This is a genomic window from Intrasporangium sp. (assembly GCF_040414665.1).
GTDB lineage: Bacteria > Actinomycetota > Actinomycetes > Actinomycetales > Dermatophilaceae > Intrasporangium.
This window is the reverse complement of sequence record NZ_JBEDUL010000170.1, coordinates 1-57305: the sequence shown is the minus strand read 5'-3', so window position 1 is coordinate 57305 and position 57305 is coordinate 1. Positions and strand designations below refer to the sequence as shown.

Annotated in this window: 55 protein-coding genes (1 of these 55 running past the window's edge); 18 read left to right on the top strand and 37 right to left on the bottom strand. The window is 70.0% G+C overall.

Annotated elements, in window-relative coordinates:
• The 3 genes from ABF401_RS18815 to moeB all read right to left on the bottom strand — a co-directional run.
• A protein-coding gene (locus ABF401_RS18815) for an ATP-dependent helicase (RefSeq protein ID WP_353511116.1) crosses the window boundary here: on the bottom strand, positions 1-1789 show its 5' portion. It extends 1370 nt beyond the left edge of the window; only the first 1789 of its 3159 coding nucleotides appear in the window; it begins with the start codon at positions 1787-1789; its stop codon lies off the left edge, out of view.
• A 159-nt stretch (positions 1790-1948) separates the two neighbouring features.
• Positions 1949-2662, bottom strand: coding sequence for an MGMT family protein (locus ABF401_RS18810; protein WP_353511115.1), 714 nt, complete (start codon positions 2660-2662; stop codon positions 1949-1951).
• Positions 2662-3840, bottom strand: a complete 1179-nt coding sequence (gene moeB / locus ABF401_RS18805) for a molybdopterin-synthase adenylyltransferase MoeB (protein WP_353511114.1) — start codon at positions 3838-3840, stop codon at positions 2662-2664. The genes ABF401_RS18810 and moeB overlap by 1 nt, the downstream gene beginning before the upstream one ends.
• Positions 3841-3953: 113 nt before the next feature.
• Here moeB and ABF401_RS18800 point away from each other — a divergent pair, with 113 nt between their 5' ends.
• From ABF401_RS18800 to ABF401_RS18790, 3 genes are all read left to right on the top strand, one after another.
• Entirely contained in the window at positions 3954-4652 is a 699-nt protein-coding gene (locus ABF401_RS18800; protein WP_353511113.1) for a TetR/AcrR family transcriptional regulator, read from the top strand.
• A gap of 57 nt (positions 4653-4709) precedes the next feature.
• Entirely contained in the window at positions 4710-4931 is a 222-nt protein-coding gene (locus ABF401_RS18795) for a DUF3107 domain-containing protein (RefSeq protein WP_353511112.1), read from the top strand.
• A gap of 212 nt (positions 4932-5143) precedes the next feature.
• On the top strand, positions 5144-5413 hold the full coding sequence (locus ABF401_RS18790; RefSeq protein WP_353511111.1) for a GlsB/YeaQ/YmgE family stress response membrane protein: 270 nt from the start codon (positions 5144-5146) through the stop codon (positions 5411-5413).
• 133 nt (positions 5414-5546) lie between these two features.
• Here ABF401_RS18790 and ABF401_RS18785 read toward each other — a convergent pair whose 3' ends face one another.
• Positions 5547-6260 (bottom strand): ferritin-like fold-containing protein, encoded by a 714-nt coding sequence (locus ABF401_RS18785; protein ID WP_353511110.1) that lies wholly within the window; start codon positions 6258-6260, stop codon positions 5547-5549.
• Between the two features lie 233 nt (positions 6261-6493).
• Between ABF401_RS18785 and ABF401_RS18780 the strand changes: the two genes are divergently transcribed.
• On the top strand, positions 6494-8128 hold the full coding sequence (locus ABF401_RS18780) for a DEAD/DEAH box helicase (RefSeq protein WP_353511109.1): 1635 nt from the start codon (positions 6494-6496) through the stop codon (positions 8126-8128).
• A gap of 77 nt (positions 8129-8205) precedes the next feature.
• On the opposite strand, the gene ABF401_RS18775 is transcribed toward ABF401_RS18780, so the two are convergent.
• The 7 genes from ABF401_RS18775 to ABF401_RS18745 all read right to left on the bottom strand — a co-directional run bounded on the left by ABF401_RS18775 (position 8206) and on the right by ABF401_RS18745 (position 14945).
• A complete protein-coding gene (locus ABF401_RS18775; protein WP_353511108.1) occupies positions 8206-9009 on the bottom strand; it encodes a ParA family protein in 804 nt (267 codons plus the stop codon).
• Positions 9010-9035: 26 nt separating this feature from the next.
• The gene (locus tag ABF401_RS18770) at positions 9036-9671 is read right to left on the bottom strand and encodes a maleylpyruvate isomerase N-terminal domain-containing protein (RefSeq protein ID WP_353511107.1); all 636 of its coding nucleotides are present in this window, start codon (positions 9669-9671) and stop codon (positions 9036-9038) included.
• Entirely contained in the window at positions 9668-10555 is an 888-nt protein-coding gene (locus ABF401_RS18765) for a RecB family exonuclease (RefSeq protein ID WP_353511106.1), read from the bottom strand. The genes ABF401_RS18770 and ABF401_RS18765 overlap by 4 nt, the downstream gene beginning before the upstream one ends.
• A gap of 91 nt (positions 10556-10646) precedes the next feature.
• Positions 10647-11513 carry a PHP domain-containing protein gene (locus tag ABF401_RS18760; RefSeq protein ID WP_353511105.1) on the bottom strand — a complete coding sequence of 289 codons (867 nt, stop codon included), beginning with the start codon at positions 11511-11513 and terminating at the stop codon, positions 10647-10649.
• Between the two features lie 61 nt (positions 11514-11574).
• A complete protein-coding gene (locus tag ABF401_RS18755) occupies positions 11575-12561 on the bottom strand; it encodes a hypothetical protein (RefSeq protein ID WP_353511104.1) in 987 nt (328 codons plus the stop codon).
• 178 nt (positions 12562-12739) lie between these two features.
• On the bottom strand, positions 12740-13282 hold the full coding sequence (locus tag ABF401_RS18750) for a MaoC family dehydratase (protein WP_353511103.1): 543 nt from the start codon (positions 13280-13282) through the stop codon (positions 12740-12742).
• A 112-nt stretch (positions 13283-13394) separates the two neighbouring features.
• Positions 13395-14945 (bottom strand): threonine/serine exporter family protein, encoded by a 1551-nt coding sequence (locus tag ABF401_RS18745; protein WP_353511102.1) that lies wholly within the window; start codon positions 14943-14945, stop codon positions 13395-13397.
• 77 nt (positions 14946-15022) lie between these two features.
• Between ABF401_RS18745 and ABF401_RS18740 the strand changes: the two genes are divergently transcribed.
• Positions 15023-16573, top strand: coding sequence for an aminopeptidase P family protein (locus ABF401_RS18740; RefSeq protein WP_353511101.1), 1551 nt, complete (start codon positions 15023-15025; stop codon positions 16571-16573).
• Positions 16574-16595: 22 nt separating this feature from the next.
• On the opposite strand, the gene ABF401_RS18735 is transcribed toward ABF401_RS18740, so the two are convergent.
• The 5 genes from ABF401_RS18735 to ABF401_RS18715 form a co-directional block, all read right to left on the bottom strand.
• The gene (locus ABF401_RS18735) at positions 16596-17804 is read right to left on the bottom strand and encodes a hypothetical protein (protein WP_353511100.1); all 1209 of its coding nucleotides are present in this window, start codon (positions 17802-17804) and stop codon (positions 16596-16598) included.
• A gap of 167 nt (positions 17805-17971) precedes the next feature.
• Positions 17972-18559, bottom strand: a complete 588-nt coding sequence (locus ABF401_RS18730; RefSeq protein WP_353511099.1) for a YflT domain-containing protein — start codon at positions 18557-18559, stop codon at positions 17972-17974.
• A 40-nt stretch (positions 18560-18599) separates the two neighbouring features.
• Entirely contained in the window at positions 18600-19799 is a 1200-nt protein-coding gene (locus ABF401_RS18725) for an acyl-CoA dehydrogenase family protein (protein WP_353511098.1), read from the bottom strand.
• Between the two features lie 157 nt (positions 19800-19956).
• On the bottom strand, positions 19957-20829 hold the full coding sequence (locus tag ABF401_RS18720; protein ID WP_353511097.1) for a caspase family protein: 873 nt from the start codon (positions 20827-20829) through the stop codon (positions 19957-19959).
• A 50-nt stretch (positions 20830-20879) separates the two neighbouring features.
• Positions 20880-24128 carry a DUF7379 domain-containing protein gene (locus ABF401_RS18715; protein ID WP_353511096.1) on the bottom strand — a complete coding sequence of 1083 codons (3249 nt, stop codon included), beginning with the start codon at positions 24126-24128 and terminating at the stop codon, positions 20880-20882.
• 242 nt (positions 24129-24370) lie between these two features.
• Between ABF401_RS18715 and ABF401_RS18710 the strand changes: the two genes are divergently transcribed.
• Complete coding sequence (locus tag ABF401_RS18710) at positions 24371-25237, top strand: serine protein kinase RIO (protein WP_353511095.1); 867 nt, start codon at positions 24371-24373, stop codon at positions 25235-25237.
• A 24-nt stretch (positions 25238-25261) separates the two neighbouring features.
• Here ABF401_RS18710 and ABF401_RS18705 read toward each other — a convergent pair whose 3' ends face one another.
• Positions 25262-25618 (bottom strand): hypothetical protein, encoded by a 357-nt coding sequence (locus ABF401_RS18705; protein WP_353511094.1) that lies wholly within the window; start codon positions 25616-25618, stop codon positions 25262-25264.
• 169 nt (positions 25619-25787) lie between these two features.
• A complete protein-coding gene (locus tag ABF401_RS18700; protein ID WP_353511093.1) occupies positions 25788-26702 on the bottom strand; it encodes an extensin family protein in 915 nt (304 codons plus the stop codon).
• 117 nt (positions 26703-26819) lie between these two features.
• Here ABF401_RS18700 and ABF401_RS18695 point away from each other — a divergent pair, with 117 nt between their 5' ends.
• Together ABF401_RS18695 and sigJ are read left to right on the top strand one after the other, a co-directional pair.
• Complete coding sequence (locus tag ABF401_RS18695) at positions 26820-27407, top strand: carboxymuconolactone decarboxylase family protein (protein ID WP_353511092.1); 588 nt, start codon at positions 26820-26822, stop codon at positions 27405-27407.
• Positions 27408-27425: 18 nt separating this feature from the next.
• Positions 27426-28286: an RNA polymerase sigma factor SigJ gene (sigJ, locus tag ABF401_RS18690; protein ID WP_353511091.1), complete on the top strand. Its 861-nt coding sequence runs from the start codon at positions 27426-27428 to the stop codon at positions 28284-28286.
• A gap of 39 nt (positions 28287-28325) precedes the next feature.
• Here sigJ and ABF401_RS18685 read toward each other — a convergent pair whose 3' ends face one another.
• Both ABF401_RS18685 and ABF401_RS18680 read right to left on the bottom strand, forming a co-directional pair.
• On the bottom strand, positions 28326-29231 hold the full coding sequence (locus ABF401_RS18685; protein ID WP_353511090.1) for an HpcH/HpaI aldolase/citrate lyase family protein: 906 nt from the start codon (positions 29229-29231) through the stop codon (positions 28326-28328).
• Positions 29232-29274: 43 nt separating this feature from the next.
• Positions 29275-30327, bottom strand: coding sequence for an HpcH/HpaI aldolase/citrate lyase family protein (locus tag ABF401_RS18680; protein ID WP_353511089.1), 1053 nt, complete (start codon positions 30325-30327; stop codon positions 29275-29277).
• Positions 30328-30427: 100 nt separating this feature from the next.
• Here ABF401_RS18680 and ABF401_RS18675 point away from each other — a divergent pair, with 100 nt between their 5' ends.
• The 4 genes from ABF401_RS18675 (at position 30428) to ABF401_RS18660 (ending at position 34194) form a co-directional block, all read left to right on the top strand.
• On the top strand, positions 30428-30985 hold the full coding sequence (locus ABF401_RS18675) for a hypothetical protein (protein ID WP_353511088.1): 558 nt from the start codon (positions 30428-30430) through the stop codon (positions 30983-30985).
• 130 nt (positions 30986-31115) lie between these two features.
• Complete coding sequence (locus tag ABF401_RS18670) at positions 31116-32420, top strand: magnesium transporter MgtE N-terminal domain-containing protein (RefSeq protein WP_353511087.1); 1305 nt, start codon at positions 31116-31118, stop codon at positions 32418-32420.
• Positions 32417-32980 carry a DUF1003 domain-containing protein gene (locus tag ABF401_RS18665; protein ID WP_353511086.1) on the top strand — a complete coding sequence of 188 codons (564 nt, stop codon included), beginning with the start codon at positions 32417-32419 and terminating at the stop codon, positions 32978-32980. Before ABF401_RS18670 ends, ABF401_RS18665 begins: the two co-directional genes overlap by 4 nt.
• A 71-nt stretch (positions 32981-33051) precedes the next feature.
• Positions 33052-34194, top strand: a complete 1143-nt coding sequence (locus tag ABF401_RS18660) for an Mrp/NBP35 family ATP-binding protein (RefSeq protein WP_353511085.1) — start codon at positions 33052-33054, stop codon at positions 34192-34194.
• A gap of 132 nt (positions 34195-34326) precedes the next feature.
• Here the strand turns inward: ABF401_RS18660 and ABF401_RS18655 are convergent, their stop codons facing one another.
• From ABF401_RS18655 to sigE, 4 genes are all read right to left on the bottom strand, one after another.
• A complete protein-coding gene (locus tag ABF401_RS18655) occupies positions 34327-34674 on the bottom strand; it encodes a twin-arginine translocase TatA/TatE family subunit (RefSeq protein ID WP_353511084.1) in 348 nt (115 codons plus the stop codon).
• A gap of 67 nt (positions 34675-34741) precedes the next feature.
• The gene (locus tag ABF401_RS18650) at positions 34742-36352 is read right to left on the bottom strand and encodes a S1C family serine protease (protein WP_353511083.1); all 1611 of its coding nucleotides are present in this window, start codon (positions 36350-36352) and stop codon (positions 34742-34744) included.
• Positions 36349-37044 carry an anti-sigma factor gene (locus ABF401_RS18645; protein ID WP_353511082.1) on the bottom strand — a complete coding sequence of 232 codons (696 nt, stop codon included), beginning with the start codon at positions 37042-37044 and terminating at the stop codon, positions 36349-36351. The genes ABF401_RS18650 and ABF401_RS18645 overlap by 4 nt, the downstream gene beginning before the upstream one ends.
• A gap of 53 nt (positions 37045-37097) precedes the next feature.
• Positions 37098-37772 carry an RNA polymerase sigma factor SigE gene (gene sigE / locus ABF401_RS18640; protein ID WP_353511081.1) on the bottom strand — a complete coding sequence of 225 codons (675 nt, stop codon included), beginning with the start codon at positions 37770-37772 and terminating at the stop codon, positions 37098-37100.
• A 190-nt stretch (positions 37773-37962) separates the two neighbouring features.
• Between sigE and ABF401_RS18635 the strand changes: the two genes are divergently transcribed.
• Positions 37963-38586, top strand: coding sequence for an O-methyltransferase (locus tag ABF401_RS18635; protein WP_353511080.1), 624 nt, complete (start codon positions 37963-37965; stop codon positions 38584-38586).
• A 91-nt stretch (positions 38587-38677) separates the two neighbouring features.
• On the opposite strand, the gene ABF401_RS18630 is transcribed toward ABF401_RS18635, so the two are convergent.
• Entirely contained in the window at positions 38678-38851 is a 174-nt protein-coding gene (locus tag ABF401_RS18630) for a DUF3117 domain-containing protein (protein ID WP_013493416.1), read from the bottom strand.
• 140 nt (positions 38852-38991) lie between these two features.
• On the opposite strand from ABF401_RS18630, the gene ABF401_RS18625 reads away from it, so the two are divergent.
• Positions 38992-39810, top strand: a complete 819-nt coding sequence (locus tag ABF401_RS18625; RefSeq protein WP_353511079.1) for an enoyl-CoA hydratase/isomerase family protein — start codon at positions 38992-38994, stop codon at positions 39808-39810.
• A gap of 50 nt (positions 39811-39860) precedes the next feature.
• Here the strand turns inward: ABF401_RS18625 and ABF401_RS18620 are convergent, their stop codons facing one another.
• From ABF401_RS18620 to dapE, 4 genes are all read right to left on the bottom strand, one after another.
• Complete coding sequence (locus ABF401_RS18620) at positions 39861-41108, bottom strand: putative hexosyltransferase (protein ID WP_353511078.1); 1248 nt, start codon at positions 41106-41108, stop codon at positions 39861-39863.
• Complete coding sequence (locus ABF401_RS18615; protein ID WP_353511077.1) at positions 41105-41557, bottom strand: cell division protein DivIVA; 453 nt, start codon at positions 41555-41557, stop codon at positions 41105-41107. Before ABF401_RS18615 ends, ABF401_RS18620 begins: the two co-directional genes overlap by 4 nt.
• Positions 41554-42405 carry an LOG family protein gene (locus ABF401_RS18610; RefSeq protein ID WP_502908290.1) on the bottom strand — a complete coding sequence of 284 codons (852 nt, stop codon included), beginning with the start codon at positions 42403-42405 and terminating at the stop codon, positions 41554-41556. The genes ABF401_RS18615 and ABF401_RS18610 overlap by 4 nt, the downstream gene beginning before the upstream one ends.
• 73 nt (positions 42406-42478) lie before the next feature.
• Entirely contained in the window at positions 42479-43570 is a 1092-nt protein-coding gene (gene dapE / locus ABF401_RS18605; protein WP_353511076.1) for a succinyl-diaminopimelate desuccinylase, read from the bottom strand.
• Between the two features lie 72 nt (positions 43571-43642).
• On the opposite strand from dapE, the gene dapD reads away from it, so the two are divergent.
• Together dapD and ABF401_RS18595 are read left to right on the top strand one after the other, a co-directional pair.
• A complete protein-coding gene (dapD, locus tag ABF401_RS18600) occupies positions 43643-44572 on the top strand; it encodes a 2,3,4,5-tetrahydropyridine-2,6-dicarboxylate N-succinyltransferase (protein WP_353511075.1) in 930 nt (309 codons plus the stop codon).
• A gap of 24 nt (positions 44573-44596) precedes the next feature.
• Complete coding sequence (locus ABF401_RS18595; protein WP_353511074.1) at positions 44597-45475, top strand: hypothetical protein; 879 nt, start codon at positions 44597-44599, stop codon at positions 45473-45475.
• Here the strand turns inward: ABF401_RS18595 and ABF401_RS18590 are convergent.
• From ABF401_RS18590 to fdxA, 4 genes are all read right to left on the bottom strand, one after another.
• On the bottom strand, positions 45462-45824 hold the full coding sequence (locus tag ABF401_RS18590) for a hypothetical protein (protein ID WP_353511073.1): 363 nt from the start codon (positions 45822-45824) through the stop codon (positions 45462-45464). The genes ABF401_RS18595 and ABF401_RS18590 overlap by 14 nt on opposite strands.
• A 4-nt stretch (positions 45825-45828) precedes the next feature.
• Positions 45829-47109, bottom strand: a complete 1281-nt coding sequence (locus ABF401_RS18585) for a citrate synthase (protein WP_502908294.1) — start codon at positions 47107-47109, stop codon at positions 45829-45831.
• Positions 47110-47344: 235 nt separating this feature from the next.
• Complete coding sequence (gene dapC / locus ABF401_RS18580; protein ID WP_353511072.1) at positions 47345-48457, bottom strand: succinyldiaminopimelate transaminase; 1113 nt, start codon at positions 48455-48457, stop codon at positions 47345-47347.
• A gap of 7 nt (positions 48458-48464) precedes the next feature.
• Complete coding sequence (fdxA, locus tag ABF401_RS18575) at positions 48465-48791, bottom strand: ferredoxin (RefSeq protein WP_353511071.1); 327 nt, start codon at positions 48789-48791, stop codon at positions 48465-48467.
• Positions 48792-48856: 65 nt separating this feature from the next.
• On the opposite strand from fdxA, the gene ABF401_RS18570 reads away from it, so the two are divergent.
• Complete coding sequence (locus tag ABF401_RS18570) at positions 48857-49927, top strand: GNAT family N-acetyltransferase (protein WP_353511070.1); 1071 nt, start codon at positions 48857-48859, stop codon at positions 49925-49927.
• A 56-nt stretch (positions 49928-49983) separates the two neighbouring features.
• On the opposite strand, the gene ABF401_RS18565 is transcribed toward ABF401_RS18570, so the two are convergent.
• The 4 genes from ABF401_RS18565 to typA form a co-directional block, all read right to left on the bottom strand.
• Positions 49984-51681, bottom strand: coding sequence for a VanW family protein (locus ABF401_RS18565; protein ID WP_353511069.1), 1698 nt, complete (start codon positions 51679-51681; stop codon positions 49984-49986).
• A gap of 129 nt (positions 51682-51810) precedes the next feature.
• Positions 51811-52698 carry an N-acetyl-1-D-myo-inositol-2-amino-2-deoxy-alpha-D-glucopyranoside deacetylase gene (mshB, locus tag ABF401_RS18560; RefSeq protein ID WP_353511068.1) on the bottom strand — a complete coding sequence of 296 codons (888 nt, stop codon included), beginning with the start codon at positions 52696-52698 and terminating at the stop codon, positions 51811-51813.
• Positions 52699-52746: 48 nt separating this feature from the next.
• Positions 52747-54522 carry an ABC transporter substrate-binding protein gene (locus ABF401_RS18555; protein WP_353511067.1) on the bottom strand — a complete coding sequence of 592 codons (1776 nt, stop codon included), beginning with the start codon at positions 54520-54522 and terminating at the stop codon, positions 52747-52749.
• A 7-nt stretch (positions 54523-54529) separates the two neighbouring features.
• On the bottom strand, positions 54530-56422 hold the full coding sequence (gene typA, locus ABF401_RS18550) for a translational GTPase TypA (RefSeq protein ID WP_353511193.1): 1893 nt from the start codon (positions 56420-56422) through the stop codon (positions 54530-54532).
• A 110-nt stretch (positions 56423-56532) separates the two neighbouring features.
• Here typA and ABF401_RS18545 point away from each other — a divergent pair.
• The coding region (locus ABF401_RS18545) for a UTP--glucose-1-phosphate uridylyltransferase (protein WP_353511066.1) at positions 56533-57305 on the top strand (773 nt) is incomplete at its 3' end.

The window sequence follows — 57305 nt, the reverse complement described above, 5'->3', positions numbered from 1 at the left end:
TGTCTGGTCCCGCAGTGGGGAGCCGGTCGACGAAGGACCCGGCTGCGTCGAACAGGGCGAGGACGGCATCGAGGTCTCGGTCGGCCCGCAAGCCCGACGGGCCGCCGGCGAGCGCCTGCCTGCGCCAGGTGTCCGCCACGCCCGCACCCTGCCAGATCGCCCAGAGGACCGACTCGGAGGTGACCCCCGGGGCCCAGCGCCCGTCCGAACCGACGTGCGCGGCCGCGACCCCGGCGGCAAGCGCCGCCGCTATCCGGGCCGCCGGTCGCCCCGTCCCCCCGATCCGGCCGGCCCACGACGCGTCGCGGACGAGCTCGGACAGCAGCTCGTCGCTTGACCGGCCGCCACCACCAGCGAGTTCCTCCTGCCGGAGCAGCCGCCGCAGCCGCCGTAGCCCAACCGCATCGGATCCCCCGATCGGCGAGAGGAGGAGGTCGGACACCCGCACCGGATCCACGACGTGCCCGGGATCGCGAGCGACCGCCACGGCTTCCTCGAGCAGGGCGACCAGGGGGCGCACCGCGACCTCGTCCCGGACCGGCGTCTCAGCGGTGGCAGCCGTCACTGGCACACCGGCCTGCGCAAGCGTGCGACGGAGCGTCGCCGCGCGACCGCTCCCCCGGACGACCACGGCCATGTCCTGCCATGGCATCCCGTCGACGAGGTGGGCGCGCCGCAGGACCGCCGCGATGTGGCTCGTCTCCTGCGGGACGGAGCGAAGCAGCGCGACGTCGACGTGCCCGGTGGAGCCGAGTGGCGTGAACCTGCGCTGCTCGCCGCCGCCGAGCGCCCCGATCCGACGCGTGACCCGGTCAGCCACCGCGGCGACGGCCTCAGGCAGCCGGTGCCCATGGCGGAGCACGACCGTCTCTCGACGAACCCCCGTGGCCGACGAGCCAAGGTCCTCCCAGCCGCTCGCGATGAATCGCGGATCGGCGCCGCGGAAGGTCTGGACCGCCGAGTCCGGATCTCCGATGAGGACGATCCGTGGGCCACCACGCGCGATGACCCGGAGGAGCCGGGCCGCCGCCGAGGTCATCTCCTGAGCGTCGTCGACGACGATGAAGCGCAGGCCCTCCTGGACGCGCGCGAGCGCCGAGGGGACGTCCTCGAGCACATCGGCAGCCGCGGTGAGCACCCAAGCAGGGTCATAGGAGCCGTGCCTGCTCAGCGAGGTCACCTCGTCGTACTCGCGCAGCACCTGCGCGGCGGCGACCCACTCGGCTCGGTCGTGCTCGCGGCCGAGGCGGTGCAGGTCCTCCGGGGACTGGCCGTGCTCGACGGCCCGCATGAGCAGGTCGCGCAGCTCGTTGCGGAAGCCGCGGGTCGTGAGCGCGTCCCGGACGGAGGCGGGCCACTCGGGGCCGGGAGCGTCTCCAGACGCATGGCCGGCCAGGAGGTCTCGCAGAATCGCGTCCTGCTCGGGGCCGTTGAGCAGCCTCGGTGCCGGATCGCCACGCAGCGCCGCCTCGGCTCTCAGGATCCCGAAGCCGAGGGCCTGCCACGTGCGAGCGAGCGGCAGCGTCGACGTGCCCCCGAGCCGCGCCGTCACCTGCTGTCGCAACACTCCTGCGGCGATCCTCGTGGCGGCCACGACGAGGCACTCGTCTGCACGAGCGCCCGTCGAGACGGCATCGACGACGAGCTCGACGGCGAGCGTCGACTTGCCGGTGCCGGGACCGCCGAGGACACGCAGCACCGTCGCCCTCGAGTCGACGGCACGCTGCTGCGAGTCATCGAGGCACACCTGCCCGACGTGCTGCGCCGGTGCACGTCGGAGGATGACCACGGCAGGATTCCATCACGACCGACCGACAGGGCGTGGACCCCCGAGCGCCCGCCGCGGCGTGTCGCCACCCTGCAGTCGTATGCCGCTGAGCCGGCCACCTGCCCGACGGCACCGTGGGCACGGGGCCGGCTCAGCGGCATACGGCACACGGGTTGGACGTCACTCGGCGACGAGCTCCACCTCGAAGCCCTCGGTGCTCTCGAGGTAGGCGGCGTAGTGGTCCGGGCCGCCCGCGAAGGGGTGCCGGTCGGCGAACATCAGCGCCCACCCGCCCTCGGCGCAGTCGGCGACGACGGCCTCGACGTCGGCTCGGGTACCGGCGTGGAAGGCGAGGTGGTTGAGTCCCGGGCGGACGCGGTCGTGCCGGCCAGGTGCGACGTCGGGGCCTGACTCGATGACGAGGTAGAGCGAGCCGAGCTCCCACGCCTGCCCATGGCCCCAGTCGTCACCGAGGCGGTAGCCGAGCCGTCCGAGCAGCCAGCCCCACTCGCGCTTGGCCACGGCGATGTCCGCGACCCAGAGCTCGACGTGGTGGAGTGCGCCTCGTGAGCCGTCGGCCCCGGGTGAGGCCGACGGAATGGACCAGCGGGCCCTCGCCAGGTCCACGCGCCCCCCGTCGACGAGGCCCCGGATCATGGGCGTGCCCTCGGCGCGCCAGTGTTCGATGGCGATGGCGTCATGTCCCCGGGGTGGGCGGCCGTCCGCGCGGATGACGCGCCACCAGGGCACGTCGGACCCGTACCGGCTCATGACCGTGCCGACGTTGCGGGCGCCACCCTCGCCGAGCGCCCGGGCGATGTCGCCGTAGGCGACGACACGCCCGGGAGGGATCTGCGCGACGACCTCGAGGACCCGCTGCGCGTACTCCTCCATCAGTACTCCGGCTGGCTGGGGTCGATCTCCCGCAGGTAGGCGATGACACCGCCGGCGACGTTGGCCACGTCGGTGTAACCGGCGCGTAGCGCCAGCCGGGTCGCCTCGGCCGAGCGTCCACCGACCTTGCAATGGATCAGCACCCGACGGTCGCGCGGCAGGTCGTCCCACGCCGTGCCGCTGCGGAAGCGGTCGAGATGGATGGGCACCGCGCCCGGTATGGAGGCGATGGCCCGTTCCTCCGGGCCGCGGACGTCGACGAGCAGCGGCGGCTCGCTCGCGGCGAGCTCGTCGGCCAGCTGTCGGACGGAGACCTCCGGCACGGCTCCTTCGTCGGCGGTGGGCGCGCCGGGCACTCCACAGAACTGGACGTAGTCGATCAGCTCCGTGACCGACGGGTTCTCCCCGCAGACGGGGCAGGACGGGTCCGCCCGAACCGTCAGCGTGTCCCAGGTCTGGCGCAGGGCGTCGTGGACGAGGAGACGGCCGGTCAGCGGCTCGCCGATCCCGAGCAGCAGCTTGATGGCCTCGGTCGACTGGACGGATCCAATTGCGGCACAGAGGACTCCGAAGACACCGCCTTCTGCGCAGCTCGGGACGGTTCCTGGGGGCGGCGGCTCCGGGAAGACGCACCGGTAGCACGGACCATGCCCCTTCCACCACACGGACACCTGGCCGTCGAAGCGCAGGATCGAGCCCCAGACGTGCGGCTTGCCCAACAGGACACACGCGTCGTTGACGAGGTAGCGCGTCGGGAAGTTGTCGGTGCCGTCGACGACGACGTCGTAGTCGCGGATGACGTCGAGGGCGTTGCTCGAGTCGAGCGCCACGTCGTGGCGGATGACCTCGACGTGGGGGTTGACGCGATGGACCGCGGACTCGGCGGACTCGGTCTTGCGCCGGCCGAGATCGGCGTCCGAGTGGATCACCTGGCGGTGCAGGTTGGTCAGCTCGACGACGTCCGCGTCGACGACGCCGATGGTCCCGACGCCGGCCGCGGCGAGGTAGAGCAGCGCGGGTGAGCCGAGGCCACCGGCGCCGACGACGAGGACCTTGGCGGCGGCGAGTCGCTCCTGGCCCTCACGGCCCACGCCCGGGATGAGGACGTGCCTGGCGTAGCGGGTGACCTCGACGCCCGACAGCGGTCGACCCGTCTTGACCAGTGGTTCGAACGGCATGCCCTCACGGTACTGGTCGGTATGGTGAGAACGACATCGTCGTCCGACGGTCGCCGGCCGGCGCCAGCCGACGACGCGGAGTACACGATGCCCGAGTTGAAGCAAGAGGTTCCATGCCCGACAACACGCCGACTGCGCAGCCCCCGATGCCCTCCCCCGGGCAGCCCGTGATGCAGCGCGGACAGCGACTGCCCCGCTCCGAGCGCCGAGCTCAGCTGCTCGACGCCGCCCTCGGCGTCTTCGTGGAGAACGGGTACCACCAAGCGGCGATGGACGACATCGCCGCTCGCGCGGGTGTGTCGAAGCCGGTTCTGTACCAGCACTTCCCGGGCAAGCTCGAGCTCTACCTCGCCCTCGTCGACCAGCACTCGACCGAGCTGGAGAAGCTCGTCCGCGATGCGCTCGCCCTCAAGGACAACAAGGCGCGGATCAACACGATGGTCAACGCCTACTTCGACTTCGTCGCCCAGGAGGGCGCGGCCTTCCGCCTCATCTTCGAGTCGGATCTCGCCAACGAGCCGGAGGTCCGAAAGCGACTCGACCAGGTCGACCTGACCTGCGCCGAGGCCATGGCGGACATCATCCGGGCCGAGACGTCGATGGACCATGACGAGGCCGTCCTCGTCGGCGTCGGCCTCGTCGGGCTGGCCCAGACCTCGGCGCGCCACTGGCTCGACCACGTCGACACCATCACCAAGGAGACCGCCATTCGGATCACGAGCGGGCTCATCCGGAGGGGTTTCGGCGCCTTCCCGGCGGTCGGCAAGGGCGGCAAGGCGGGACGGGAATCGGTCGGATCGACGGCTGGTTAAGGTGGTCGAGAGGGCCGATGCGTTCGGCCCCACTGACGACGAGAAAGAGGTTTGACCGTGGAGGTCCGCATCGGCGTGCAGCACGTGGCACGCGAGATCACCTTCGAGACGACGCTGACCGCCGACGAGGTCGTCGCGGCGGTCAAGGCTGCGCGCTCGGCCGAGATGCTCGAGCTGACCGACGACAAGGGTGGGCGCATCGTGGTGCCGAGCGCCTCGATCGGCTATGTGACGACCGGAGCGGAGCGCAAGACCGGGGTTGGCTTCGGCGTCCACTGAGCGTGCGTTCTGGAACGTGTCTGATTCCATGACGTGCTGTTGGCGCCCGTCCGATACGTGACCGCAACCGAAATGATCCCTAATTGTTCTCCGTCATTGGGGAATGCCCTCGGCGTGGTTCATGCCCCGAGCGTGGGTACATGGTTGGGTGGAAGCGGGCCGGGACGGCCGGTCCGCCAACGCCCATGGTGGGCTGTGTTAGGAGGAGCTGCATGCTTGGGGCAATCATCGGAGCCATTGTCGCTGGCTTGATCATCGGTGCCCTGGGACGACTCATTCTCCCGGGCAAACAGAACATCTCGATCCTCATGACCATCGTCATCGGCATCATCGCATCGCTCGCCGCCACGTTCATTCTCGGTTCGATCTTCGGATACGAGAACGCCAACGGTGGAGTGCGTTGGTGGTACTGGATCGTCGGTGCCATCCTTGCCGCGCTCGGCATCGTGCTCTACGGCCGGATGTCCAAGCGTCCCGTGTGACTGCGAGGCCCTCGCCTGGACTGAGGGTCACTGACGAGAGCGGAGGACCCGGCCTTGTTGGCCGGGTCCTCCGCTCTCTGGCGGGTGCCTTCCGGCGCGAGCGATCGGGCTGACGACATCGCCTCGGGGTCATTCACGCGGCCAGGCCAAGGCGCTCCATCCGCTTGGTGTGCTGGTCAGTGAGCCGGACGAACATCCGGCCGAGCTCGGCAAGGTCCGCCCCGCCGCTTCCCGGCGCGCCGACGAGGAGACCGGCGAGCGCGTCCCGCTCGACGCCCACCCGCTGGGCCTGCGTGATCGCTTCACCGACGAGGCGGCGTCCCCAGAGTGCGAGCCGTCCGGCAACCCTGCTGTCCTCCTTGATGGCCTGACGGACCGCCGAGACCGCGAAGTCCGCCTGGCCCTGGTCCTCGAGCACGGCAAGGACCAGCGCCTTGGTGGCCTCGTCGACGTAGTTGGCGATCTCCCGGTAGAAGTCCTGGGCGATCCCGTCGCCCACATAGGCCTTGACCAGGCCTTCGAGCCAGTCGTTCGCGGCGGTGCGGCTGTGGAAGGCATCGACCGCCTCGACGAAGGGCTGCATCGCTTCCTGCGGATCGGCACCGAGGGCGGTGAGTCGCTCCCTCAGCAACCTGAAGCTGCGCAGCTCGTGAGCCGCGAGGAGCGCGATGGCGGACTTGTGGCCCAGCGTCGGGGCGAGCTCGGAGTCCCTGGCCAGCTGGGAGAACGCCCGCAGCTCGCCGTAGGCCAGCGCGCCCAACAGGTCCACCACGGCCGCCCGGTACGCGGGGTCGCTCAGGTCGCGCTCTCGTTGCGGCCGCAGTCCCCGGCCCTCCGCGTCACTCATGGCGCCAATCTAGTGAATGGCTGGTGCGGGGAGGACCGGATGTCCTCGGGAAGTGGACGGTCGCCCACGCGCGTACCGGTAGACTGACCCGGACCATGCGGTGCCCGGTCGGCCCGATGACCATCTCAGACCATCTCAGTTCACCTGACTGACTCCCCGATCGGCCCGGAGTACGACTCCTGCACTGAGCTCCCGCTTTCGCGTGTGGTGCTCGTGCCGATCGAAAGACAGTGATGACCCAGTCCAGCGACACCGCGCACGCGCCTGCCCACGAGCTCACATTCGGGGACTTCGACGTCCATGCCGACATCATCTCGGCCCTCGCCGACGGCGGGATCACCCATCCGTTCCCGATCCAGGCAATGACCCTGCCCGTGGCCCTCGGCGGCCACGACATCATCGGCCAGGCCAAGACCGGGACCGGGAAGACCCTCGGCTTCGGCGTCCCGATGCTGAACAGCATCGTCGCGCCGCACGACGAGGGATATGGAGCGCTGACCCGCCCCGGGAAGCCCCAGGCGCTCGTCGTCGTCCCGACGCGCGAGCTCGCCGTCCAGGTGGCCGGCGACCTCGAGCGCGCCGGGAAGAACCGTGGCATCCGCGTTCTCACCGTGTATGGCGGGCGCGCCTACGAGCCGCAGGTCGAGGCTCTCCAGCGTGGTGTGGAGGTCGTCGTCGGCACCCCAGGGCGGCTCATCGACCTGTCGAAGCAGGGCCGCCTCGACCTGTCCCAGGCCAAGGTTGTCGTCCTCGACGAGGCCGACGAGATGCTCGACCTCGGCTTCCTCCCGGACGTCGAGACGCTCATGGCGCTCACGCCGCCGTTCCGCCAGACCATGCTCTTCTCCGCGACGATGCCCGGAGCGATCGTGGCGCTCGCCCGCCGCTACATGTCCCAACCGACCCATATTCGCGCCATGGGTGACGGGACCGAGAACGCCCACACGGTCAAGGCCGTCGAGCAGTTCGTCTACCGGGCTCACGCTCTCGACAAGGTGGAGATGCTGGCGCGCATCCTCCAGTCCAAGGACCGCGGACTGACGATCATCTTCAGCCGGACGAAGCGGACTGCGGCAAAGGTCGCCGAGGAACTGGCCGACCGAGGTTTCGCGGCTGCCGCCATCCATGGCGATCTGGGCCAGGGCGCACGCGAGCAGGCGCTACGGGCCTTCCGCAAGGGCAAGGTGGACATCCTCGTGGCCACCGACGTTGCCGCACGGGGCATCGACGTCGAGAACGTCACGCATGTCATCAACTTCCAGTGTCCGGAGGACGAGAAGACCTACCTGCACCGCATCGGCCGGACGGCCCGAGCGGGCAACACCGGTGTCGCGATCACGTTCGTCGACTGGGACGACCTGCATCGCTGGGCGCTGATCAACAAGGCGCTCGACCTCGGCATCCCCGACCCGCAGGAGACCTACTCCAGCTCCGAGCACCTCTTCGCCGACCTCGACATCCCGGCCGGCGCGAAGGGCTTCCTGCGCAAGTCGGAGCAGACCCGCGCGGGACTCGACGCCGAGGAGATCGAGGACCTCGGCGAGACGGGCGGGCGCCGGGGCAAGGGCCGGTCCACGGACCGGGGACCCCGTCGGCAACCGGGGACGGGGCGCCGGGAGGCGTCGGGCGACGCCAGGACCGAAGGGGAGAGCCGTCCGAGACGTGCTCGCAACAGGCGCCGCACGCGGGGAGGCGGAGCCGCCGTGGCTGGCGCCGGCGCGGCGAGCGACGCAGCCGACTCGAACGGCACCGCAGCCCCGGGCCCGGAGTCCGCGGCCGGTGAGCCCTCGTCCCGGCCCCGTCAGCGCCGTCGCCGGCGTGGCTCGTCACAGGGCGAGTCCGCGCCGGCAGCGACCAGCGCCGACTGACCCGCAACACACCGGGCAGTCGCCAGCTCCTCACGGTTATTTCCGCTCGGGGTTGTCGACTGCTCGGTGTGTTGGGTTCACAGCTGGGCGAGGACCTTTGCCGCAACCTCGCGGTACGCCTGCGCCCCCTTGGACGTCCGAGCCGTGGAGAGAATGGACCGCCCGACCGCCGGCGCCTCCGCGAAGCGGATCGTTCGCGGGATCGGCGGGTCGAGAACCGGCACGCCGTAGCGTTCGCCGACGTCGGCCAGCACCTCGCGCACGTGACGGCTCCGCCCGTCGTGGAGCGTGGGCAGGATCCCGAGCACCTCGAGATGCGGGTTGAGGATGCGCTGCACATCCGCGACGGTGTCGAGCAGCTGACCGACCCCGCGGTGGCTCAGCATCTCAGCGGACATCGGCACGATGAGCACATCAGCCGCCGTCAGCGCGTTGAGCGTCAGCACGCCGAGGCTGGGTGAGCAGTCGATGAGGACGATGTCGTATGCCGCTGGGCCGGCTTCGTCATCCGCGCCACCTTCCAGCGCGGTGCGCAGGACGTACTCGCGACCCGGCCGCGGCATCAGCATGGCCTCGGCGCCGGCCAGGTCGATCGTCGACGGGACGAGGTCGACCCCTTCGTCGCAGCTCAGGACGGCGTCGGCGATCGGCGCTCCCTGCGTCAGCACCTCGTGGATGGAGGTCTCCACCGTGTCGGGGTCAATCCCGAGGGAGAAGGTGAGGCAGGCCTGCGGATCGAGGTCGACGAGGAGCACTCGCCTGCCCAGCTCGACGAAAGCGGCGCCAAGGCTCGCGACCGAGGTCGTCTTGGCGACGCCGCCCTTCTGGTTGGCCAGCGCGAGAATCGTGGGGCGACGGTCTCCCGTCGTGGGGCGGCCCATGCCGCCAGTGTGTCAGGTCGAAGGACTCAGAAGGCGGAGATCGTGCGCGGCGCCCGCTCGGAGCGCGTGAGGGCAGACACGATGGCGCCCTGCCCGTGCTTCTCCATCGCAAGGCGGGTGAGCAGCCCCAGCACCGGGCCGAGGACGGCACGCGACAGCCGGGGAGCAGTGAAGCCGACGCTGGCTGCGACATCCTCGCCGTGGACGACGATCTCGAGCATCCGCCCGGTGAGGAAGTCGTCGCGCAACAGCGACCACCCGGCCCACGGAATGAGCACGGCCCGATCGGCCGGCTGGCCCGCCAGCACCGCCGGTAGCTCGGCGCGGGCTCGGACCGCCGCGGCCAGGACCGCGGCATGGCCGTCCGAGGCCTCGCGCTCGCCGCCCTCCCGGATCCCTGCGTTGACCTCGGCCTCATGCGCGGCGCCGACCCAGGCGGAACGGTGATAGTGCTCGTCGACGGCGATCGGGTCGGATCCGGGCTCGGCCCGCAGCAACCGAAGAGCCGTCGGCAGCTGCGCGGCGAAGTGCGCCACCAGGCCACCGACCGACCAGTCGGCGAGTGCGCTGGGCTCGCGCCACGCCGTGCTGACGTCGTCACGAGCCAGAATCGCGATCACGTGGTCAGCGGCCTCCACGAAGGCGGCGCGGAGGTCGCTCATGGTTGCTCCTCGGTGCTGTCGGCTGTGCTTCGAAGCCCGCATGCCTCCGCCGCCTCGAGTCCGGCCCAAGCCGACTTCTCCGGACCCATCTGCTGTCCTTCGGGGCAATGGGCCCGAAAGTCGCACCACGTGCACAGCGGCGATGGCCTCGGTGGGAACGAGGGCGACTCGACGCCACGGGCGGCGAACTCGGCGTCGACTCTGCGGAGATCGCCGGCGATGGACTCCGCCTCGGCGACCTTGCGGTCCAGCGACTCGGTCGTGTGCTCGTGCGCGGCCACCGTGCGGGTCGGAACATGATGAAGCTCGACTCGGACGCAGGGCCGTCGGAAGACCCGGGCAGCTCCGGCCGCATAGAGGGCGAGTGGCAGGGAGGTCCGGGCGTCGTCCTCGGACGGGATCTGGCGACCGGTCTTGTAGTCGACGACGACGACCGCCCCGTGGCGGTCGTCGAGCCGGTCGACCCGGCCGGTGACCGCGATGGAGTCGGTCCTCAGGGCGACCGATCGCTCGAGTCCGAGCGGCTGCTGGTCCTGGTCGATGTGGCGCAGGTAGTCGACCACCGACGCGCTCACCTTCTCCCGCCACGACGCGGACTGCTCAGGGTCACGGAAACCCACGTCGATCCACGAGGCCCGGACCAGCTCGGCCACCCCGGACGGGGTGCGCTGGGACCTGGGCAGGTCCCAGAAGTCCCGGAGCACGTTGTGGGTCACGATCCCGACGGAGGTGTGGGCCCGCTGCGGTCGCGCCTCTGGTTTCGGCCGGTCGAGGTACTGCATCCGGTACCGGCGTGGGCAGTCGAGCCAGGCCAGCAACCTCGAGGGCGACGCTGGGTACAGCGGGGTCGGCATTCCTGCGAAGATGCCCTGCTCGACCGTCACGCCAGCCACCCTAGGCGAGACCGGTGACAACGGATGGGACCAGCCACCGTCTCGACCTCGGTGGCCGCCGCGATGACACCGCCGATCCGGGTCATGGCCGCACCACCGGCGTCGCCCCCCTGGCCTGCGCCTCGATGGCGGCGAAAACTTCTGGGGCCGTGGTGAACTCGGCCAGCCGGTTACGCTTGCCCACGCCGTGGTAGTCGCTGGTCCCTGTCACGAGCAGGCCGAGCCGACGAGCGAGACGCAGCGCGCGCTCGACCTGCGAAGGCCCGTGGTCGCGGTGGAAGGCCTCGAGACCAGCGAGCCCAGCGGCATACATCTCCTCGACGAGCACGTCGGACACCGTCTCTCCCCTGGTCCTGGTGAACGGGTGGGCGAGCACGGGCACGCCGCCCGCTCCACGGACGAGCTCGCAGGCGCGCACCGGGTGTGGCGAGTAGTGCTTGACGTAGTAGGGCGACTCGTTGGTGAGCCACTCCCGGAAGGCCTCGTCGCGGTGCCGGATCGTCCCGTTCGCGATGAGTGCGTCGGCGATGTGCGGACGGCCCGGCGTCGCGCCGGGCGCCACCTGGTCGAGAACCTCGTCGTAGGTGATCGGGATCCCGTCCTCCGCCATGAGCGCGACCATGCGCTCGAGCCGCGTGGCGCGCGACTCGCGGGCCTTGGTGAGCTCGCCCATGAGGTCCACATCGTGCGGGTCCGTCAGGTAGCCGAGGAGGTGGATCGACCCGTGGTGCCAGGTCGTGGAGATCTCGATGCCGCGAACCAGGGCGATGCCGTGGTCGCGTGCGGCCGCTTCAGCCTCGGCCCAACCCGCCACGGTGTCGTGGTCGGTGATGCCGAGCACGTCGATGCCTGCTTCACGTGCGGCGATGACCAGCTCCGTCGGCGTGTCGGTGCCGTCGCTCGCCGTCGAGTGCGTGTGCAGGTCGATGACGGGGGCGGCGGCGCTCACGGCCCAAGCGTATTGGTCCGCCCCTGCTCCCCCACGGCTACCGCAACACACCGAGCTGTGGTCAACCCCCTGCGGCTATTTCCGTCATCGGTTGACCGCTGTTCGGTGTGTCGCCGGGTCGGAGGAGCTGCTTGGCGGAACGGACGCGATCCCCGATCGTCCGTGGCCGGTCGAGGTCACTCCAGATGATGCGCTCGACCGGGTGGCCCTCGCGCCGGATCCCGTCCTCGCGTCGCTTCTCGCGCCACACCACCTCCCCGGCATCGGCGACGCCATCCTCTGGGTCTCGGGCGCGGGCGTACTTCTTCTTGCCGTCGAACTCGAGCACCACTCCCTCCACGAGGAAGTCGACGCGGCCAAGGAACCTACCGGACCGGTCGACGATGACGACTTGGCTCTCATGGGCCAGACCGAGATCGTCGAGGACGAGGCGGGTGCGGGACTCCCCCACCGACTCGCACTTCTCGTCCATGGCCAGGACCGCCTCGAGCGCCCGGTTCCGACCCTGGTGCGGTGTCACCTGCTCCACCTCCGCCAGGAGTTCCGTGATGGTGACGAGTCGGCGATGCAGCGCGGCATCGCCGGCGACGACAGCACAGTCACGGCCCATGGTCAGTGCCGCCCGCACGATGGCCCGAGCCGGGGTCACGACGGACACCCCGGAGCGCACGAGCACCTCGGCACCGGCCAGCGGATGAACCCACAGCCCTGAACGGTTCACCGCCTGACGGACATCCGACAGGACGTCAACCCGGCTCGGGTCGTGACCGAACAGCGGCAGCCCATGCACGGCCAGTGCGGCGTGGTGGCTCACGGCGTCGCCCGGGCGCGTGTGGGCCGTCGCGAGGACCCGCAGCAGGAAGCGCGCGTCCGCGTCACCTGCGTCCCAGGCGCTGCGCGTCGCGTAGGCACCCCGTCGGAAGTGGACGACCTCGCGCCTCCGCAACGCGGCCCGGAGGTCAGGTGGGCCGATCCCCCTGGATGCCGCCTGGGCGGCCGCGAACGCGCCGGCTTGCTCGCCGGCCAGAGCCTGAAGTCGGTTGTCCATGGGAGCAAGCCCAGCGGCATACCGGATGCGCCGGAACGCCCCGCCCCGTGACTGTGGACAGGGAGCGCATCAGCCCAGCCCTGTGGACACCGCCAACACACCGAACAGTGGCCAACGCCTGACGGTTATTTCCGTCAGGCGTTGGCCACTGTTCGGTGTGTTGCCGACGAAGGCGCTGTCAGGCCTCCTGGCCCGGCGTCGACCCAGCCCAGTTCTTGTCCGCCTGCGGCACGGGCCGCCCCGGCTGCTCTCCACCACGCGCGTCGAGGTAGTTCTGCTTCGGAACCATGACCTTGCGGCGGAAGATGCACACGACCTTGCCGTCCTGGTTGTAGCCGATCGTCTCGACCTGGACGACGCCCCGGTCGTCCTTCGACGTGGACTCCCACTTGTCCAGGACCGTCGTCTCCCCGTAGATCGTGTCGCCGTGGAACGTCGGCGCGACGTGACGCAGCGACTCGATCTCGAGGTTGGCGATCGCCTTGCCGGAGACATCCGGGACCGACATGCCGAGGAGCAGCGAGTAGACGTAGTTGCCCACGACCACGTTGCGCCCGAACTGCGTCGTCTCCCCCGCGTAGTTCGCGTCGAGGTGCAGCGGGTGGTGGTTCATGGTGATCAGGCAGAAGAGGTGGTCGTCGTACTCGGTCACCGTCTTGCCGGGCCAGTGCTGGTACACCGCGCCGACCTCGAACTCCTCGTAGCTGCGACCGAACTGCATGCCGTCCTCCTGAGACCCACCACGTGCGAAAGCGAACGGTGACCAGCCTGCCGGACCCGGCGGCATACAGACATGGCCGTATGCCGTGTGCTTCCTCACGCCGTAACGACCCTCAGGGGGTGGGCGACGTCTCCGAGTCCACCCGCGGCAGGTCGCCGGTGTCGGACAGGAGCGGCATGATGACGGCCGCCGAGGCGGACGGGTCGGCCGGCAGCCGCGTCCCGGCGGCACGGCCGATCGTGATCCCGTGCCGCCGGGCGAGGAGCAGGCCGGCGAGGTAGGTGCCGAGCGAGACACCCGCCGCGAGCCCCAGCCCGAGCCCGAACGCCTCGGCCAGCGTCGGCAGCCCCGCCGAGAAGCCCAGCCCGTCGGGCTGCGTGACGATGAGCGAGATGCCCTCGTAGGCCTTGCGGCCCGGCAGGAGGGGCACGATCGCTGCGGTCGTCACTGCGAGCGCCGAGATCCGGGCTCGGCGTGCCAACAGCCGCGCCGCGAAGCCGATGACGAGAGCCGCCACCGCCGACGATGTCACCGCACCGACCTCTGCCCGCTCCCCGCCGGCGACGATCAGCCAGCCGAGCGCGGCCGCGGCTCCGGCGGCTGTGACGGCGCGCCCGGTGGAGTACGAGGAGACGCCGAAGGCGACGGCGATGACCACCGCACACCCCACCTGGACGAGGACGTTGTCGCCGAGCAGGGCGCGGGAGCTGATCGCGATCGGGTACCCCAGGCCCTGTCCGACCGCGAGGACGACCGAGACGCCCACGGCGATGCCGAGGGAGAGGACGACGACCTCGAACGCCCGCGCCCCGGCCGTGACGTAGTAGCCCTCGAGGGCGTCCTCCCCCGCGCCGACGATCGACAGTCCGGACAGCAGCAGCACGATGCCGGACGCCACGACGAGCGACGGTGACACGTCGCCGACCGCGGTGACGCCCGCCGACTGCGCCACCACGATGAGGGTCGCCACGATGGTCGGAATCGCCGCGCCGACGCACTGCGAGAAGAAGGAGGCCACCCCGGCCCTGCCGAGCACATCGTTGACGCGAGTGACGACGGCAGCCGTCAGGAAGCTGAGCAGGACGATGAACCACCCACCGCCGAGCAGCCCCGCGGCACCGGCGGCGAGCGTTGCGCTGGCCACGGTGACGACCCATCGTCGGTAGGGATGCGGTGCGGTGAGGACGGCGTCGAAGCGGATCCGTGCATCGTCGACGTCAACGGGGTCCCGGCTGAGCGCCACGATGAGGGAACGCAGTCGCTCCAGCCGCGTGTAGTCCTGGACCCGGAAGCGCACGATCCGCATCACGGTGATCGGGTCTGCGTCCGGCCCCCGGTGGTAGGAGACCGTCACCGAGGTGTAGGTGACGTCGACGTGCACGCTGGCGAGTCCGTAGGCCCGGGTCAACATGAGCACGGTGGCGGTGACGTCGGCCGCCGCCGCACCGGTGGAGAGCATCGCGACTCCCGCGCGGATCGCGAGATCGATGACGGCCTGGGCTGTCTTGCGGTCCACGCCGTCCGGTGAGCGCCAGAGGGCGATCTCATCGGTGGGCGGCCCGCTCGGACGGAGCGCCCGTCGAGTGCTCGCCCGGAGCGACGGAAGCGAGCGGAGCGAGGAGGGCCTGGCGGTCGGCCGGCGTGGTCGGTCGCTGGGAGGCACAGGGAGACTGTATTGCCGGACGGCTGGGCCAATTGGGTTTCTTCGGCGACGGGGCGACGTGGAAGCATGGGCGGGTGATGAGCGAAGAGCAGAAGAAGAGCGCCAGCCGCGCCCGTCCGACGACCGACGAGTTCCGGGCCTTCGTCGCGTCTGGGTGGGCTCCCCGGCGCACCGACCGTCCCGAGCGCTCGAGCGTGGCACCGTATGCCGCTGAGCGCCGTGCCGCTGTCAGCGCGGCCTTCGCGGGGCAGCGCCTCGTCATACCGGCCGGTGGCCTCAAGATCCGCAGCAACGACACGGACTACGTCTTCCGTCCGCACAGCGCCTTCGCACACCTGACCGGCCTCGGCGGCGATCGGGAGGCCGACGCCGTCCTCGTCCTCGAGCCGACCGGAGACACCGGCGGGGCGGGCGCAGCCGACACGCCGGGCCACGAGGCGATCCTCTACTTCCGGCCCCTGTCGGGCCGTGACACGGACGAGTTCTTCGGGGACTCCCGCTACGGGGAGTTCTGGGTCGGCGCGCGGCCGACCATCGAGGACATCGAGGCCGAGCTCGGCATCTCGGCGCGGCACATCGACGAGTTCGCCGACGCCGTGGCCAAGGATGCCGGTGAGGTCATCATCCGCGTCGTGCGGGAGGCCGACGCGGCGGTCGCGGCCGCAGTGGACAAGGCGCGTGCGGAGGCGGCCGACGCGGCCGGAGCGGCCACCGCCGAGCAGCGCGCCGAGGCCGAGCACGAGGCGGACGACGAGCTGTCGTCCTTCCTCTCCCACCTGCGGATGATCAAGGACGACTGGGAGATCGAGCAGATGCGCTCCGCGATCGAGGGGACGCACCGCGGTTTCGAGGCCGTCATCGCGGATCTGCCCGAGGCGATCCGCCGGGGCCGCGGGGAGCGCTGGGTCGAGGGTGTCTTCGGCCTGTACGCGCGCCACCACGGCAACGGCGTCGGCTACGACTCGATCTGCGCGAGCGGCGACCACGCCAACACGCTGCACTGGATCAAGAACACGGGCGAGATCACCGAGGGCGACCTGCTCCTGCTCGACGCCGGCGTCGAGGTCGACTCGCTCTTCACGGCCGACATCACCCGAACCCTGCCCGTGAGCGGCACCTTCAGCGAGGCGCAGCGCCGGATCTACGACGCGGTCCTCGCCGCCCAGGAGGCCGGCATCGCGGCGTGCAAGCCGGGCAACCGGTTCAGCGACATCCACGACGCCGCCATCCGGGTCATCGCGGAGCACCTCCACGAGTGGGGCCTGCTGCCCGAGGGCGTCGATGTCGAGGCGACGCTCGACAAGGAGCACGGCCAGTACCACCGCCGGTGGATGGTCCACGGCACGAGCCACCACCTCGGGCTCGACGTCCACGACTGCGCGCTCGCCACGCGCGAGCAGTACACGGACGCGGAGCTCAAGCCGGGGATGATCCTCACCGTCGAGCCCGGACTGTACTTCAAGGCGGACGACCTGCTGGCGCCGGCGGAGTTCCGCGGCAACGGCGTTCGCATCGAGGACGACATCCTCATCACTGAGGACGGCTGCGTGAACCTATCTGCCGCGATGCCACGCACCGCGGACGAGGTCGAGGCCTGGATCGCCCGGATCTGGGGTGGGCGCGCCTGACTCGCCGCGGCGGCCGAGCGCATCAGGGCACCGTCGTCACCGTCACGTCCGGTGGGTAGGGATTCTGGTTGCGCGGGGCCACCGGCGGGACTGGCGTGCCGGGACCTCCGGGCGCGCCTGAGCCAGCCGAGCCGGTGATGCTGCCGGAACCGCTGGAACCCCTGGAACCGCTGGAACCGTCGGACGAGACCGGCTGGTCCGGGTCGGGTCCCGGGATCGGTGGACTCCACTGCTCGACGAGGTCGATGACCGAGCCGGCGTCGTCCGCGGCCAACCCGCTGCTGAACGCCTGTGGCGCGCACGTCGGGGAGACGTTGACCCAGACGGCGGGCCCGTCCGCGTAGTCGAGCACGAGCCGAAACGCCCGCGAGTGGTCGTCGCCTGTGTTCGAGCAGCCGGAGTCGCTCACCCCGACGGCCAGACGGCGCAGGGCAGCCACCACCTCGCGACTTTGCCCGGTGGAGAGCCGGGTTGGCTGCTCGGTTCCGTCGGCCCGAATGCGGCAGACGGTGACTCGCGGATCCCCTTCGGGCGCGAGCGACAGGTGGTCCCCAAGCCGACCCAGCCCCCAGCCGGTGCAGGCTGCCGTCGGCGCGGGGTCGCGACGGTTGTCCACGATCGCATCCAGCAGGGACCCCACCGCCGCTGACGACACGAAGTCACCGTTCGTCGCCTTCGAGCACCCGTTGGGATCTGCCTTGGCTGCCACCCAGACAATCGCGTCCCGGTAGCGCGACCCGATGAGATGCACGGTCTCGTCCCCGCCGATCGCGGTGCACGCCTTCGACCTCAGGTTGTCCAGCGGGGCCCAGGTGAGCAGCTCGACCACCTCGGACCGCCCGCCGCCGGACAACACCCGGCGCGTCTTGAGCCGGAAGGGCGCCGTCAGTGAGCCGTTCATCATGTCGAGGACGGGGTAGCTGCACACGACGAGCGAGTCGGGCTCCCGGTCAGGGAGCAGGCGCGCGTTGCCGTCGACGCCCTGGGGTCGCTCCGGAACCGTCATCCCCTCCCGGTCCGTGATCGTCGCCGGACACTCGAGGGCACCATCGGCCGCGACGGGCTGGGCGGAGACACTCCGCATCGGCCCGACCGTCTGGGTCGGCCGGCCGGGCCCGGTCGCGGCCGGCTGTGCACACGCGGCAAGGAGCGCCGCGACTCCGAGGCCGACCAGAGGGCCGGACACGAAGCCACCCGCGGTGGTCCGGGGGCGGCGTGATGGCGTTGGCATGGCAGAACCTCCGGGCTCGATCCTCACCGAGGATGACCCCTCATGAGTCCAGATCGTTGCACCCCAACCGCAACACACCGAGCAATCGCCACAACACGCGGTTATTTCCGCATGGGTTTGGCGACTGCTCGGTGTGTTGCGGTGTCGGGGCGAGTGCTGGGCCCGGCTCAGCCGTCCGTGCGGTCAGCGGGAGGCGGCGGGGGCACCTGGCTGGGCGACGGCGTGGTCGGCGCGCCGTAGCCGGCCATCCCGCTCGAGTGGATGCCGGCCTTGGCGAGGATCTCGCGCGCCTGCTGGGCGAACTTGTGCTCGGTGAAGACCTCGTACTTGGTCGCGACCACCTGGCTCACGGACGAGAAGTCACGGGTGCCACGCGTGAACGCATAGCCGACCAACGACCAGATGAGACCGAACAGGACACCCCAGAGGGCGCAGGCCAGCAACAGCGAGAAGGCGCTGGTCGGCGGGTTGAAGAGCGAGAAGATCAACCCGACGAAGAGCCCGAGCCACAGGCCCGACAGCGCTCCGCCCAGGGCGACCCGACCCCACGTCAGCCGCGCCGTGACTCGCTCGACCTGCTTGAGCTCGGTGCCGACGATGAGGCAGTTCTCGACCGGGAATCCGCTGTCCGACAAGGTGTCGACGGCCTTCTGCGCGTCCTCGTACTTGTCGAAGGTCCCGAGCGACATCGGGTAGTCGAGGGACAAGGTCGCAAAGCCCGGACGCCCACCCGGGCCCTTCGGTTGCAAGCTCATGACATCATCCTCGCACTTCCCCAGTCCGCCCCGCGGGACCTCACGACCTGAGTCGGTAGTCCTCGACGAGGCGGCGACCGATGATCATCCGCTGGATGTCGGCCGTGCCCTCGCCGATGAGCAGCATCGGCGCCTCGCGGTACAGCCGCTCGATCTCGTACTCCTTCGAGTAGCCGTAGCCGCCGTGGATCCGGAAGCTGTCCTCGACGACCTGGGCGCAGTTCTCCGAGGCGAGATACTTCGCCATGCCGGCCTCGAGGTCGTTGCGCTCGCCGGAGTCCTTCTTGCGGGCAGCCTTGACCATCATCTCGTGGGCGGCCTCGACCTTGACGGCCATGTCGGCGAGGCGGAACAGGACGGCTTGGTGGTCAACGATCTTCTTGCCGAAGGTCTCCCGCTGCTGGGCGTACGCGATGCCCAGCTCGAACGCCCGCCGCGCGACTCCACAGCCGCGCGCGGCGACGTTGACCCGGCCGACCTCGACGCCGTCCATCATCTGGTAGAAGCCCTTGCCCGGCTCGCCGCCGAGGATCTGAGCGGAGCTGGTCCGATGGTTGTCGAGAATGAGCTCCGTCGTGTCGACGCCCTTGTAGCCCATCTTCTCGATCTTGCCCGGCACCGTGATGCCCTGCGCCGTCTCCCCGAAGCCGGGCTCCTTCTCGATGAGGAAGGTCGTCATGTTCCGGTAGACACTGTCCGCACCGGTGTCGGTCTTGACGAGAACCGCGACGAGGTTGGCCGAGCCGCCGTTGGTGAGCCACATCTTCTGCCCGTTGATGGTCCAGTCGCCGTCGTCACCCTGGACGGCCCTGCTCTTGATGGCGGACACGTCTGAGCCGCAACCCGGTTCCGACATCGAGAAGGCACCACGGATCTCCCCCGTCGCCATCCTCGGCAGGTACCGCTGCTTCTGCTCCTCGGTGCCGTGCTGGAGGATCAGGTACGCGACGATGAAGTGGGTGTTCACGATGCCACTGACCGACATCCATCCCCGCGAGATCTCCTCGACGCACAGGGCATAGGTCAGCAGCGACTCACCGAGTCCGCCGTACTCCTCGGGAATCATCAGCCCGAAGATCCCCATCTCCTTCATCTGGTCGACGATGGCCTGCGGGTACTCGTCCTTGTGCTCGAGGTCGGTCGCGACGGGGATGATCTGCTCCTCGACGAACTCACGGACGAGCTTGAGCAGCTCCGTCTGCTCGTCGGTGAGGCCTTCGGTCTGCTGGAGTCGGGACACGCGTGATCGCCACCTTGCGCTCGGGCTGGGTCAACAATGCGATCGAGTATGCCGCTGAGCTCGCTTCCCGGGACACGTCTCCTCGTGTGTCGTCCCCCACCTGTAACGCTCGTCACCCCGGTCTCCGGTTCGGGGCGTGCCTCGATCGACGGATGGGTCACCAGAGCTGGCCGAAGCCGGCCTGCTTCGCCTTGACTGCGCCCTCGAGGGTCGAGCGCTGCTCGAACTGCTCCGCCTTGAGGCCCGCGTGCACCGCCTTGAGGTGCGCGGCTCGGGTCGCATCGGGCCGCTCCTTCAGTGACGTGAGGAACAGATGGGTGAACGCGCCGTTCGGGCGACCCTCGAAGGTCGCATCCGAGGCGGTCTGGTCCGGACGGCAGGCCGCGAAGAGGACGGGCCGGGCGCCCTTGCCCCGCTTGGTCAGCTCGACGAGGGCCTTGCGGTCGACCGTCCGGGCCGGCGCCTGCTCGCGGATGCTGCGAGCTCGGTCGAGCCCGCGCGGAGTCGGCGGCGGCAGGAAGCGGGGCTTGCGCCCCAAGGTCATGGCCAGCTGGAGCTCCTCGAGGTCCTTGAGGCCGGTCCCGCTGTGGCAGGTGTCCAGCAGGACCTCGAGCAGGGCTCCCTGGGGCACCCGCTGGAACAGGTCATGCAGCTCGTCGTCCGAGATGACGGTGCTGCGATCCCACTGGTCGCCGGCTCGCTTGATGTCGTAGCAGGCGAAGACCTCGTCGAGGCCGTCGGGCTCGTCTGTGGCGCCCGGCTGGTTCGGCACCTGCGTGCCGTGGCTCGAGAACGAGACGACGAGGTGGTCACCCGGTCTGGCCTTGTCGACCATCGTCGTGAGGGCGCCCATGACGGCCTTCTTCGTGGCCTCGGAGTCACGGAGCACCGTGGTCGTGCGCGAGGTGAAGCCGAACTTCTTGAGCGCGGCCGAGATGTCGTTCGCGTCGTTGACGCATCCCGCCAGCCAGCTGCTCATCGGGAGGTGCTTGAACTCGTTGATGCCGACACAGACTGCGCTGCGTGCCATGGCCAGATCCTTTCCTGTTGAGCCGCTGTCGATGGGTCGGGTGGGTCGCCTCACGAACGCGTGAGCACGGCGTCGGGCCGTGCGTAGACGACGAAGGCGAGCCAGGTCGCATCTCCCTGCTCCCGGGCCGCCTGACGCGCTCTCGCCGTGGCGAGCGCCATGGGCGTCCGGTTGAGCAGCTCGTCGTAGAGCTTCTCGACGAACACCCGCGACGGCTGCTGGTGGACCGACCACAGACAGGAGACGAACGCGGACGCCCCTGCGTCGAGGAAGGCATCGGCGAATCCGCCTGCCGTGGTGAGCAGAATCCCCTCTCGACCGGTCTGGCAGGCATTGAGCACCACGACCGGTCCCGCCTCGCCCTGTCTGGTCCACCGCGCGTTCTCGCTCACCTCGGTAGCGGAGAGGAACTGCGGCTCGACCGCCCGTCCCCTCCTGCGCCCCTGGAGCAGGATGCGAGCGCCGAGGATGTCCTCCATGTCCGCAGCACCATGGCCAGAGAAGTGGAGCAGGTCGAACTGGCCGCCTCGCAACAGCTGGAGCACGCCTGTCGGGGTGGCCCGGACCGGGCTGGCCCCGAAGTGCTCCGCGAGGTAGCGCTGCTCGTGAACCGGTTCGGACAGCACGAAACTCGGGTCGCGGTAGTCCGGGATGAGCGACCTCGCGCGACCGTCGCGAATCCTGATCTCCTTCGGCGGGAAGCTGCCCAGACGCCACCGCACCAGTCCGCCCTGCGCCAGGAACCACGGCTTCTTCGGCCTCGGGCCCCTGGGAGGCTTGAGGTGCACGAGCTCCCAGGGGACGTACGGCTCGTCGGCGTAGACGATGAGGTCGCCGATCTCGTTGCGGTGCTGCCAGAGATAGGCCTGCATGTCCTCCGGCAGCAACAGGTCGTAGAGCCGCGTGCCGATGTCCTGCAGGCGACGCAGGACCTGCGCCTCGCTCAGGTCGGCGCCGACGATCTGCTGGACCTCGTCGAGGAAGGCCGCCATGGTGCGCGCCCGGTCGGCGATGGGCAGGGACTGGAAGGCGACCGGCTTGCCGTCCTGCTCGATCCGGACGGCGTACTTGTAGATGACCGAGCCGTCGGGCTGGGCGCTCTCGATGATGTCGAGGCACGGCAGGCCGTCAAGCTCGGGTGCGTCGATCCCGGTGTGGATCTGCGCCCGGGCGGGTGGGGCCGGTGCCCCGAGCGCCGCCCGGGAGACCGCCTTCGCCTCGAGAGCCAGGGTCGCCAGCGGCACCCACCCCTGCCGGATGATGGCGTGCACCTCGACGGGTCCGGTCGACAACGCGCGCACGGTGAAGGCCACGGAGGACTCACCGCCGCCGAGGGGGAGCCCGAGGATGTCGGAGTCGGTGCCGACGACCTCCGCGTTCACCTTGCCGACCACCTGGACCGACACCGGTCGCTCGGCCTCGACGGCGACCATGGCCGAGGCGTGGACCATACCCTCTCCCGCGTCGATGTCCTTGCGCGACAGTGTGATGCAGACCTCGAACGCTTCCTCGACGACGACGGTCGCGGGCATCTCGGCGGCGACGGTGGCCTGGGTGGGGGCCACCGGAGGTGGAGCGGCTGGTGGCGGAGCAGCCTCGGGTACGAGGGGTCCCGGTGGCGGCGGTGCCATCGGCAGGTCCCGGCTCGGCGGCTCAGGCCTGGGTGCTGCCTGGGGCTCAGCCTCCGGCTCGGGCATGGCCTCGGGCTCGCCGCCGGCGCCCATCCCCAGCGGCAGCCAGCCGGCGATCGCCTCGATGACCTCGAGCTGGCTGAAGTAGTTGGTGTGGTAGATCCGGTCGTTCGTCTCGAAGACCTTGGCCTCGGCGACGAAACCGCCGGTGGGCAGCCCGATGGCGCTCATCGAGGCCGTGTCGACGACGAGGTCGTTGTCGCCCTTGAAGAGGTCGTCGACAAAGCCCTCTGCCAACCTGACGACGAGCTCGCGGGGGAACTCGGGCGGCCGGTGGGAGTCGTCGAGGAGCTCGACGTGGAAGTTGGAGGCGATGACGAACCAGTTCGTCCCCGGCGCGGGCTGCTTCGGCTGCTCCTTGTTGAGGTCCGTGACGAACGGGCCGTTCGGCATCATCGCTGCGAGCCCGGGCACGCCGTTGTCCTCACCGAGGTAGGACACGAGGTACTTGACGAGGGCTCCGATCCCTTTGACGACTCCGGCGACGACCGCAGCCACGGGCGCACCGCCGGGAATCGCGGCCAGGGCGCCGGCCCCCACGCTGGCCAGGTTGGTGTAGAGGTCGATGAGGTCCTGCCACCGATCCGGATCGGCCAGGTGCGTGCCGCCGTTCGTCGCCGCCACGAAGATGATGCGGTCGACCCGCCCCGGCCAGCTCGAGCCGGGCAGCTCGTACTCGACGAGGCTGCGCGTCGTCAGGCCGCCCCTGCTGTGCGTGATGATGTCGATGACGAACTCGTCGTCGGGCTGGTGTGTGCTGAGCCGCGCGAGGAGGTCCTTGGCGTTCGCGCGCGGGTCGACGCTCAGGGTCCGGTGGTCGAATCCAAGAACGGCGTCATACGCACCGATGGCGGTACTGAGCAGACCCATGGCGTTCTCGTCATAGGTGATCGCGCCGAAACCACCGGCCGTCGACGAGAAGGTGCCGTGAATGAACAGCAGGATTCGGACGGGACGGTCGGTCGCGAGCCCGAGCTCGCCGAGTCCCTCGATTCGTCGCCACGAGCCGAGGTCGGGGCCGGTGATGTGGACCAGTCCCGGACGGACGTGCTCCTCCATCTTCTCGATCGCCTTGCCGACGACGAGGGGTGCGGCGAACCGGAACACGACGGCCTGCACGGCGCCCCTGACGATGTCGCCCAGTAATCCGCGAGTGCGGACCTGGCGTCGAGCCGGCCGTTTCCGGCCTCTCGGTGGCCCGTCCTCGACCAGGTCGATGGTGAAGCGCGCAGTACGCGGTCCGAGGTCGATGGATCGCGTGCGGTGCCCGGCGTCGACGGGCAGGTGCCACGAGTACACGCCCTCTCGCTCGAGGAGGACCACCGCGTCCTCCTCCGCCCCAACCTCGACCTCGACCATCGCCATCCCCGGCGAGGGACGGCCCGGAGCTGCGCCGGGCAGGTCCCGGTCCTGCCGCGGTGACAGGTCGAGACGCTGCACGGTCACCAGACCGCTGTCCTCCAGCGAGGCGACGATCGCCTCCCTGGCCACCTGCTGCTCGAAGCCCGGCTCGCCGGGAAGGGCACGAGCGCGCGACGCTTCCCGCACGTCGTAGGACCCTGGCACGACGACTCGGATACCTTCGCTGGCGAAGGAGGTGGGCGGCATACGGCTCCCCCTCTTGGCTCGATCGCGGTCGCTCACTTGTCACCGTAGAGCCGAGCTCCCCGCGGCTGATACCGAATCGCCGAGAACGTGCGCGGAAAACCGTTTGCACGTCACCGCCGTCAGGCGGCAACCTCGTGGCAACCGCACCGGCGCCGGGAGCCGCTGCACGAGTCCAAGGAGGGTGACATGTCCATCACGGTCCGGGCAGACCTGCCCACATCCACCACTTCCTTGGAGTTCTCTTGTCTTTCAATCGTTTTCACGAGGATGACTCATCCTTCGCAATAGACACCGATCCGGATGGACCTCCGGAGGGCGACCGCTGGTCGAGCTGGGACGGCGCCAGCCACGGGCCAAAGCCCAGACCTGACTGGGTCATCACCGACCTCGGTGCCGTCGAGGAGGACCTCGGCGTGCTCAAGACGGGCAAGGAGGCGGACGTCCACCTCGTCCGCCGCTGGATGCCCGGTGATCCCGATCGGGACGTCCTCATGGCGGGCAAGCGCTATCGCTCGAGCAAGCACCGGCTCTTCCACCGCGATGCCGGCTACCTCGAGGGCCGGCGGGTCCGCAAGTCGCGTGAGACACGCGCGATCGCGACCCGCACGTCCTTCGGCAAGGAGCTGATCAGCGGCCTCTGGGCCTTCGCCGAGTTCGAGACGATGGCCCGGCTCTGGCGGGACGGCTTGCCGGTCCCCTATCCGGTGCAGATGAGCGATGACGAGCTGCTCATGGAGTTCATCGCCACGCCCGAGGGCGATGCTGCGCCGCGGTTGGCCCAGACGCGCCCCGCGCGGGAGGTGTTGCCTCTCCTGTTCGAGCAGCTTCGCGAGGCGATGCTGCGCCTGGCGGAGCTGGGCTGGGCCCATGGCGACCTGTCGCCGTACAACGTCCTGCTCGACGAACGGCCGACGGTCCGGGGCGATGACCCCCGCCTCGTCATCATCGACTGGCCGCAGGTCGTCGACGTCATCGGCAATCCGCACGGACTGGAGTTCCTCGAGCGGGACGTGCGCACCATGTCCGACTGGTTCACGCGGCGCGGCTTCGAGGTCGACGCCGGGCACCTGTTCGGCGATCTCGTTGCGGCAGCGACCATGCGCTGGTGAGCTGCCGGCGTGGAGCGCCGCCCCTCAGGCTTGACGCGAGCCACCGAGGGGCGGTGCACCGAGCGCCCAGAGCAGCTCATTGATCTCGCGCTGTGCCCGGGTGCGGTGCGTGCGCCCGGCCCGACCCGTGTCGGTGAGGCTGATGTCCCGCGTCACCAGGAGGCGGTTGAGGCGCCCCCAGCAGGAGAGCGTGTGGATCCTGTTACGGCTGGCGAGCTCGACCATGACCGGCAGCGCAACGAGCTGGGCCCGCTTGCCGTAGATGACCCCTGCACTCGACATGCCGAGCATGCGATACCCGTGGTCGGTCGCCCAGCTCCCAGCGATGGCCCGGACATCGAGATTCGACGAGAAGTGCACGACGTCCCGCGCGCTTCGCACCCGAGGCCCCCTGTCGGACGAAGCCGCGTCCCGGTGAGGCGGCGGGATGAAGACTAGTGCACCCCCCGGCGGTCCGCGCGCCGGGTCTCGAACCGTGAATCGCATTGCCCGGCAATGGGTCCCCGCCCACTCCCGATCACTCGGTCAGCTCGCGTCACACCGGCCGGGATCAGACGTGCGCCATCGTCGCCACCATGAAGGCCTGCCAGGCCTCGCGGCTCTCGTGGAGCTCGCCCGGGCCACCGACACGCTCGAGGATCTCGCCCGTCACGGCCCGCGTGGCATCGTCCCACTCCCCGGTCAGCTCGACGTCGGTGCGCCCCCAGACGTGTTGACACATGGCCTGCACCGCCTGGACCTGCACTCGCGATCGGCGGATCAGCCTCGGCCGCTCCACGCCGAACCGACCCGTGTCGACATGGATGTGGTTGGTGTGCGCGTCGTCGTAGAGATAGGTGAGGACGTCGGCGAACTCGTGATGCAGTCCGGCGGCCACCCTCCAGTAGTCCCTGAGTCGGCGTCGGAGCTCGGCCGCGGGGGCATCGCGCCACTCGTCGTACCGCAGGGACACGAGGTCCCTCCCGTCTGCCCGCAGGCGGGCCAGGTCAAAGGCCTGTCCCGAGCTGTGCCAGGACGTGGGCCTGCCCCGGACCCAGGCGCCGTACGAGCGCACTGCGTCGGGCGCCTCCCCCGTGTGCAGCCGGTGCAGCTCGAGCCAGGCGTCGAGGCGCTCCCCGAACGCCACGTCGACGTAGTACGTGGCCGGCCGGCCCGAGATCTCGTACACGTATGCCGCTGGGCCGACTCGGGTGCGCGCCTGCAGGTCCGTGCGGTCCACCGCAACGGGGTCGGCGAACACCTCCCGCGGCGTCGGCTCGAGGAGGCCTGGAATCTGCGGGAAGCCGGGCAGGTCGCCCGTGATGGCAACCAGCCCAGCGGCACCGGCCGCGACAGCCGCACCGCCGAGGACGAGAAACCCACGACGGCTGATGCGTGGAGACCGACCCGCAGAGGGCATGGCCGCGGCAGGCTCGCTTCGCACACCCTGGCTGGGCGCGGGCTGCCGCTCACTGGTCTCGCTCACGTCAGGTCAACGTCAGGAGCACCGCCGAGGTTTCCCCGGGAACCTCACCGCGATGTCACAGTTCGTCCGTTGCGCGTGTCCTCCCTGATGAGAAGCACTCGACCCAAGGAGGACACCATGGCAACCATGTCACCCGTCACCGTCTCGGCACCCACCGCACGGATCCCCCTGGAGCACCGGAACACGCCCTTCGTGCGCATCGCCCGCTGGTGGAGCAGGCGCCGGTACGGCGCCATGTTGGAGCCGCTCCTGGCCACGATGCACAACCGCAAGGTGTTGACGTCGATGGGGCTGCTCGAGCTGACGGTGCCGAGGTGGTCGAGCCTTGACCCCGATGTCCGCGACCTCGCCGAGCTCGCCGTCAGCGCCCAGATCGGATGCAGCTGGTGCATCGACTTCGGCTACTTCCTCTCGCACAACAGGGGCATGGACAGGGCCAAGCTCGAGGGTCTGGCGGACTGGCGGGCCAGCGACGCCTACTCTCCACTGGAGCGCCAGGTGCTCGGGTTCGCGGAGGCCATGACCACCACGCCGCCGACGGTCACGGACGAGATGGTCGAGGGGTTGCGCGCTTCGCTGACCGACGAGCAGCTCGTCGAGCTGACTGCGATGATCGCCCTGGAGAACCTGCGATCACGCACCAACGCCGCGCTGGGGCTGACGAGCCAGGGCTTCAAGGACCACTGTGAGGTGCCCAGCGCATGACCGACCGACGACTGACCGATGACTGACGGTCAAGCGGCCTTCGAGCAGCACCGCACGCTCCTCGAGGGCGCGGCCTACCGAATCCTTGGAACCCGGACGGATGCCGAGGACGTCGTCCAGGAGGCGTGGATCCGGTGGAGCGCGGTCGACCCGGACGTGGTGGACGACGTCCGCGCCTACCTGCTGACCATCACGTCACGGCTCGCACTCAACAAGCTGCGCGAGCTCAAGGCTCGCCGCGAGACCTACATCGGGCCCTGGCTGCCGGAGCCCGTCGCGACTGAGACCGATGACCCAGCGCGGGCGGCGGAGCTCGCCGACGAGGTTTCCATGGCGATGCTCATCGTCCTCGAGTCGCTGTCGCCGCTCGAGCGCGCGGCGTTCGTCATGACCGACGTCTTCGCGATGACGTCGCCCGAGGTGGCCGAGGCCCTCGGTCGTTCGCCGGCTGCGGTACGCCAGCTCGTCTCCAGGGCGCGGGCCCACCTCGCGGCCCGCAGCCCGCGTCAGGTCGTCGAGGCGAGCCGCCATCAGGCGGTCATCGAGAGGTTCCTCAACGCGGTCGTGTCCGGTGACGTCGCCGAGCTCGTCGCCGTCCTGTCCCCCGACGTCACGCTGGTCACCGACGGCGGCGGGATCCGGCGCGCTGCCCTGCGGCCGATCCACTCGTCCGACAAGGTGATCCGGTGGATCCTCGGGGTCCTCCGGGATCCCGACGTGGCCAGCCTCGTGCCCGAGATCCGCACGCTCAACGGCGAACCGGCCCTCGTGGCGCGGGGACCCGACGGCGTGGACTCCGTCTATTTCCTCACGGTGGAGGACGGGCGCATCACGGCGGTTCACTCGATCCGCAACCCGGAGAAGCTCACCGCTGTCTGAGGCGCCGTGGCCCCGGACAGCGTCACTGAGGACACTCCCTCAGCGCTCGAGGGCCTCGATCGCCTCCGCGGTGGCCAGGACCTTCTTCGCCGTCTCGACGTGCAGGTTCTCGATGAGACGTCCGTTCAGGGTCGCAACGCCCTTGCCCTCGGCCGTGGCCGCTTCGAACGCCTCGATGACGGCCCGCGCGTCCACGATCTCGTCGGGACTGGGGCCGTACACCTCGTTGGCCACGTCGACCTGGCCCGGGTGGATGAGGGTCTTGCCGTCGAAGCCGAGCTCGCGACCCTGCTCGGCCTCCGCCCGGAAGCCAGGGTCGTCCTTGACGTTGTTGAAGACGCCGTCGACGACGGAGACACCGCCGGCGCGGGCACCGAGCGCGATGAGCTGCAGGCTCGTCTGGACCGCCGCGCGACCGGCCCGGTAGTGCGCACCGAGCTCCTTGTACAGGTCGTTCGTGCCGATGATGAAGCAGGTCAACCGGTCGGATGCCCGGGCGATCTCCTCGGCGTGGAGGACCGCGACCGGTGTCTCGATCATCGCCCAGAGCTTGGTGCGCTCCGGCGCCCCACCCGCGTCCATCGCGGCGACGAGCGAGCGGACCTCGTCTGCCGAGTTGACCTTGGGCACGACGATCGCGTCCGGACCGGCTCCGGCCGCCGCCGCGAGGTCTGCGTCGTGCCACTGTGTGCCGGACCCATTGACCCGGATCGTCAGCTCCCGCGTGCCATAGGTGCCGGACCTCACTGCTGCACAAGCGTTCTCACGCGCCGCTTCCTTCGCGTCCGGCGCGACCGCATCTTCCAGGTCGAGGATCAGCGCATCGACGGGAAGCGTCTTCGCCTTCTCCAGGGCACGCTCGTTGGAGCTGGGCAGGTAGAGGACCGACCGCCGTGGGCGGAAGGTGCCGTACGCCGCTGGGCTGGCTTGGGACTGAGTGCTCACCTGAGTGCGCCTTTCCTCGGGAACGGGCTGAGCGGCATACGGCTCAATGCTGGTAGAGCTCGGCGAGCTCGGGATCGGTGGCGCTGAGTCGCTCGGCGAGCTCGAGGATGACGAGGCACTGCTTGAGGCTCGCGTCGTCCTCCATCTTGCCGTCGAGCATGACCGCGCCCGTGCCGTCGCCCATCGCCTCCTTGACGCGGCGGGCGTGCGCGACGTCCTCGGCGGACGGGCTGAAGACGCGCTTGGCGATGTCGATCTGGACGGGGTGGAGCGACCAGGCGCCGACGCAACCGAGGAGGAAGGCGTTGCGGAACTGGTCCTCGCAGGCGACGACATCCTTGATGTCGCCGAACGGCCCGTAGTACGGGAAGATCCCATGCATCGCGCAGGCGTCGACCATCCGGGCGATGGTGTAGTGCCACAGGTCCTGCTGGAAGACGGCCCGGTCCCCCTGGATGTTCCCGTCGACGGGGTCCTGCCGCACGAGGTAGCCGGGGTGGCCGCCGCCGACCCGGGTCGTCTTCATCCGGCGGTCCGCCGCCAGGTCCGCCGGCCCGAGCGAGATGCCCTGCATGCGGGGGCTGGCGCCGGCGATCTCCTCGACATTCGCGACGCCGCGGGCGGTCTCGAGGATCGCGTGGACCAGGATCGGGCGGCCGAGGCCGGCGCGGGCCTCGAGCTGGGCCAGGATCCGGTCGACGTAGTGGATGTCCTCGGCGCCCTGGACCTTCGGCACGATGACGACGTCGATGGTGTCGCCGACCTCCGTGACGAGCGTCGTCAGGTCGTCGAGGACCCAAGGGCTGTCGAGGGCGTTGACCCGGGTCCACAGCTGGGTGTGCTCGCCGAAGTCGGTTGCCGTGGCGATCTCGACGAGGCCGGCGCGCGCCGCCTCCTTCCGGTCCGCCTTGACCGCGTCCTCGAGGTTGCCGACGAGCACGTCCACCGTGCCGACCATCCCCGGGATCTTGGCCGCCATCTTCGCGTTGCTCGGGTCGAAGAAGTGGAGCATCCGGCTCGGCCGGGCGGGTACCTCGGTGAGGGGGGTCGGGGCCCCCACCGCGAGGGGCCTGAAGAAGTCCTTGGCGCTGCGCATGGGCGCCAACGTAGCGCGACGCTTCGCGACATCGTTATGACCGCAGTCACTCACCCCGTGGCGGCACCACCGGGCTGCGTCGATCACTATGGTGGGCGCTGTGACGGAGCAGCCACCTCTCAACCTCAGCGCCCTGCTGGGCGAGGCCATGACCAAGTCGGGGCTGCTGTGGATCGATGTCGCAGAGGACCGGACCTGGCCGGCCTGGCACGTCTGGGACGAGACGACGGCCTTTGTCGTCAGCGGACCCGGCGAGCAGCCGCTGCCGTGGCTGCCCAAGGAGGTCAACCTCATCCTCCGGAGCAAGGACACCGGCGGCCGGATCCTGACGACCCGGGCCCACGCGGTCGTCCTCGAGCCCGGCTCGCCGGAGTGGGTCCATGCAGCCGAGCTGCTCCGCGCCGCGCGGCTCAACGCGGTCGATGACTCCGTCACGAGGTGGGCGAGGGAGTGCACCATCACGGCGCTGACCCCGTTCGGGTCGCCCCTCGAGATGCCCGGCGCCTACACCGCCCTCGACCTGCGTGCCGAGCCCGCGCGCACGACGGCGACGACGACGTCGTGGCGGCCCTGGCACTGGAAGGGCCGGGGCCCGCGCCGCGCCGACGACACTCGCGGCGGCACGAACCGGAGGTCGCGCGGGCAGCGCCGGCACTGAGGGCACTGACGGACGCTGACTGGCACTGACTGGCACTGACGGACGCTGACGGCCCCACCGGTGGACGGGCCGGGCCGTTCGCCGTCGTGGCGGCAGACTTCTCGCGGCCCTGACCGAATAGCCTTGGGCCATGAGCGCCAGCACCCGTGTCTTCGTCGCACGACTGACCGGCCTGAGCGTCTTCGACCCCCTCGGCGACCAGGTGGGCCGCGTCCGGGACGTCGTGGTGATGTTCACTCGGGCCCGTCCCGAGCCACGGGTCATCGGGCTCGTCGTCGAGGTGCCGGGCAGGCGCCGCGTCTTCGTGCCGATGACCCGGGTCACCTCGATCGACGCTGGGGCGGTCATCACGACCGGGCTGGTCAACATGCGTCGCTTCGAGCAGCGCACCAACGAGACCCTCGTGGCCGCAGAGCTGTTCGATCGCACGGTCACCGTGACGACACCTGAGGCAGAGGAGGCAGGTCTCGCACGGGCCATCGTCGAGGACATCGCGATCGAGCAGTCGGCCCGTCGTGACTGGTATGCGGTCAAGGTCTTCGTGCGCCAGCTGGCCGGGGTGTCGTCGGCCTCGCGGGCAATGTCACGCCTGACGCGGCGGCGCTCCGGCAAGACGATGCTCATCGACATCCGCGACGTCGTCGGCCTCCACGAGGATGCGCCCGCCCAGAGCGCCGAGCGGCTCCTCGAGACCTACGAGGACCTCAAGGTCGCCGACCTCGCCGAGGTCATCCACGACCTCAACCCGAAGCGGCGCGCCGAGGTCGCGGCAGCCCTGGACGACGACCGTCTCGCCGACATCCTCGAGGAGCTGCCCGAGGACGACCAGGTCGAGATCATCGCCGGCCTCGCCACCGAAAGGGCCGCCGATGTGCTCGAGGCCATGGAGCCTGACGATGCCGCGGACCTGCTCGCCGACCTCCCGCCCGAGCAGGCCGAGCAGCTGCTCCAGCTCATGGAGCCCGACGAGGCCGCTCCCCTGCGACGCCTGCTCAGCTACGACGAGAACACCGCCGGCGGCATGATGACGACCGAGCCGGTCATCCTCGCCCCGGAGGCGACCATCGCCGAGGCGCTGGCCATGGTCCGCAAGGAGGAGCTCGCGCCCGCCCTGGCGACGATGGTCTATGTGTGCCGGCCACCGCTGGAGGTCCCGACCGGCCGCTATCTGGGCCTCGTCCACATCCAGCGCCTGCTCCGCGATCCGCCGCACGCCCCGGTGGGCTCGATCATCGACAAGGAGATGGACCCGTTGCCGGCACACGCGTCGCTCGAGATGATCACGAGGACGCTGGCGACGTACAACCTCGTCTCCGTGCCCGTGGTCGACGATGACGGGCGGCTCCTCGGCGCCGTCACCGTGGACGACGTGCTCGACCACATCCTCCCCGAGGACTGGCGTGAGGAGCGGCACGAGCTGGAGGTGAACCCGTGAGCGACCAGCCGGGCCGCCGCCTGACGCGAACCATCCCGTCCGGGGAGCGACTCGACCAACCGCGTGAGCAGCGCGCCACGCTCCTTCCCCGGCTGACCCTGTCCGAGGAGGCGTTCGGCGTCCTCTCCGAGAAGTTCGCGCGCTTCATGGGGACTCCCCAGTTCCTCATCGGCATGACGGTCTTCGTCGCCGTGTGGATCGCCTGGAACACGCTCGCTCCGGAGTCGTTGATCTTCGACGAGTTCCCGTTCATCTTCCTGACGCTGATGCTGAGCCTGCAGGCCTCCTATGCCGCGCCCCTCATCCTGCTCGCCCAGAACCGACAGGCCGACCGCGACCGGGTCGCCCTGGAACAGGACCGATCCCGCGACGAGCGCAACCTCGCTGACACCGAGTTCCTGACCCGCGAGGTCGCCTCGCTGCGGCTGGCCATCCGCGAGCAGGCGACGAGGGACTTCGTCAGGTCCGAGCTGAGGGACCTGCTGGGCGAGCTCGAGGAGCGCGCGCTCATCCGCCCGCTCGAGGACAAGCCCGCCCCTCCCCGACAACACAGCGAGTAGGTGAGGAAGGCCACCGCCACGGGACGGCACCGCGGTCGGGCGAGCCAGCCCAGCGGCATACGATGTGTGGCATGTCTGTCTCCGCCCTGCCCAGCCGCGACACCTTGCTCACGGCACTGTCGAAGGTCAACGACCCAGAGATCCGCAAGCCGATCACCGAGCTCGGCATGGTCAAATCGGTCGAGGTCGACGACTCCGGGCACGCGGAGCTGGCCATCTACCTGACCGTCTCGGGCTGTCCCATGAAGGAGACGCTGACCCGCGACACGACAGCAGCCCTCGCAGCCGTTCCCGGAGTCACGTCGGTCAACGTCACGCTCGACGTCATGAGCGACGAGCAGCGGGCCGCCCTGCGCCAGCAGCTGCGCGGCGGGGCGCCGGAGAAGGAGATCCCCTTCGCCAAGCCCAACTCGCTGACGCGGGTCTACGCCGTGGCCTCGGGCAAGGGCGGGGTCGGCAAGTCATCGGTCACCGTCAACCTGGCCGCAGCAATGGCCGAGCAGGGGCTGCGCGTGGGAGTGGTGGACGCCGACGTCTACGGCTTCTCGGTGCCGCGCATGCTCGGCGTCGAACAGCGGCCGACCCAGGTCGACGACATGATCCTGCCGCCCATCTCGCATGACGTGAAGGTCATCTCGATCGGCATGTTCGTCCCCGGCAACCAGCCCGTCGTCTGGCGCGGGCCGATGCTGCACCGGGCCCTGCAACAGTTCCTCGGAGACGTCTTCTGGGGCGATCTCGACGTCCTCCTCCTCGACCTGCCGCCCGGTACCGGCGACATCGCCATCTCCGTCGCCCAGCTCATCCCGACTGCCGAGATCCTCGTCGTCACGACGCCGCAGCAGGCCGCGGCCGAGGTGGCCGAGCGAGCCGGGGCCATCGCCCTGCAGACCCACCAGCGGATCGCCGGGGTCATCGAGAACATGTCCTGGCTCGAGCTGCCGGACGGCACGCGCCAGGAGATCTTCGGCTCGGGTGGTGGGGAGGCCGTCGCCGAGTCACTGAGCCGCAGCATCGGGGCCCCGGTGCCGCTGCTCGGCCAGATCCCGCTCGACACGACCCTCCGCGAGGGCGGCGACACGGGGAATCCCGTCGTGCTCGGGGCGCCCGACTCCGCCGCCGGGGTCGCCCTGCGTGGCATTGCTCGCGGGCTCGCCACCCGGGCCCGGGGCCTCGCCGGCCGCTCTCTCGGCCTCACGCCAGCCGGCCGCTGAGCTCCTGGACCCGATCCTCCCCGCGGCATCCTCTCCGCGACACACCGAGCACCAGTCAGGTCCCGACGGTTATTTCCGCGGTCGGTTGGCGACTGCTCGGTGTGTTGCGGATGGAGGAGCGGCGGGCCGGGGTCAGGTTGCGTCCCTGTCCCACGGAGTCGCGATGGACGGATCGTGTCCCCTGGGAGCGCTCGTGGGTTTGACCGGAGGCGGGCTGTCCTGCTCGGACGGAGAGTTGAGGGCGTCGCGCACGATCTTGCGCGGGTCGTACTGACGCGGGTCGTAGGTGCGCCAGTCCACGTCGGAGAACTCCGGGCCCATCTCGTCCTTGAGCTGCTGCTTCGCCCGGTCGGCCATGGCGCGCGCCTGACGCACGAAGCGCCCGAGCTTGCCCGCGTATTCCGGGAGCCGCTCCGGGCCCAGGACGAGGATGGCGAGGACCCCAAGTAGGAGGAACTCCCACCCGTTGATGTCGAACACTTTCCCTCATCCTCCGCGCCTGGAGCCGGCGTGCATCCGGCGTCATTCTACGTACGCTCTGTGGCGCTCAGTTGTCCGGTTCCGCCTCGAGCGTCATCTTCAGCTGTCGCTGCTGGCCATCGCGCTCGATGGTGAGCGTCACCGTGTCGCCCACCGCACGAGCCCGGATCGAGACGATGAGCTGGTCCGGAGTGCGGACCGGCTTGCCCTCGAAGCTGACGATCACGTCTCCCGGCTGGACTCCCGCCCTTTCCGCGGGGCCGTTCGGGGTGACCGCCTTGCCGGAGTTCTGCACCTTGGCCCCCTCGCCGGAGAACGTCCGGTCCAGGAGGACGCCGATGATCGGGTGCGTCGCCTTGCCGGTCGCGATGAGCTGGTCCGCGGTGCGACGGGCCTGGTCGCTCGGAATGGCGAACCCGAGCCCGATGTTGCCCGAGGCCGCCGAGCCCGAGCCGGGGACCCGGGCGATCGCCGAGTTGACGCCGATCACCTTGCCGGAGAGGTCGAGCAGCGGACCACCGGAGTTGCCCGGGTTGATGGCGGCGTCCGTCTGGATGGCGTTGATGAACGACGTCTCGTTCCCGGCGCCCGGCGCCACCGGCCGGTTGAGGGCGCTGACGATGCCGGAGGTGACCGTCTGCTCCAGGCCGAGCGGTGCCCCGACGGCGATGACCGGGTCGCCCACGAGTACCGACTCGGACGGTCCGAGCTGGAGCGGGGTCAGGTCCGTGCGGTCGATCTTGAGCACGGCGAGGTCATAACTGGCGTCGCGGCCGATGATCCGAGCGTCCTCCGTCTCACCGTTGCTGAGGACGACCTCGATGACGCCGTTGCCGCCTCCGGCAGCGACGACGTGGTTGTTGGTCAGGATGTGCCCCCGGCCGTCGACGACGAAGCCCGATCCGGTGCCCTCCCCCTCCGAGCCGGCGTCGACCTTGATGGTCACCACGCTCGGCACGACGCGGGCGGCGATGTTCGCCATCGACCCGGTCGGCCGCTCAGTGACGCCGGGGCCAGGCTCCGGAAGCGTGCTTCGTTGGGAGACCACACGGTCCTCGAGCAGTTGGCCGGCCACTCCTCCGACCGCAGCCGAGGCGAGGCAGAGCGCCACGAGGCCGGCGACGAGCAGGCCGCGTCGACGCTTGCGAGTGGGAGTGGGGGGCGGTAGCGGCGGGCCCACCGGCGCCTGGTGGCGGGCCTCGCCGGAAGACGCGGCGTCGCCCGAAGAGGGGCTCCCCGGGTAGGCGTAGGGCAGCCCGACGGGGTAGTCCGGCTGGGGACCACCAGATGCCTCTGCGAGGCTGGAGGGACCGGAGGGGCCGGAGGGGTTTACGTCACTGGACGTGCTCGGCGCGCTGGGCGAGGCGGGACCTGCTGGCACGACCGGACCGGTCGGATACGCCGGACCCACCGGACCGGCGTACCGAGCACGGTGTGCCTCCTCCGCCAGTGCATCTGCGCGGTCAGAGCCCCAGGGGGCGTCCGCGCGGCTCGGGACACCGGGCCCCTCGGTCGGGTGCTCTCCACTGAACTGGGAGAACCACCCGTCTGCCGACTCGTCCTCGCGACGAGCGATGGGCTGGGTCGGAGACTTCCCGATGACCCCCGTCCGGTCGACTTCCGCGCCGCGCGCCTCGTTGGGATCGTGGGATCGCGGCTCGGTGGAGTCGTCGCTCATGGCGCCGATTGTGCCGAAGAGACGAGGAAGATACGAACCGGGGCCTTCGAGCCTGATGCCTCCGAGCGTGTCGTCGACACCACCCAGAAGGACGACGGCCCCGTCCCGACACCCTGGCCCGGACCGATGAGGGCCTCGGACCGAGTGGCTACTGGCAGCGAGGGCAGCACGGGCCGATAGGTGACCGCCGCACCGAAGTCTGCGACACCGGCCGGAACCCGGACCGAGGGCGTCCGCGGCCCTGTGCTTCCGGGGAGCGGCGAGACGGCCAGTCCCCAAGCGGCCGCCACAGAGGCACCCGCTGCGAGGGACGCGATCATGGCCGCGCGCATCGGGGACCGATGCAGGGCCGGGGCGGTCGGAGGCACGGTCGAGAGGGGCTCGGGCGCTCCCACGGGAACGATTCCGCGGCCTCCCCGCGCCAGTGGCCCGAGGGGGATGCGAGGACCGGGCGGCGGCATGGGCGGCGGAGCAGCAGCAGGTGCCGTCGCCAGGCTCATGAGGGAGGACCGGAGCGAACCGGGCAGGTCACAGGCCTCGGCCCGGAGGGCAGAGACGATCCGACGCTCCTGGTCGGCGGCGGACCGACAGATCATGCACGCGACGAGGTGCCGGTCGTAGAGGTGGAGGACGGCCGGCGGCAGGGCCCGGTCGACATAGGCCCGGACGTGTCCACGCAGGTGGGGTGTCACCCGGCGCTCACCTCCATGGACCGTCGACGGACCTGCTCACCGATCACGTCACCTCACCGGGCTCCTGCAGCGACCCGCCGACCGGGCAGTCTCAGGCTCGATCGGGCGGCACGCGTCTCGGGCTTCTTGGTCACCTCTGGCGCCCGATGAGCGAGCGCCTCTCGCAGCTGCGCGCGGCCGCGGTGGATCCGCGAGCGCACGGTGCCGAGCTTGACCCCGAGGGTCGCGCTGATCTCCTCGTAGGACAGGCCCTCGATGTCACACAGGACGACGGCGGCGCGGAACTCTGGTGCGAGCGCGTCCAGGGCCCGCTGCACGTCGTCGTCGAACCGCTCGTCGTGGTACGTCTGCTCCGGCCCCTTCTCCCTGCTCGGCAGGCGGCCGGCCGCGTCCTCCGGGAGAGCGTCAAAGCGGATTCGCTGCTTGCGGCGCATCTTGTCGAGGAAGACGTTCGTCGTGATCCGGTGCAGCCAGCCCTCGAACGTGCCCGGCTGGTACGAGTGAAGCGAACGGAAGACCCGCACGAAGACGTCGTGGGTCAGGTCCTCCGCGTCGTAGGGGTTGCCCGTGAGGCGGTACGCCAGCCGGTACACCCGGGCCGAGTGCTGCTCGACGACTTCCTCCCAGGTGGGGGGCGTCCAGGCTCCGTCGTGCACCGCCCCCGAGGCAGCATCGAGCTGCGGGTCGCCGGCCGTGCCGGTGCCCTCGGTCAAGACAGTCGCACTCACGCGATCTCCACACCTTTCGAGCAACTGACCAGCACAACGCAGCGCCGGTCTCATTCGTTCCCCTTCTCCGTCCCCTTCATCGTTGCCATTCCCGGTCTATGCTCCCTGTCTGGATCCTGTGAATGACCTGTGCATCCTTCGTTCCTCCCGCGCCGTCCTCGCGCGTGGCCCCACGTTAGGGTGGACGACCATGAGCCAGCACAAGGTTGCCGCCTGGTCGCACGCGGAGGAGTTCGTCACACCGGGCGACCACATCGAGGCGGCGCACCGGCGTGCGGAGGAACTGGGTGTCGACCCGGTCGGCAACGGCGCCGGCGGGTTCCTGCGGGCCCTTGCGGCCGCAACCGGGGCGAAGGCCGTCATGGAGGTCGGCACGGGGACCGGCGTTTCCGGTCTGTGGATCCTCGGCGGGATGCCACCGGACGGGATCCTCACGACGATCGACATCGAGGCCGAGCACCAGCAGGCAGCCAGGGAGGCGTTCGCTGCCGCCGGCATCGCGCACCAACGCACGCGCGTCATCGCCGGACGGGCACTCGAGGTCCTGCCCCGGATGACGGACAGCGCCTACGACCTGATGGTGGTGGACTCCGACAAGGGGGAGTACCCCCAGTACGTCCAGCAGGCGTCCCGGCTGCTGCGGCACGGGGGCACCCTCGTGCTCACCTGGACCGACAAGGAGTCGGACCCCGCGGCCAGGGATCCCGAGACGCGGACCCTGCGCGAGGTCGGCAAGCTCATCCGCGACCACGACGAGTTCACCGCATCGCTGCTGCCGGTGGGGGACGGCCTGCTGCTCGCCGTGAAGCGCTGACGCTGTGGCGGCCCGAAGCGCTGGGCCCGAGGCCGGACGGAACGGCAACGGCTCCCGACGTCGTCGGGAGCCGCGTGCTGGAGGAGCAGGTTCAGTTGACGCCGTCGCACCCTTGGATGGCGTCGCGAAGGGCTGCAGCCTCATCCGGCGTCATCTCGACGACGAGTCGCCCGCCACCCTCGAGGGGCATGCGCAGCACGATGCCACGACCCTCCTTGACGACCTCGAGCGGTCCGTCGCCGGTCCTCGGCTTCATTGCTGCCATGGTGCCCCTTCCACTGAAATCGGGTGGTCTGCAGCCATTATTCCGTGTCGCGTCAGCCGGACCTAATCCGGGATGTGACGGCGAGCACGTTGGAAGCCCAGTACTTTCCCGCGCAGCGGGATTGGGCCAGAGTTGGCGCCATGACTGAGCCGAACCCAGCCACACAGGCCCCCGCGAGCCCCATCGAGGTCACCGTGACGGACGGAGTCGCCTGGCTTCGGCTCAACCGGCCCGACGCCATGAACGCCCTCGACCGCGAGCTCAAGGTGGCGCTCCTCGCCGCGTTGCGCTCGGCAGCGGATGATCCCGCCGTCCGGTGCGTCGTGCTGACCGGCAACGGCCGCGCCTTCTGCGTCGGCCAGGACCTCAAGGAGCACGTGGCCGACCTCGCCTCCGGCGAGACCTCACTGGCCACGACCGTGACCGAGCACTACAACCAGATCGTCATGCTCCTCGCGACGATGAACAAGCCGGTTGTCGCCGCGCTGAACGGGGTCGCTGCCGGCGCCGGGATGAGCTTCGCCCTCGCCTGCGATGTCCGCGTCATCGTGGAGGGCGCGGGCCTCAACACCGCCTTCGCCGGCATCGCCCTCTCCTGCGACTCGGGCGCCTCGTGGTCCCTGCCCCGGCTCGTCGGTCCCGCCCGCGCCAAGGATCTGCTGATGTTCCCCCGGACCATTCCGGCCGACGAGGCGCTCGCCCTGGGTCTCGTCTCGAAGGTGGTTCCTCGGGACGGGTTCGACGGCGTCGTCACCGAGCTCGCGACGTCCCTGGCGGCCGGTCCGACCCTCGCCTACGGTGCGATCCGTCGCGCCGTCGGCTTCAGCGTCGGCACCGATCTCGAGAGCGCCCTCGCCCACGAGGCGGAGCTGATGGCCCTCACCGGTCGCAGCGCGGACCACCGGACCGCGGTCGACGCGTTCCTCGCCAAGGAGCAGCCGACCTTCTCGGGCCGCTGAGCCCTCCTCCGGCGCCGGCTCGCGCTCGACGGGTCGATCGGTAGGGCGGGTCAGGGCGGGTAGTCGCCGGTCGGTGACGGGATGTAGCGCCAGAGAATGTCCGTCCAGTAGTACTGCCCGACGATGAACAGCACGAGCACCGGCACGGACCGAACGAGCAGCCTGGGCCAGGTGCTGCCCCGGCGGTCCTCCCAACCCGCACCGACCAGGACGGCCAGGAGCGGGAACATCGGGATGAGGTAGCGGAAGATGCTCGTGAAGGGATCGAGCACGGCGGCGAGGTAGGCAGGATAGGCCACCGACCACGTTCGCAGCTGCATCCCGAGTCCCCTGGCCCACGGCCCAAGGACCATCGCGAGGATGACGAGCGGGACGACGACGAGCCAGACCGGTCCCCACGTCTCGCCGAACACGTATCTGGACATGCCGAGCCACGGAGCGAACGGCTCGACCACCCCGGAGCCGCGCCACGCACCCATCGTGTCGGTGTAGGCCGACCGCTCGCCGGTGGCCACCCACGCAATGGCGGGCCAGAGGAACCCCGCGACACCGCACGCGACGAGCGAGGCGAGCCCAGCGGCATACTCCCCTGCCTTGATGGGCCGATCCCCGCGCGCACGCCATCTCAGCCACAGCGCCACCAGCGTGACCACCCCGAGCGGCACGGCGATCGGACGGGTCAACCCCACGAGCACCGCGATGCCAGCTGCGAGCAGCCAGCGCTCCCGGGCAAGGGCGAGGAGGTACGCCACGAGGAGGAGCATGGCCAGCGACTCGGTGTAGGCGAGCTGCAGCGTCACTGATGCGGGGAACGAGGCCCACAGCACGACGACGACCAGGGCCGCGGCGTCGCCGATGCGCTCGCGGAGGAGCAGCCCCATGAGCAGAGCCGCGCCGAAGCCGCACAGCAGCGCGATCGTCGAGCCTGCTGCGGGAAACTCGAGGCCGGTCACCGCCATGAACGCCCGGGCGGCGAACGGGAAGAGGGGGTAGAACGCCCACGCGTTCTGCTGCGCGCCGCCGTCCTCGCCTCGCGGGACGTGGTCCGGGTACCCCTCGGTCGCGATGGTCTGGTACCACTGCCCGTCCCACAGCGCGGTGAACGGGAAGTACGTGACGGGGATGTCGTCGCCGCCCGTCATGCCGGTCGGCACCTGCCGCTGCATGACCACGAGCAGGATCGCGGTGGTGACGACACGGCACGCTGCGTAGAGCGCGAGCACCCAGAGGATGAACCTCCGGCGTGGGAACCACGCCTCCGTGCCGGTCAGCCGCCGCGCCGGGTCCGTGATCGTCATGCCTTCGGCGAGTCGTGCGGCTGCGCCCGCTGGTGGTCGTCGCTCACGGCGGCCTCGTCCCTGTCGGGCTCCTCGGCAGCGGGCTCCTCGGCAGCGGGCTCCTCCGCCGAGGGCTCGTCCGCGAGGGACTCATCCGCCGAGGGCTCGTCCGCCTGCGCCGCGGTTGTGCTGAGACGCGAGCCCGACTCGAGGAAGGCGATGTGCTCGTCCTTCTCGCGCAGCTCCCGACGCAGCCGGTCCACGACACCGTCGACCTGGCTCATGCGGTAGCCACGGACGTTCACGTCGAACCTCAGCTCGTCCAGGTCCTCGTCGTGCAGGTCGCCGTCGGGGAGCGGCTCGTGGCTCAGCGACGAGGTCGGGCGGCCCATGCCACCGCCGAGGCCCAGCATCAGCGCGACGACGAAACAGAGGACGATGATGCCGACGAGGAGGATGAACCACTTCACTCCGGCCGCTCCGCTCGAATCGTGCCGTCGGGTTGGTCCACATGGGCCCGGATGGCGGCGACCGCCTCCTCCGGGACGTCGGTGACCACGAGCCGGTCGATGTCGTCCTCGCCGATCATGCCTGCCTCGAGGACGGTGCTGCGCAGCCAGTCGAGCAGGCCCTTCCAGTACGCGGTCCCCATGAGGACGACGGGGAACTGCGTCACCTTGCGCGTCTGGGCCAGCGTCACCGCCTCGAAGAGCTCGTCCAGGGTGCCGAAGCCGCCCGGCAGGACGATGAAGCCGTGCGAGTACTTGAGGAACATCGTCTTGCGTGCGAAGAAGTACCGGAAGTTGACGCCGAGGTCGACGTACTCGTTGAGACCGGTCTCGAAGGGCAGCTCGATGCCGAGTCCCACCGAGGTGCTGCCGCCGAGGAAGGCGCCCTTGTTGGCCGCCTCCATCGTGCCGGGTCCCCCACCGGTGATGACGGCGTAGCCGGCCTCGGCGAGGAGGCGACCGACCTCGACGCCCATGGCGTAGGCCTCGTCACCGACCCGGGACCGGGCCGAGCCGAAGACGCCGATGGCCGGCCCCAGCTCGGCGAGCGCGCCGAAGCCCTCGACGAACTCCGATTGGATCCGCATGACGCGCCAAGGGTCCGCGTGGAGCCAGTCGGTCGGCTGCCTGCGGTCGAGAAGCCGCTGGTCCGTCGTCGTGCCCGGGACGCTGCCTCGGCGGAGGACCACCGGACCGGAGCGCCGCACCGCGTCGGGCACCTGGGACGCGGGCTTCTCGTCCGGCCGGACCTCCGGGTCGCTCGCGACGTCGTCCTGAGGGCCGGTGTCGTGCTCGCTCACGGGGACCACCCTAAGCCTCCCTGTGCCGTATGCCGCTGAGCTGGCTGCCGCTCCCTCGCACCGTCCCAGCCCACCGGGGCTCTCAGGCCAGCCAGCGGAGCAGCGCGCGCTCCGCCTCCTCGTACTGCGCGACCGGACACCGCTCGTCGTCCATGTGGGCGAGGTTCGGGTCACCCGGCCCGAAGTTCACCGCGGGGATCCCCAGCGCGGAGAAGCGAGCCACGTCGGTCCACCCCTCCTTCGGGTTCACCGGAAGGCCGAGGGCGGCGACGAACTCACGTGCTGCCGGCAGGTGCAGGCCCGGACGGGCGCCATCCGCGGCATCGCCGAGGGTGCAGTCGAAGCCCTCGAAGACCATTTGGACGTGGTCGAACGCCGCCGCCGTGTCCTTGTCCGGAGCGAAGCGGTAGTTGACCGTGACCGTGCACCGGTCAGGGATGACGTTGCCCGCGATGCCACCGCTGATCCCGACCGCCTGGAGCGCCTCGTGGTACTCGAGCCCGTCGACCTCGATCGTCTCGGCCTCGTAGGCCGAGAGCCGCGCCAGGACCTGCGCAGCGTCGTGGATGGCGTTGTGGCCGCTCCACGGACGGGCGGAGTGGGCCGCGACGCCCGTGGTCACGACGTCGACTCGCATCGTCCCCTTGCACCCGCCCTCGATGCCCCCGGCGGTCGGCTCGAGGAGCACGGCGAAGTCACCGGCGAGCAGCTCGGGGTGGTTCGCCCCGATGCGGGCCAGACCGTTGAGCTCGGCCTCGATCTCCTCGCACTCGTAGAAGAGGAAGGTCAGGTCACGCCCCGGCTCGGTGACCTGCGCGGCGACCTTGAGCATGACCGCCACGCCACCCTTCATGTCCACCGTGCCGCGGCCCCACAGCTCGCCGCGGACGAGACGCGTGGGCAGGTTCGGCGGACTGGTCAGCGGCACCGTGTCGAGATGGCCCGCGAGGATGACCCGCTCCGGCCGGCCGAGGTTGGTCCGGGCGACCACCGTGTCGCCGTCTCGGACGACCTCGAGATGATCGAGCGCCCGCAACGCCGACTCGACGGCATCCGCCAGCGTCGCCTCGTTCCGGCTCACCGACTCGATGTCGCAGATCGCCGCAGTCAGCGAGGTGACGTCGCTCGACACGTCGAGAACGGTGGTGGTCGCGGGAACGGGGCTCAGCGGCATACGGGAAGGCTACCCACGTCGCGCCGCAGGCCACGTGCACGCCCACGCCGCGACCCCCCTACCCTTGAGCCCATGTCTGAGCGCAGCGCATGGGGCCATGGTCTCGCCACGATCACCGAGGCGGGCCAGATCCTCGACACGTGGTTCCCGTCGCCCGCGATGGGAGTCCCTCCCGAGGGCGCCGTCGTGCCCGCGACCCTCGATGCCCTCGCCGGGCCCGACGACCGTCGCCGCATCCGCACCGAGGTCCGACGGGTCGAGATCGACCTCGATGTCCCGCCCGCCGACGCCTCCGACGCCTACCTGCGCCTGCACCTGCTGTCCCACCGACTCGCCCAGCCCAACACGATCAACCTCGACGGCATCTTCGCGACCCTCGCCAATGTCGTGTGGACCAACCACGGGCCGTGTGCGGTCGAGGACTTCGAGCAGACGCGCCTGCGGCTTCGCACAGCCGGCCCGGTCCAGGTCTTCGGCGTCGACAAGTTCCCGAGGATGACCGACTACGTCGTCCCCTCAGGCGTCCGTATCGCGGACGCCGACCGCGTCCGGCTCGGTGCCCACCTCGCGCCCGGTACGACCGTCATGCACGAGGGGTTCTGCAACTTCAACGCGGGCACGCTCGGTGCCTCGATGGTCGAGGGGCGGGTCGTGCAAGGTGTCGTCATCGGCGACGGCTCTGACATCGGCGGCGGGGCATCGATCATGGGGACGCTCTCCGGCGGTGGCACGGAACGGATCACGATCGGCGACCGTTGCCTCATCGGAGCCAATGGTGGCGTCGGGATCTCCCTCGGCGACGACTGCGTCGTCGAGGCTGGGCTCTACGTCACCGCTGGGACGAAGGTGACGTTGCCGGATGGCAGCGTCGTCAAGGCCCGCGACCTCTCCGGGACGAGCAACATTCTTTTCATCCGCAACAGCGAGACGGGGGCCGTCGAGGCCCGGGACCGGAAGGGGACGGGGATCTCCCTCAACGAGGTGCTCCACGCCAACGACTGACAGCCGCCGACCACTGAGGGAGACATGCCGCACGATCGCCTCGGGCTCGTCCTCGACGAGACCGGCGTGACCAGCCACCCGCGACGCCGCCGGCATCGCGGTCGCATCGCGCTGCTCACGGTCGTCGCCGTGGTCGTCGGGGGCGGGTGGTTCGCGTCGCAGTTCCTCGTCGACAGCATCCGCACCCCACGGTGCACCATCCGTGCGGCCGGCATGACGGAGAGCTTCGACCCCGAGCAGACGGGCAACGCGGCCCTCATCGCCGCCCTGTCGATCAAGCGCAACCTGCCGCCGCGCGCCGCGACCATCGCGCTGACGACGGCGTACCAGGAGTCGAAGATCCTCAACATCACCTACGGCGACCGGGACTCGGTGGGGCTCTTCCAGCAACGGCCGAGCCAAGGTTGGGGCACCGAGAAGCAGATCCTCGACCCGGTCTACTCGACCAACAAGTTCTATGACGCGCTGGTCAAGGTGAAGGGGTACGAGAACGCCGACATCACCGTCATCGCCCAGAAGGTCCAGCGGAGCGGTTTCCCCGAGGCTTATCGAGACCACGAGGGCCAGGGCCGCGTCCTCGCGTCGGCGCTGACCGGCCACTCCCCCGCTGGGCTCACCTGCGCCCTCGAGGAGGCGACCTCACACGCGCAGCCCGCCACGGTGGCGGACGCGCTCGCCAATGAGATGGGCATCATGCAGGTGCAGGCATCGGATGGGGCCCTGACCGTCACCGCGCCCGACCAGCGGCTGGCGTGGGCGGTGGGGCACTGGGCCACGGCCCGCGCGGCACACTTCGGGGTCACGGCCGTGGCTGTCGGGGAGCGGGCGTGGGACCGAGCTGACCGCGATGGCGCGTGGACGGAGGGCGACCCCTCACCCACCGTGACGATCACTCTGCAGTGATGCCCGCCTTCTCGTCGAGCGCCTGCAACAGCTCGTAGGCGGCCCGCTCAACGGCCTTGTGCCGCCACTCGGCCGCCCGGTAGACACACGCGATGAGCCCGGACCGGTGCACCCGGCTGAAGTCACCGCAGACGAACGCGTAGCGGGCCTTGGTCTCGTCGTTTGCCCCTTCGGTCAGCCCGAGGTGCCAGGCGGCGTACTCCTCCCACGAGTGCCGCTCGAGGTAGGCGTTCTGCGCTGCTGCGTCCGGCTGCACCTCGCCCCACTCGGAGTCGAGGACGTAGCGCCGTTTGTCGATGAGGCCGCGGACGTGCTCGACGGCAGCGGGGTTGACGGAGTAGGAGGCCATGCGATCAGGCCGGGTAGTGCCGCTCCGCCTCGCCGGTGTAGATCTGCCGCGGACGACCGATCTTCGTCTCCGGGTCGTTCATCAGCTCGCGCCACTGGGCGATCCAGCCCGGCAGCCGCCCGATCGCGAAGAGGACGGTGAACATCTTCGACGGGAAGCCCATCGCCTTGTAGATGAGACCGGTGTAGAAGTCGACGTTCGGATAGAGGCGGCGGTCGACGAAGTAGTCGTCGGCGAGCGCGATCTCCTCGAGCTGCTTGGCGATGTCGAGCAGCGGGTCGTTCTTGCCGAGCTTCGCGAGGATCTCGTCGGCCGCCTTCTTGATGATGGCGGCGCGCGGGTCGTAGTTCTTGTAGACCCGGTGGCCGAACCCCATCAGGCGGATGCCGTCCTCCTTGTTCTTGACCCGGTTCATGAACGACTTCGGGTCCTCGCCGGAGGCCTGCAGGTCGCCGAGCATCTCGAGGACGGCCTGGTTCGCGCCACCGTGCAACGGACCGGACAGGGCATGGATGCCGGCGGAGACGGAGTTGAACAGGTTGGCGTGGGCCGAGCCGACGAGGCGGACCGTGGAGGTCGAGCAGTTCTGCTCATGGTCGGCGTGGAGCACGAAGAGCAGGTCGAGCGCCTTGGCGACGGTCGGGTCGACCTCGTAGGGCTCGGCCGGGACGCCGAACGTCATCCGGAGGAAGTTCTCGACGAAGCCCAGCGAGTTGTCCGGGTAGATGAAGGCCTGCCCGACCGACTTCTTGTACGCGTAGGCGGCGATCGTCGGGAGCTTCGCGAGGAGGCGGATCGTGCTGATCTCGACCTGCTCCTCGTCGAACGGGTCGAGGCTGTCCTGGTAGAAGGTGCCGAGCGCAGAGACGGCCGAGGAGAGGACCGGCATCGGGTGCGCGTCGCGGGGGAATCCGTTGAAGAAGGCCCGCAGGTCCTCGTGGAGCATCGTGTGCCTGCTGATCAGCTCCCGGAAGGTCGCCTGCTCCTCGCTCGTCGGGAGGCGGCCATAGATGAGCAGGTAAGAGACCTCGACGAAGCTCGAGTGCTCCGCGAGCTCCTCGATCGGATAGCCGCGGTAGCGCAGGATGCCGGCGTCACCGTCGATGAAGGTGATGGCGCTCTTGCACGAGGCGGTGTTGACGTACCCCACGTCGTAGGTCACGAGGCCGGTCTCCTTGAGGAGCGAGCCCACTCCGATGCCATCGCTGCCCTCGACGGCGTCGACCGCCGGGAACGTGATCTCCTTCTCCCCGACCTTGAGGGTCGCGTCCACTGCGTTCGTCACTGCCACATCGCCTCCTCGAGAACCGACCTGTGGGCCGGGGGGTGTCCGCAAAGCACGCTACCCCAGCGCAGTCGGGTGTCGGTAAACCGGTCCGCACCGTGGTGTGCGTGGAGGGTGAGGACGATTCCGTATGCCGCTGGGCTCGCTTCCGCTCGAAGGTGCGGTGCCGCTCCGGCCCCCACCCGGTCGAGTGTGCAGCTCGCGTCAGGGAAACCGACGGAAACTGCTGCTTCGATCAGAGGCGGTTGCTCGCCGCCTTGATCCGCTCGTCGGTCGCCGTGAGGGCGATGCGGACGTGCTGCTGGCCGGCAGCGCCGTAGAAGCTCCCCGGAGCGACGAGGATGCCTCGGTCTGCCAGCTCGGAAACCGTTGCCCAGCAGTCCTCCTCGCGGGTGGCCCAGAGGTAGAGGCCCGCCTCGGAGTGGTCGACGCGCAGCCCCGCTCGCTGAACCGCCTCGAGGAGCACCTCGCGACGTAGGCCGTAGACGTCGCGCTGCTCCGCCACGTGCGCGTCGTCACGGAGGGCGAGCGCCATCGCGTGCTGGACGGGCGCGGGCATCATCATCCCGGCGTGCTTGCGGACCTCGAGGATCCGCGCCACGAGCTGCGCATCCCCGGCGACGAAGGCGGCGCGATAGCCCGCCAGGTTGGACTGCTTGGAGAGGGAGTAGACGGCGAGCAGTCCCGTGTGGTCACCGCCGCAGACGTCCGGGTGCAGCACGCTCGGCGTCGCTCGACCGAGCTGTCCGCGACGCCAGTCGAGCTCCGCGTAACACTCGTCGCTCGCAACGATGACGCCGTGCTCGCGTGCCCACGACACGACCTTGGCGAGGTGCTCGACGCCGAGGACCTGACCACTCGGGTTGCTCGGGCTGTTGAGCCACAGCAGCTTCGGGGTGGTCGCCCGGGTCAGCGGCCCGAGGCGGGTCAGCGACTGGGCGACGACACTGGAGGCGCCGGCGAGTCGGGCACCGACGTCATACGTCGGGTAGGCGACCTCGGGGATGCCGACGATGTCGCCCGGGCCGAGGCCGAGGAGCGTCGGCAGCCAGGCGACCAGCTCCTTGCTCCCGATCGTCGGGATGGCCTGCGAGGGGTCGAGCCCCGGCACGCCACGACGCCGGTCGAACCAGGCGCAGATCGCCTCACGAACCTCTGCCGTTCCCACCGTCACCGGGTAGCCGGGGGCGTCGGCGGCCTCGGCGAGCGCGGTGCGGACGAACGGGGGCGTGGGGTCGACCGGGGTGCCGACCGACAGGTCGACGATTCCGTCCGGATGCGCGCTCGCTCGCGCCTTGTAGGGCGCGAGCGAGTCCCAGGGGAAGTCGGGGAGGGAGCGGTCGATCACCCGCAGCTCACTCGGCGTGCTCCTGCGGCGGCAACGCCGCGATCAACGGGTGGTCCTTGTCGATCATCCCGAGCTTTGCGGCGCCACCCGGACTACCAAGGTCGTTGAAGAACTCGACGTTGGCGTTGTAGTAGTCGGCCCACTCCTCCGGCACGTCGTCCTCGTAGTAGATCGCCTCGACGGGGCACACCGGCTCACAGGCGCCGCAGTCGACGCACTCGTCCGGGTGGATGTAGAGCGACCGCCTGCCCTCGTAGATGCAGTCGACCGGACACTCCTCGATGCAGGCCTTGTCCTTCAGGTCGACGCAGGGCAGGGCGATGACGTAGGTCATGAAGACCGGACCTCCTACTGGAGCGATGAGAGTGCGGGGGTCGTGCTCGGCCTAGTATGCCGGACATGATCGGCGGCGACGGGAACCACCCCACCCCTGAGACGGGGACTGAGGGTCCGCCCGACCCGTCGGCCCGGCTCACCGTGGGGACCCGGGTCGTCGTGCGCCAGCGCCTGGTCGACTCACCGGAGGCGGGCGCCACTGACGTGATCGGACGCCTCGCCGTGCGCACCGACGACGCCCTCCTCATCGACACGAAGCGCGGCCGCGTTGCGGTGCCCCGACGCGACGTCGTCGCCGCCAAGCCCGTCCCTCCGGCGGCGACGCGGCCCGGGCCTGCGCACCTGCGCGTGTCGCTCGACGACCTCGCCCTGGTCGCCGCGCAGGGTTGGGTGGCGGTCGAGCAGGCCGCGCTCGGGTCGTGGCTGCTCCGCTCGGCCCCCGGCTACACAGGACGGGCCAACTCGGTGCTCGTCGTCGGCGACCCGGGGCTCCCCCTCGACACGGCTCTCGACCACTGCGAGCGGTGGTACGCCGAGCGGGAGCAGACGACGATGTTCCAGGTCAGCGGCCCGGCCGGCTTCGCCATCGCCGACCATCCGGTGGCGCAGGCGCTCGTCGAGCGTGGTTACACGGTCGGCGGCGGACGGCCGGACTGGTCCAGGGTCCTGGTCATGACCGGGCCGTTGGGCGGGCTCCCGTCCGCGACAGGCACCGCATCGCAGGTCGTCGTGGAGAAGACACTCTCCGAGGAGTGGCTCAGGGCCTACAGCGAAGGGCGCACCCCGGTCCCCGGGATCACGGAGGCGGTCCTCACCGGCAGTGAACGGCAGCTGTTCCTCTCGATCCGAGAGGAGACGAGCGGCCGGATCATCGCGGTGGCGCGGCTCACCCTCCATCCCGGCTGGGCTGGAGTCTTCGGGCTCTGGGTGCACCCCGACCACCGCCGTCAGGGTCTCGCCCGGAGCGTCATGGCGGCAGTGGGGACGATCGCGCGGGACAACCGCACGCCCGCGATCTACCTGCAGGTCTCAGCGGACAACGACGCCGCGATGACCATGTACGAGGCGCTCGGCTTCACCGTCCACCACGAGTACACCTACCTCGTCCAGTTCGAGGTATTCGGTTCGAGGTAGGGGCTCGCTCTCGAGAGCGAGCCACTACCTCGAACCGGACGTAGGCGCAGCGAAACTCAGGGCTTCGCGTTGGGGTCGGTGCAGATGATCTCGTGCTCGGGGATGTAGTGCGTGTGCACCGCTTCGCTCTTGACGAGCGCCGACGAGCCCGGCTTGTACCACTGGCGGGTCACGGTGACGTCGAAGCCCTGGTTGGCCTGCTGCGGGTAGCACGTCGGGGAGTCGTCGCGGATCGTCTTCGGCTCCACGACGTTGCGACGGGCTCCCTTGACCGACTTGATGTCCCAGTGCTTCGTGCTCCACACCCGCCCGCGGACGTTGCCGTCAGCCACCCAGGTCTGCAACAGCATCCCGTAGGGGGTGTCGTTCTTCCACTTGTTGTCGACGCTCGGCCAGTGGACCGTGGCCTCGCGACCCTCCGGGTAGCGCGGGATGAAGAAGGCGTGTGGGGTGAACTCCAGGATCCGTGCGCCGGCGAAGTAGGCCATGTTGTAGATCACCGTGGAGACCTGCGAGATGCCACCTCCGGTGCCGCGGGTCAGCCGGCCGTTGATGATGACCGTGCCGTCCCCGTAGCCCTTCGCCGTGGTGCGCTCGCCGAGGATCCCGTTGAGGCTGAAGGTCTCTCCCGGAGCGATGTACGTGCCGTTGATGGTGCGGCTCGCGACGATGAGGTTCTGCGTGCGGGTGGTGTCACTCGTCGGGAAAGGCGAGGTGAAGTCGACGATGACCTCCTTGACGCCCGCCTTCTGGGCGATCTCGGTCGTGACCTTCGGCTTCTTCGTCACGACCTTGAGCTCGACTCGCCGCTCCGGCGCCGTCATCGCCGTGATGACGTCGTCGGCGATCGTTGACTCGTCGACCGCCGTGCCGTCGACCGACGGGACGATCTTGGGACGGCCTCCCTCGAGGGTCCACGTGGCGTCCTTCGCCTCCGTCGTGGAGACGTCGACGCTGTCGAGGACGATGGCCAGGAGCTTGTCCTTGGCGAACGTGGGCGCCAGTCCCCCGTCGCCGTCCGGCGCCATCGTCACTGCCGGAGCAAAGTCCTCCGGCTCGAGCTGGGCCGTGGCCTTGCCGGCGACGACCGTGATCGGCCCCGACATCGCCTTCTCGCCGAAGTCTCGGGCCGCCGAGGCGATGGCTTCGCCGCTGACCTGCGGCTCGAGCGGTGCGAGGGCCGCCGTCGCAGTCGTCGAGTGCGGGAACGCTGTGCGCAGTGCGAGCTTGGTGCCCGCGATGTCGAGCGTGCGGCCCGCCACCGGTGCCTTGACCTTGACCTTGCCGTCAGGGAACGTGACGGATCCCTCGGTCGGCTTCGCCTCGACCGACGGTGCCAGCTTGGACAGGCGGGCCGTCAGCACTCCGTCGTCGACGTGAGTGAGCAGGGGCGCATCGACTGACCCGACGAGTCGAGACCAGATCGTGACCGGGTTGAGGCTGAATCCCGTCAGGTCGTCGAGGGTGCCGGCCGCATCGACCGAGAAGCCGCTCTCCCCGGGCACGACCTCGAGCGGTTTGTCCCGGCCGGGCACGGTCAGTGAGATGGGGGTGGCGAGCAGGGCCTCGGACTTCGTGACGATCTCGGCCTCGGCCTCGTCCTCCGAGAGCCCGCCGATCGCGATCCCACCGACCGAGACCGTGGACGGCAGCTGGTGCGCCGACCACGCAGCAAGCGCGAGGTAGCTGCCGACGAGGACGGCGGAGGCAATGGCCAACCGGATGATCGAGGCGCGTTGGTCGTTCAGGGCCATGGGTTCTCCGTGCGGGGGCGAGGTCGTCAGCGCACGATATCCGAGTGGGGTGACGACGTTGCCCCTCGGACGCTGCCTGTTCCGGGTCAGGCCTATAGTTGCATGTTCAACGGCATTCCGGGGAATCGGTCAGCCGAGGAGGTCCGACGAGATTCCGTCGAGTCCGTCACGCTTCGCCGCCACGCGCACCGGCTCCCACGTCCGAGGGTCGACCTGCCGGAACGCCTCGCGGTCCGTCGTCCGCCGCGCGATCAGGTTGGACAGCGCATGGAGGTCGTCGGTGGCGACGATGACCTGCGTCGCATGCGCCCGCATCGCCGCGAGCTTGCTGGCCCGAGTGCTCGGATCCTCGACGACGTGGGTGATCTCGTCGTCGTCCACCACCGAGGGTGGATGGGGGTCCTCCCACCCTGGAACGACGAGGCCGTATGCCGCTGAGTCGGCTTCCCGGGTCCAGGCGCGGTCCTCGTCGGCCCAGGTGCGAGGGATGCAGATCTCGTAGGTCCGTGCAGGGAGCTCTGCGTCCGAGAGCTGGTCGAGGGCCGCGCGGGTGAGCCGGTGGGCCTGGATGTGGTCTGGATGGCGGTAGCCACCCTCCGGGTCGTAGGTGACGAGCGCGTCCGGTCGCACGTCGCGGAGCAGCCCGGCGAGGGCGGCACCAGCCTCCACCAGGTCGGCGTTGACGAAGGCCTCCGGGCGGGCAGCCGCCGCAGACCCCGCCATGCCGGAGTCCCGGTAGCGGCGGGCTCCGAGCCCGTCCTCACCGAGCAGGTGACCCTGCGCCCCCAGCGCGGCAAGGGCCGCGGACAGCTCGCCCCGTCGATGGGGTGCGAGCAGGTCGTCCGGATGGCCCTCGAGGTGGCGCAGTTTCGAGGGGATGACCTCGCCCTCCTCGCCGAGGGTGCAGGTGACGACGTGGACCTCGTCGCCCCGGGCCGTGTGGTGCGCCATCGTCGTGGCGCAGGTCAGGGTCTCGTCGTCGGGGTGCGCGTGGACGAGGACGATGCGATGGGTCATCGGCTGCTCCGGATGGGCCTTCTCGGGATGCGTTCGCTCGGGCCGGACTCAGCGAACGGCGACGGTGGCGAGATCGACGATGCCGCCGATGGCGTGGTCGTCGTAGTGCAGCACGCCGGAGCCGTGGATGTGCAGCACCTTCGTCGCCGCCAGGGCGACGTAACCGCCCCGCTCGCGGATGAGGTCATCAGCCTTGGCCCACAGGCCAGCGCGCTTGCCCGGGTCGGCCGTCGCCTCTGCCTGGTCCATGAGCTTGGCCACGGCCTTGTCGTCGAAGTAGCCGACGTCCTGGCCGGGACCGGAGGAGTCGACGTTGATCCGGGCATCGAAGAGTGCAGGGAGCACCGCGCTCGCCGACGGGATGTCGGGCAGCCATGATCCGCGGAAGACGTCGAAGTCCTTACCGGCCGATGCCTTCTCGATCGTCTTGTAGTAGTCCTCGGGTGGCACGGCCGTGCGCTCGACGTCGAAGCCCGCGCGCTCCCAGCCGGCCTCGAGGGCGGCATAGGCCTTGTCGATCAGCCGCGACTCGGCGTGCACCACGCGCACCTTGAGCGGAAGCTTGAGGCCTGCCTTCTCGAGCAGGGAGCGCGCCGCATCGGGGTTCCCTTCGACCCGGGCACCCTTGGCGGGCGTGAGGCCCGCCTCCCTCACACTCGGCCCGAGGACCGACCACGTCGGCGACCCTGCCCCGTCGCCGCCATTGGCCGTGACGTAGGTCGCCCGGTTCGTCGCCAGGGCGAAGGCCTCGCGGACGACCTCCTTCGACATGACGGGGCTGCGCATGTTGAGCGCGAGGTAGTCGACGCTGCCCGTGTAGGGGAAGGTCATCCGCGCCCGCAGCGCCGGGCCCGCCTGGTTGCGCAGGGTCGGTGACGCCTTGACCCACGACACGGCCTGCGCGTCGCTGTCCTGCTGGTTGAGCAGCCGCTCGATGACGGTGGCCTCGGTGAGCCCCGCGGTCACGACGATCCGGTCGGGGTACGCCTTGCGCACCGGGTCGGACTCCGGCTCCCAGTGCTCGTTGCGCACGAAGGTGCCGCCCTTGCCGGGAACCCACGAGCCCTCCAGCCGGTAGGGTCCGGTCGAGGACACCGCAAGCGAGGCCTTGGCCTCCTTCGAGTCGGCGGCCGCCTTGCGGGGCGCGAACTCTGGCAGCGCGACGATGTGCGGGAAGTCGCGCTCCGGCGCACGCAGGTGGAAGGTGATCTGGCGGTCCTTGCAGACGACCGCCTTGAGGAAGGACTTGGCGTTCTTCGTGTCCGCCGGACCGGTGTAGACCGGCTTCTCGAGGCCCTCGGAGGTGACCTTCGTCGGCACGTCGAGCAGGTAGCTCGCGTAGTTCGTGCCGCCGATGTGGGTGGTGCGGTCGAAGGTCCGTGCGACGCCGTGCCGGACGTCGTCACAGGTCACGGGACTTCCGTCCTGCCAGGTGACCCCATCGCGCAACGTGAAGGTCCAGGACTTGCCGCCGTTCGACTCCGTGCCCGTGTCCGTCGCCAGGTCGCCGACGAGCTGCTTCTCGTCGTCGCCCGCACCGTAGGTCGTCAGGGTCCGCACGAACGTCCGCTGGGCGAAGAACGCCTCGGGTCCGACGTAGAGCAGCTGCGGGTCCCACGTCGCGATCTCTCCGGCGACGAGGACGTGCAGGGTGCCGCCGCCCTGTGGGGGTCCGACCTTGGCCGGGGCCCCGCCCGTGCCACTCGCCGGTTGGCTGCCGACGATGTCCTCCGGAGTGCACGCCGCGGTGCCGGCCACCATGAGGACCGCAGCTACGACGGCGCTGACGACCCGGCGGACCCGGAGCGGGAGGGTGTGGTGCACGGTGGGATCAGGCCTCCGCCCTGGCCGCCGCCCTCGCACGAGCCGCCGTGCGAGCACGGTCGGTGGCGCTGAGGACGACCTTGCGGATCCGGACGGCGTCGGGAGTGACCTCGACACACTCGTCCTCGCGGCAGAACTCCAGGCACTGCTCGAGGCTGAGCTTGCGTGGCGGCACGATCTTCTCGAAGCTCTCCGCCGTCGAGGACCGCACGTTGGTCAGCTTCTTCTCCTTGGTGATGTTGACGTCCATGTCGTCCGACCGGGAGTTCTCACCGACGATCATGCCCTCGTAGACCTCGGTGGTGGGCTCGACGAACAGGGTGCCGCGCTCCTGGAGGTTGACCATGGCGTACGCGGTGACGACTCCACTGCGGTCGGACACGAGGGAGCCGCTGATGCGCGTCGTGATCGAGCCGAACCACGGCTCGTAGCCCTCGAAGACGTGGTGGGCGATGCCGGTACCCCTGGTCTCGGTCAGGAACTCGGTGCGGAAGCCGATGAGCCCCCGCGAGGGCACGAGGAACTCCATTCGGATCCAGCCGGTGCCATGGTTGGTCATCTGCTCCATCCGACCCTTGCGGGCCGCGAGGATCTGGGTGATCGTCCCGAGGAACTCCTCCGGCGTGTCGATGGTGAGCCGCTCGACGGGCTCGTGAATCCTGCCGTCGATCTCCCGGGTGACGACCTGCGGCTTCCCGACGGTGAGCTCATAGCCCTCGCGACGCATCTGCTCGACGAGGATGGCGAGGGCGAGCTCGCCGCGGCCCTGCACCTCCCAGGCGTCGGGGCGCTCGGTCGGCAGGATGCGCAGCGACACGTTGCCGACCAGCTCCCGGTCGAGGCGGTCCTTGACCATCCGCGCGGTCACCTTGGCGCCACGGACCCGTCCGACCATCGGGCTGGTGTTCGTGCCGATCGTCATCGAGATGGCCGGCTCGTCGACGGTGATGAGCGGCAGGGGAATGGGGTTTTCGGGGTCGGCCAGGGTCTCACCGATGGTGATCTCGGGGATGCCGGCCACGGCGATGATGTCGCCGGGTCCGGCGCTGTCGGCCGGCTTGCGCTCGAGCGCCTCCGTCATGAGCAGCTCGGTGATCTTGACCCGCTGCTGGGACTTGTCGCGGCGGCACCACATGACCTGCTGGCCCTTGGTGATCGTCCCGTTGTGGACGCGCAGCAGGGCCAGGCGCCCGAGGAAGTTGGACGCGTCGAGGTTGGTGACGTGGGCCTGGAGCGGCGCCTCGTCGTCGTAGGTGGGCGCCGGGATGGTGTCGAGGATCGTCGCGAAGAGGGCCTCGAGGGTGTCGCCGTCTGGCAGGCCGCCGTCCTCCGGCCGGTTGAGCGACGCCCGGCCCGCCTTCGCCGAGGCGTAGACGATCGGGAAGTCGATCTGGTCCTCGGTGGCGTCGAGGTCGAGGAAGAGCTCGTAGGCCTCGTCGACGACCTCGGCGATCCGGGAGTCCGGGCGGTCGACCTTGTTGATGCACAGGATCACGGGCATCTTCGCGGCGAGCGCCTTGCGAAGCACGAACCGCGTCTGCGGCAGTGGTCCCTCCGAGGCGTCGACGAGCAGGACGACCCCGTCGACCATGGACAGGCCCCGCTCGACCTCGCCGCCGAAGTCGGCGTGACCCGGCGTGTCGATGATGTTGATGGTGGCGCCGTCGGGAAGTCCGCGATCGAGGGCTGCCTTGCCCCGGTAGTGCACCGCCGTGTTCTTCGCGAGGATCGTGATGCCCTTCTCGCGCTCGAGGTCCCCGGAGTCCATGGCGCGCTCGTCGACGTGCTGGTGTTCGCCGAAGGCCCCTGACTGCCACAGCATCTTGTCGACGAGTGTGGTCTTGCCGTGGTCGACGTGGGCGACGATGGCGACGTTGCGGATGTCGGAGCGCTCGATCAGCACGCCATCGAGGCTAGCCGGGAGCGCCTGTCAGCGCGCCGCGAGCGCGACTCGACGCGCGGCGACTACTCTCCCGCCATGCTCGTCACGCGCACGAAGCTCGCGACGCCGTGAGCGCCGAGGGCCTGCGGCAGGCCGAGGAGAAGATGCGCCGCGCCGGCGTCGCCGACGCCGCCATCGCGACCTTCCGCCACTACTACCGGCAGCTCGAAGCGGGCGAGTCGGGCATGCTGCCCGAGGCCGAGCTCGAGCCGGTCGCCGACATCCCCGACGTCGACGACCTCCCCGACGCCGAGGCGCCGCTCGACCAGGCGGTCGTCATCAAGCTCAACGGCGGCCTCGGCACGAGCATGGGGATGACGCACGCCAAGTCGCTCGTCGAGGTCAAGGACGGCCTGACGTTCCTGGACATCACCGCCCGCCAGGTGCTCGAGCTGCGCCGCGCGCACGGCGTGCGGCTGCCGCTCGTCCTGATGGACTCCTTCTCCACCCGCGAGGACACGCTGGCGGCGCTCGCGCGCTACCCGGAGCTCGAGGCCGACGTGCCGCTGGACTTCCTCCAGAACAAGGAGCCCAAGCTGCGCGCCGACGACCTCACGCCGGTGCAGTGGGCGCCCGACCCCGACCTCGAGTGGTGCCCGCCCGGCCACGGCGACCTGTTCACCGCGCTCCAGACGTCCGGCACGCTGGAGCGCCTGCTCGACGGCGGCTACGGCTGGGCGTTCATGTCGAACTCCGACAACCTCGGGGCGGTGCTCGAGCCGCGCATTCTCGGCTGGATGGCGGCCGAGGGCATCCCGTGGGTCTCGGAGGTCGTCGATCGCACCGAAGCCGACCGCAAGGGCGGCCATGTCGCCCGCCGGCGCGCCGACGGCAACCTCGT

Coding starts and splice junctions, on each gene's coding strand:
- ABF401_RS18810 (WP_353511115.1), bottom strand. CDS start 2,662: ATGGAGGAGTACGCGCAGCGGGTCCTCGAGGTCGTCGCGCAGATCCCT.
- moeB (WP_353511114.1), bottom strand. CDS start 3,840: ATGCCGTTCGAACCACTGGTCAAGACGGGTCGACCGCTGTCGGGCGTC.
- ABF401_RS18800 (WP_353511113.1), top strand. CDS start 3,954: ATGCCCGACAACACGCCGACTGCGCAGCCCCCGATGCCCTCCCCCGGG.
- ABF401_RS18790 (WP_353511111.1), top strand. CDS start 5,144: ATGCTTGGGGCAATCATCGGAGCCATTGTCGCTGGCTTGATCATCGGT.
- ABF401_RS18785 (WP_353511110.1), bottom strand. CDS start 6,260: ATGAGTGACGCGGAGGGCCGGGGACTGCGGCCGCAACGAGAGCGCGAC.
- ABF401_RS18780 (WP_353511109.1), top strand. CDS start 6,494: ATGACCCAGTCCAGCGACACCGCGCACGCGCCTGCCCACGAGCTCACA.
- ABF401_RS18775 (WP_353511108.1), bottom strand. CDS start 9,009: ATGGGCCGCCCCACGACGGGAGACCGTCGCCCCACGATTCTCGCGCTG.
- ABF401_RS18770 (WP_353511107.1), bottom strand. CDS start 9,671: ATGAGCGACCTCCGCGCCGCCTTCGTGGAGGCCGCTGACCACGTGATC.
- ABF401_RS18755 (WP_353511104.1), bottom strand. CDS start 12,561: ATGGACAACCGACTTCAGGCTCTGGCCGGCGAGCAAGCCGGCGCGTTC.
- ABF401_RS18750 (WP_353511103.1), bottom strand. CDS start 13,282: ATGCAGTTCGGTCGCAGCTACGAGGAGTTCGAGGTCGGCGCGGTGTAC.
- ABF401_RS18740 (WP_353511101.1), top strand. CDS start 15,023: ATGAGCGAAGAGCAGAAGAAGAGCGCCAGCCGCGCCCGTCCGACGACC.
- ABF401_RS18735 (WP_353511100.1), bottom strand. CDS start 17,804: ATGCCAACGCCATCACGCCGCCCCCGGACCACCGCGGGTGGCTTCGTG.
- ABF401_RS18730 (WP_353511099.1), bottom strand. CDS start 18,559: ATGAGCTTGCAACCGAAGGGCCCGGGTGGGCGTCCGGGCTTTGCGACC.
- ABF401_RS18720 (WP_353511097.1), bottom strand. CDS start 20,829: ATGGCACGCAGCGCAGTCTGTGTCGGCATCAACGAGTTCAAGCACCTC.
- ABF401_RS18715 (WP_353511096.1), bottom strand. CDS start 24,128: ATGCCGCCCACCTCCTTCGCCAGCGAAGGTATCCGAGTCGTCGTGCCA.
- ABF401_RS18695 (WP_353511092.1), top strand. CDS start 26,820: ATGGCAACCATGTCACCCGTCACCGTCTCGGCACCCACCGCACGGATC.
- sigJ (WP_353511091.1), top strand. CDS start 27,426: ATGACTGACGGTCAAGCGGCCTTCGAGCAGCACCGCACGCTCCTCGAG.
- ABF401_RS18680 (WP_353511089.1), bottom strand. CDS start 30,327: ATGCGCAGCGCCAAGGACTTCTTCAGGCCCCTCGCGGTGGGGGCCCCG.
- ABF401_RS18670 (WP_353511087.1), top strand. CDS start 31,116: ATGAGCGCCAGCACCCGTGTCTTCGTCGCACGACTGACCGGCCTGAGC.
- ABF401_RS18660 (WP_353511085.1), top strand. CDS start 33,052: ATGTCTGTCTCCGCCCTGCCCAGCCGCGACACCTTGCTCACGGCACTG.
- ABF401_RS18650 (WP_353511083.1), bottom strand. CDS start 36,352: ATGAGCGACGACTCCACCGAGCCGCGATCCCACGATCCCAACGAGGCG.
- ABF401_RS18635 (WP_353511080.1), top strand. CDS start 37,963: ATGAGCCAGCACAAGGTTGCCGCCTGGTCGCACGCGGAGGAGTTCGTC.
- ABF401_RS18630 (WP_013493416.1), bottom strand. CDS start 38,851: ATGGCAGCAATGAAGCCGAGGACCGGCGACGGACCGCTCGAGGTCGTC.
- ABF401_RS18625 (WP_353511079.1), top strand. CDS start 38,992: ATGACTGAGCCGAACCCAGCCACACAGGCCCCCGCGAGCCCCATCGAG.
- ABF401_RS18620 (WP_353511078.1), bottom strand. CDS start 41,108: ATGACGATCACGGACCCGGCGCGGCGGCTGACCGGCACGGAGGCGTGG.
- dapE (WP_353511076.1), bottom strand. CDS start 43,570: ATGCCGCTGAGCCCCGTTCCCGCGACCACCACCGTTCTCGACGTGTCG.
- dapD (WP_353511075.1), top strand. CDS start 43,643: ATGTCTGAGCGCAGCGCATGGGGCCATGGTCTCGCCACGATCACCGAG.
- ABF401_RS18595 (WP_353511074.1), top strand. CDS start 44,597: ATGCCGCACGATCGCCTCGGGCTCGTCCTCGACGAGACCGGCGTGACC.
- ABF401_RS18590 (WP_353511073.1), bottom strand. CDS start 45,824: ATGGCCTCCTACTCCGTCAACCCCGCTGCCGTCGAGCACGTCCGCGGC.
- fdxA (WP_353511071.1), bottom strand. CDS start 48,791: ATGACCTACGTCATCGCCCTGCCCTGCGTCGACCTGAAGGACAAGGCC.
- ABF401_RS18570 (WP_353511070.1), top strand. CDS start 48,857: ATGATCGGCGGCGACGGGAACCACCCCACCCCTGAGACGGGGACTGAG.
- ABF401_RS18565 (WP_353511069.1), bottom strand. CDS start 51,681: ATGGCCCTGAACGACCAACGCGCCTCGATCATCCGGTTGGCCATTGCC.
- mshB (WP_353511068.1), bottom strand. CDS start 52,698: ATGACCCATCGCATCGTCCTCGTCCACGCGCACCCCGACGACGAGACC.